50 protein-coding genes (2 of these 50 only partly in view) are annotated in these 57671 nt (G+C 44.8%); 35 read left to right on the forward strand and 15 right to left on the reverse strand.

Annotation, left to right across the window (positions count from 1 at the left end):
* A protein-coding gene (locus V6W81_RS04375; RefSeq protein ID WP_338541734.1) for an S-layer homology domain-containing protein crosses the window boundary here: on the forward strand, window positions 1-2005 show its end. The gene continues 2081 nt to the left of window position 1, outside the view; the window shows 2005 of its 4086 coding nt (coding positions 2082-4086); the start codon falls outside the window, past its left edge; the stop codon is at window positions 2003-2005.
* Between the two features lie 116 nt (window positions 2006-2121).
* On the opposite strand, the gene V6W81_RS04380 is transcribed toward V6W81_RS04375, so the two are convergent.
* From V6W81_RS04380 to V6W81_RS04390, 3 genes are all read right to left on the reverse strand, one after another.
* A complete protein-coding gene (locus tag V6W81_RS04380) occupies window positions 2122-2511 on the reverse strand; it encodes a hypothetical protein (protein WP_338541735.1) in 390 nt (129 codons plus the stop codon).
* Between the two features lie 22 nt (window positions 2512-2533).
* Complete coding sequence (locus tag V6W81_RS04385) at window positions 2534-2764, reverse strand: hypothetical protein (protein ID WP_338541737.1); 231 nt, start codon at window positions 2762-2764, stop codon at window positions 2534-2536.
* 67 nt (window positions 2765-2831) lie between these two features.
* Entirely contained in the window at window positions 2832-3821 is a 990-nt protein-coding gene (locus V6W81_RS04390; protein ID WP_338541739.1) for a quinone oxidoreductase family protein, read from the reverse strand.
* A gap of 138 nt (window positions 3822-3959) precedes the next feature.
* Between V6W81_RS04390 and V6W81_RS04395 the strand changes: the two genes are divergently transcribed.
* From V6W81_RS04395 to V6W81_RS04405, 3 genes are all read left to right on the forward strand, one after another.
* The gene (locus V6W81_RS04395) at window positions 3960-4835 is read left to right on the forward strand and encodes a LysR family transcriptional regulator (protein ID WP_338541741.1); all 876 of its coding nucleotides are present in this window, start codon (window positions 3960-3962) and stop codon (window positions 4833-4835) included.
* 23 nt (window positions 4836-4858) lie between these two features.
* Complete coding sequence (locus V6W81_RS04400; RefSeq protein WP_338541742.1) at window positions 4859-5956, forward strand: threonine aldolase family protein; 1098 nt, start codon at window positions 4859-4861, stop codon at window positions 5954-5956.
* A gap of 79 nt (window positions 5957-6035) precedes the next feature.
* The gene (locus V6W81_RS04405) at window positions 6036-6542 is read left to right on the forward strand and encodes an SMI1/KNR4 family protein (RefSeq protein WP_338541743.1); all 507 of its coding nucleotides are present in this window, start codon (window positions 6036-6038) and stop codon (window positions 6540-6542) included.
* 72 nt (window positions 6543-6614) lie between these two features.
* Here the strand turns inward: V6W81_RS04405 and V6W81_RS04410 are convergent, their stop codons facing one another.
* Window positions 6615-7646, reverse strand: coding sequence for a PocR ligand-binding domain-containing protein (locus tag V6W81_RS04410; protein WP_338541744.1), 1032 nt, complete (start codon window positions 7644-7646; stop codon window positions 6615-6617).
* A gap of 591 nt (window positions 7647-8237) precedes the next feature.
* Here V6W81_RS04410 and V6W81_RS04415 point away from each other — a divergent pair.
* The 8 genes from V6W81_RS04415 to V6W81_RS04450 all read left to right on the forward strand — a co-directional run bounded on the left by V6W81_RS04415 (window position 8238) and on the right by V6W81_RS04450 (window position 18145).
* Window positions 8238-9377 carry a glycerol dehydrogenase gene (locus V6W81_RS04415; protein WP_056695150.1) on the forward strand — a complete coding sequence of 380 codons (1140 nt, stop codon included), beginning with the start codon at window positions 8238-8240 and terminating at the stop codon, window positions 9375-9377.
* Window positions 9377-11146: a dihydroxyacetone kinase subunit DhaK gene (gene dhaK, locus V6W81_RS04420; protein ID WP_338541745.1), complete on the forward strand. Its 1770-nt coding sequence runs from the start codon at window positions 9377-9379 to the stop codon at window positions 11144-11146. Before V6W81_RS04415 ends, dhaK begins: the two co-directional genes overlap by 1 nt.
* Window positions 11147-11551: 405 nt before the next feature.
* The gene (locus V6W81_RS04425; protein ID WP_338541746.1) at window positions 11552-12601 is read left to right on the forward strand and encodes a siderophore ABC transporter substrate-binding protein; all 1050 of its coding nucleotides are present in this window, start codon (window positions 11552-11554) and stop codon (window positions 12599-12601) included.
* An 18-nt stretch (window positions 12602-12619) separates the two neighbouring features.
* On the forward strand, window positions 12620-13645 hold the full coding sequence (locus V6W81_RS04430; protein ID WP_430701049.1) for an ABC transporter permease: 1026 nt from the start codon (window positions 12620-12622) through the stop codon (window positions 13643-13645).
* Window positions 13642-14706, forward strand: a complete 1065-nt coding sequence (locus V6W81_RS04435; protein ID WP_338541747.1) for an iron chelate uptake ABC transporter family permease subunit — start codon at window positions 13642-13644, stop codon at window positions 14704-14706. Before V6W81_RS04430 ends, V6W81_RS04435 begins: the two co-directional genes overlap by 4 nt.
* Complete coding sequence (locus V6W81_RS04440) at window positions 14703-15455, forward strand: iron ABC transporter ATP-binding protein (RefSeq protein ID WP_338541749.1); 753 nt, start codon at window positions 14703-14705, stop codon at window positions 15453-15455. Before V6W81_RS04435 ends, V6W81_RS04440 begins: the two co-directional genes overlap by 4 nt.
* 179 nt (window positions 15456-15634) lie before the next feature.
* A complete protein-coding gene (locus tag V6W81_RS04445) occupies window positions 15635-16813 on the forward strand; it encodes an alanyl-tRNA editing protein (RefSeq protein WP_338541750.1) in 1179 nt (392 codons plus the stop codon).
* Between the two features lie 27 nt (window positions 16814-16840).
* On the forward strand, window positions 16841-18145 hold the full coding sequence (locus tag V6W81_RS04450) for a DUF1963 domain-containing protein (RefSeq protein ID WP_338541751.1): 1305 nt from the start codon (window positions 16841-16843) through the stop codon (window positions 18143-18145).
* Between the two features lie 210 nt (window positions 18146-18355).
* Here V6W81_RS04450 and V6W81_RS04455 read toward each other — a convergent pair whose 3' ends face one another.
* Window positions 18356-18919 carry a GNAT family N-acetyltransferase gene (locus V6W81_RS04455; protein ID WP_338541752.1) on the reverse strand — a complete coding sequence of 188 codons (564 nt, stop codon included), beginning with the start codon at window positions 18917-18919 and terminating at the stop codon, window positions 18356-18358.
* Between the two features lie 255 nt (window positions 18920-19174).
* On the opposite strand from V6W81_RS04455, the gene V6W81_RS04460 reads away from it, so the two are divergent.
* The 8 genes from V6W81_RS04460 to V6W81_RS04495 all read left to right on the forward strand — a co-directional run bounded on the left by V6W81_RS04460 (window position 19175) and on the right by V6W81_RS04495 (window position 26097).
* Entirely contained in the window at window positions 19175-19630 is a 456-nt protein-coding gene (locus V6W81_RS04460) for a GNAT family N-acetyltransferase (protein WP_338541753.1), read from the forward strand.
* A 459-nt stretch (window positions 19631-20089) separates the two neighbouring features.
* Window positions 20090-21388 (forward strand): amino acid permease, encoded by a 1299-nt coding sequence (locus V6W81_RS04465; protein WP_338543938.1) that lies wholly within the window; start codon window positions 20090-20092, stop codon window positions 21386-21388.
* A gap of 187 nt (window positions 21389-21575) precedes the next feature.
* Window positions 21576-21971, forward strand: coding sequence for a hypothetical protein (locus tag V6W81_RS04470; protein WP_338541754.1), 396 nt, complete (start codon window positions 21576-21578; stop codon window positions 21969-21971).
* A 16-nt stretch (window positions 21972-21987) separates the two neighbouring features.
* Entirely contained in the window at window positions 21988-22470 is a 483-nt protein-coding gene (locus V6W81_RS04475; RefSeq protein ID WP_338541756.1) for a hypothetical protein, read from the forward strand.
* 92 nt (window positions 22471-22562) lie between these two features.
* On the forward strand, window positions 22563-22940 hold the full coding sequence (locus tag V6W81_RS04480) for a hypothetical protein (protein WP_338541758.1): 378 nt from the start codon (window positions 22563-22565) through the stop codon (window positions 22938-22940).
* Window positions 22941-23051: 111 nt separating this feature from the next.
* Window positions 23052-23426, forward strand: a complete 375-nt coding sequence (cdiI, locus tag V6W81_RS04485) for a ribonuclease toxin immunity protein CdiI (protein WP_338541759.1) — start codon at window positions 23052-23054, stop codon at window positions 23424-23426.
* 304 nt (window positions 23427-23730) lie between these two features.
* Window positions 23731-24099: a VOC family protein gene (locus tag V6W81_RS04490; protein WP_338541760.1), complete on the forward strand. Its 369-nt coding sequence runs from the start codon at window positions 23731-23733 to the stop codon at window positions 24097-24099.
* Window positions 24100-24342: 243 nt separating this feature from the next.
* Complete coding sequence (locus tag V6W81_RS04495; RefSeq protein WP_338541762.1) at window positions 24343-26097, forward strand: methyl-accepting chemotaxis protein; 1755 nt, start codon at window positions 24343-24345, stop codon at window positions 26095-26097.
* A gap of 103 nt (window positions 26098-26200) precedes the next feature.
* Here V6W81_RS04495 and V6W81_RS04500 read toward each other — a convergent pair whose 3' ends face one another.
* The gene (locus tag V6W81_RS04500) at window positions 26201-27106 is read right to left on the reverse strand and encodes a LysR family transcriptional regulator (RefSeq protein ID WP_338541763.1); all 906 of its coding nucleotides are present in this window, start codon (window positions 27104-27106) and stop codon (window positions 26201-26203) included.
* Window positions 27107-27242: 136 nt separating this feature from the next.
* Between V6W81_RS04500 and V6W81_RS04505 the strand changes: the two genes are divergently transcribed.
* The gene (locus V6W81_RS04505) at window positions 27243-28286 is read left to right on the forward strand and encodes a 2,3-butanediol dehydrogenase (protein WP_338541764.1); all 1044 of its coding nucleotides are present in this window, start codon (window positions 27243-27245) and stop codon (window positions 28284-28286) included.
* Window positions 28287-28551: 265 nt separating this feature from the next.
* On the opposite strand, the gene V6W81_RS04510 is transcribed toward V6W81_RS04505, so the two are convergent.
* Complete coding sequence (locus V6W81_RS04510; RefSeq protein WP_338541765.1) at window positions 28552-29256, reverse strand: AraC family transcriptional regulator; 705 nt, start codon at window positions 29254-29256, stop codon at window positions 28552-28554.
* Between the two features lie 491 nt (window positions 29257-29747).
* Between V6W81_RS04510 and V6W81_RS04515 the strand changes: the two genes are divergently transcribed.
* Window positions 29748-32072, forward strand: a complete 2325-nt coding sequence (locus tag V6W81_RS04515) for a beta-L-arabinofuranosidase domain-containing protein (protein ID WP_338541767.1) — start codon at window positions 29748-29750, stop codon at window positions 32070-32072.
* Window positions 32073-32556: 484 nt separating this feature from the next.
* On the opposite strand, the gene V6W81_RS04520 is transcribed toward V6W81_RS04515, so the two are convergent.
* A complete protein-coding gene (locus V6W81_RS04520) occupies window positions 32557-32808 on the reverse strand; it encodes a hypothetical protein (RefSeq protein ID WP_338541769.1) in 252 nt (83 codons plus the stop codon).
* 154 nt (window positions 32809-32962) lie between these two features.
* On the opposite strand from V6W81_RS04520, the gene V6W81_RS04525 reads away from it, so the two are divergent.
* The 5 genes from V6W81_RS04525 (at window position 32963) to V6W81_RS04545 (ending at window position 39063) form a co-directional block, all read left to right on the forward strand.
* On the forward strand, window positions 32963-34312 hold the full coding sequence (locus tag V6W81_RS04525) for a lipase family protein (RefSeq protein WP_338541771.1): 1350 nt from the start codon (window positions 32963-32965) through the stop codon (window positions 34310-34312).
* A 13-nt stretch (window positions 34313-34325) separates the two neighbouring features.
* Window positions 34326-34631 carry a hypothetical protein gene (locus tag V6W81_RS04530; protein WP_338541772.1) on the forward strand — a complete coding sequence of 102 codons (306 nt, stop codon included), beginning with the start codon at window positions 34326-34328 and terminating at the stop codon, window positions 34629-34631.
* 839 nt (window positions 34632-35470) lie between these two features.
* Window positions 35471-36202, forward strand: a complete 732-nt coding sequence (locus V6W81_RS04535) for a hypothetical protein (RefSeq protein ID WP_338543939.1) — start codon at window positions 35471-35473, stop codon at window positions 36200-36202.
* 12 nt (window positions 36203-36214) lie between these two features.
* The gene (locus V6W81_RS04540; protein WP_338541773.1) at window positions 36215-37903 is read left to right on the forward strand and encodes a vWA domain-containing protein; all 1689 of its coding nucleotides are present in this window, start codon (window positions 36215-36217) and stop codon (window positions 37901-37903) included.
* Window positions 37904-37923: 20 nt separating this feature from the next.
* Entirely contained in the window at window positions 37924-39063 is a 1140-nt protein-coding gene (locus V6W81_RS04545; RefSeq protein WP_145049256.1) for a toxic anion resistance protein, read from the forward strand.
* Between the two features lie 72 nt (window positions 39064-39135).
* Here V6W81_RS04545 and V6W81_RS04550 read toward each other — a convergent pair whose 3' ends face one another.
* From V6W81_RS04550 to V6W81_RS04560, 3 genes are all read right to left on the reverse strand, one after another.
* Window positions 39136-39867 carry a YoaK family protein gene (locus tag V6W81_RS04550; protein WP_338541774.1) on the reverse strand — a complete coding sequence of 244 codons (732 nt, stop codon included), beginning with the start codon at window positions 39865-39867 and terminating at the stop codon, window positions 39136-39138.
* Between the two features lie 91 nt (window positions 39868-39958).
* Window positions 39959-41008, reverse strand: a complete 1050-nt coding sequence (locus tag V6W81_RS04555; RefSeq protein WP_338541776.1) for a cupin domain-containing protein — start codon at window positions 41006-41008, stop codon at window positions 39959-39961.
* 125 nt (window positions 41009-41133) lie between these two features.
* Window positions 41134-41781 carry a TetR/AcrR family transcriptional regulator gene (locus tag V6W81_RS04560; RefSeq protein WP_338541777.1) on the reverse strand — a complete coding sequence of 216 codons (648 nt, stop codon included), beginning with the start codon at window positions 41779-41781 and terminating at the stop codon, window positions 41134-41136.
* 283 nt (window positions 41782-42064) lie between these two features.
* On the opposite strand from V6W81_RS04560, the gene V6W81_RS04565 reads away from it, so the two are divergent.
* Window positions 42065-42823, forward strand: a complete 759-nt coding sequence (locus V6W81_RS04565; protein WP_145049262.1) for an SDR family oxidoreductase — start codon at window positions 42065-42067, stop codon at window positions 42821-42823.
* 260 nt (window positions 42824-43083) lie between these two features.
* On the opposite strand, the gene V6W81_RS04570 is transcribed toward V6W81_RS04565, so the two are convergent.
* Complete coding sequence (locus V6W81_RS04570) at window positions 43084-44118, reverse strand: LacI family DNA-binding transcriptional regulator (RefSeq protein ID WP_338541778.1); 1035 nt, start codon at window positions 44116-44118, stop codon at window positions 43084-43086.
* A gap of 445 nt (window positions 44119-44563) precedes the next feature.
* Between V6W81_RS04570 and V6W81_RS04575 the strand changes: the two genes are divergently transcribed.
* The 3 genes from V6W81_RS04575 to V6W81_RS04585 all read left to right on the forward strand — a co-directional run bounded on the left by V6W81_RS04575 (window position 44564) and on the right by V6W81_RS04585 (window position 48212).
* Entirely contained in the window at window positions 44564-45850 is a 1287-nt protein-coding gene (locus V6W81_RS04575; RefSeq protein ID WP_338541779.1) for a sugar ABC transporter substrate-binding protein, read from the forward strand.
* Window positions 45851-46023: 173 nt separating this feature from the next.
* Window positions 46024-47379 carry a sugar ABC transporter permease gene (locus tag V6W81_RS04580; protein WP_056695094.1) on the forward strand — a complete coding sequence of 452 codons (1356 nt, stop codon included), beginning with the start codon at window positions 46024-46026 and terminating at the stop codon, window positions 47377-47379.
* Window positions 47376-48212 carry a sugar ABC transporter permease gene (locus V6W81_RS04585; protein ID WP_145049270.1) on the forward strand — a complete coding sequence of 279 codons (837 nt, stop codon included), beginning with the start codon at window positions 47376-47378 and terminating at the stop codon, window positions 48210-48212. The genes V6W81_RS04580 and V6W81_RS04585 overlap by 4 nt, the downstream gene beginning before the upstream one ends.
* 294 nt (window positions 48213-48506) lie before the next feature.
* Here the strand turns inward: V6W81_RS04585 and V6W81_RS04590 are convergent, their stop codons facing one another.
* The 3 genes from V6W81_RS04590 to V6W81_RS04600 form a co-directional block, all read right to left on the reverse strand.
* Entirely contained in the window at window positions 48507-50663 is a 2157-nt protein-coding gene (locus tag V6W81_RS04590) for an alpha-amylase family glycosyl hydrolase (protein WP_338541781.1), read from the reverse strand.
* A 268-nt stretch (window positions 50664-50931) separates the two neighbouring features.
* Window positions 50932-52692 carry a glycoside hydrolase family 13 protein gene (locus tag V6W81_RS04595; RefSeq protein ID WP_338541783.1) on the reverse strand — a complete coding sequence of 587 codons (1761 nt, stop codon included), beginning with the start codon at window positions 52690-52692 and terminating at the stop codon, window positions 50932-50934.
* A 203-nt stretch (window positions 52693-52895) separates the two neighbouring features.
* Window positions 52896-53474 carry a hypothetical protein gene (locus tag V6W81_RS04600; RefSeq protein ID WP_338541785.1) on the reverse strand — a complete coding sequence of 193 codons (579 nt, stop codon included), beginning with the start codon at window positions 53472-53474 and terminating at the stop codon, window positions 52896-52898.
* A 509-nt stretch (window positions 53475-53983) separates the two neighbouring features.
* Between V6W81_RS04600 and V6W81_RS04605 the strand changes: the two genes are divergently transcribed.
* The 4 genes from V6W81_RS04605 to V6W81_RS04620 all read left to right on the forward strand — a co-directional run.
* Complete coding sequence (locus tag V6W81_RS04605) at window positions 53984-54997, forward strand: ABC transporter substrate-binding protein (RefSeq protein ID WP_338541787.1); 1014 nt, start codon at window positions 53984-53986, stop codon at window positions 54995-54997.
* A gap of 90 nt (window positions 54998-55087) precedes the next feature.
* On the forward strand, window positions 55088-56101 hold the full coding sequence (locus V6W81_RS04610; protein WP_338541788.1) for a FecCD family ABC transporter permease: 1014 nt from the start codon (window positions 55088-55090) through the stop codon (window positions 56099-56101).
* Window positions 56098-57141 (forward strand): FecCD family ABC transporter permease, encoded by a 1044-nt coding sequence (locus tag V6W81_RS04615; protein ID WP_056695069.1) that lies wholly within the window; start codon window positions 56098-56100, stop codon window positions 57139-57141. The genes V6W81_RS04610 and V6W81_RS04615 overlap by 4 nt, the downstream gene beginning before the upstream one ends.
* Before the next feature lie 13 nt (window positions 57142-57154).
* Window positions 57155-57671, forward strand: partial view of an ABC transporter ATP-binding protein gene (locus V6W81_RS04620; RefSeq protein WP_338541790.1) — the 5' portion only. Its footprint extends 305 nt past the window's final position; 517 of the gene's 822 nt are visible here — the first part of the coding sequence; its start codon is at window positions 57155-57157; its stop codon lies beyond the right edge, outside the window.

Genomic DNA, 57671 nt, shown 5'->3' on the forward strand with positions numbered 1-57671 from the left:
AGGGGAAACTGTACTTAAAGTTAAAGTGGATGATCAGCAGGTTGCCGATGACGGCAGTACAGGTGTTACAGAAGTGGATCTGAGAATTGTTGTTCTGCCACATATTAACCGTGAACCTGTAGGCGCAATTCCTGCAAAAGTTAATGTATACCTAGGGGATGTAATCCCTGGAACAAACTTAAATGAGCATTATACAGACCCAGACGGTGATTCTTTGACGTATACGGCATCTTCTTCCAACCCAGATGGCCTTGCTGTTGAAGAGAATGCGGGTGTATTGAACTTATCTGCACTCCAAATCGGAACCTACACCGTTTCCTACACCGTGAGTGATGGTAATGGAGGAATCGTGAATGGAGCATTCGAGGTAGAGGTGTTGTCCATACCGAATCAGCCTCCAGTTCTGACAGATAGCCCACCCAAGCAGTTTCTTGTTCTTGGAAAAAACGATCAGATCATTGAATTGTCTAACTATTTCATAGATCCAGAGGGCGAAGCATTGAACTACGTTGCATCCTTGGACAATCCCGATGATGTATCTATGCTGGAACCAAGCGTAACGAACAATATGTTGACTCTACGTGCAATTCAGGCTGGTACAACAAAGATTAAAATTGTTGCAAGTGATCCTCAAGGACAAGAGGCTGTATCGTATATTGACGTAGAGGTGGTCGAAGCGGGAAATATTGCCACCATTCCAGATCAAACAATAACATGGCCTTGGACTACTCTGGATATGGATCTTGCTCCATACCTATCGGGCTTTGATACAAGTACCTTGTCAGTCAATGCTATAACACTAAATGAAAATATTGCTACCGTTTCTACTGGTGGTTTACAGGTTGAGATTGCCCCTGTTGCGGAAGGGAATACGAAGGTATTGTTCATGCTGCATGATCAAAGCGGGCGAAGTGAACAAGCACTCGTAGAACTGGTCGTACAAGGGGAACACGCTAGCTCTAACACGGTACCTGAGGTTGTAAGTACCATTTACGACCAAGTCTTAACGCCGAATGTAACGAATGAGCGCACATTTGATTTAGGGCAGTTGTTCAGTGATCCAGACGGGGATTCATTACAATTCAAGATTAGCAACAGTTCGAATGAAGCGGTGGATGCTAATATTAATGGTAGTATGCTGACGCTGAAACCAGGAACAGGGAATACGGTTGCTCCATTGACAGTGACTGCGGATGATGGAAAAGGTGGGAAGGTAGATTACACCTTTAATGTTCGTACCGCTACTCTGGTAAACAGTGGTGTCATACAGGTTAGCACCAAGTCTGGTATAAGAGATCCGCTGACCTTTGCAGCATCCAATTGGTTTCCCGGTCAATCGAGTTTCCAACTATACAGCGGTACGGCATACTCGACCTTTACAGGACCAGATATTATTACTTCTTCTCAAATTCCTTTAACCGTATCTCCGCTATTATTCTGGATTATCGGTAATGATGGCCGAGCAGTAGTGGTTCAGGTGAACTCGACAACTCAAGGAACGCCAGAGCTATTTTTCTCGCAATATGTGGATGCAGGAGCTGAGAAGGTTGTTGTGCAAGTGCACTACACTGGAGGTGGCGACCCGTCCCTCAAAGCGTCAGGGTATCAGTTAGAGGTGCATCAATGGATGAACCAAACCTCCACGAAGAGTATAGTTACAAAGAATTTGTTTGATATTAATGCTAATGTACCTGGGGTATATGTTAATGAGACATATTACGATTTTATGGATGAAACTCACTTTGGATATGTTAATGATTTCCTTTATTTATATAATCCTATTAATCCGAATGAGTACAATGTCGTTGCACTGGTTCTCAAAAAGGATGGACGAGTTGTGGATGTATTAGGTGACCCCGATTCACATGATAGATTTATGCCTGCTGGAGGAACTATTGTTCGCAAAGGTGGTATCTATACAGGTTCACAGCAGTTCTCGTTAACGGGTGAATGGAATGAGTTTCCGAAAGGAACTATACAGTATATCGGTTACCACAATCCGTAGGATTGCGATCAATTACAAGGGATAGTGGCAAGTCGTTCGAACGAATCGAATCAAGCGTCTCCTTAACCTAAACATGAAGAAATCTCTATACTCAACCTAAGAGTATAGAGATTTTTTTATTTAACCGGATATGGAAACATACATGCTCGCAGAATTTCATCCTTCTGTACTGTGGATCGTTCCCGCGGCGCTAATTCTTCTGCGTAGGAGCGTTCTAACTTGTCACGCATGAATGTCTCCGCATATTCATTAGGGCGAGAGTGGAAGTCTTTCGCGAAATCTCCGAATTGACTTGCATCACGCGCCTTTTCCAATACGCTGTTCAGTAAGGGGCTACCTGCGTAAAGGAGGGAATCGGTCTCGTTGCATTCAAACTTAAGATACATAATCGCTTTCTCCAGCGCGTTGATCTCCCCTTGGGTAAGATGAATTGGGCGGGTTGAATGCTCACCAAGTTCATTATGGTCGTCTCGTTCATGGTTACTGTTATCGAGTCCATCCGTCATTGTAGGCGTAGCCTCCTTATCCTTAAGATTGGGACGGGGGCGGAAGCTGGATAGGACGGGCAGCGAGTGCTTCTTCTACGATCTGCTCAGGAGACAGGTCTCGATCATCCCAGTAAATGAGATTGCTGATCTCTGCATAAGGTACCTGTTGCTGTAGCTCGCTTAACATATCATCTAATTCTGCCTCTGTTCCTTCCACGTTCATCAGCTTACGAACCCATTCGATCAGCTCTATACGAGTAACTTCAGTCATATGCACACCCCCATAAGGTTTATTCTTGTCATGGTTATCCATTAATGGAGCTCCACCAACTCAGATGTCACTCCACATGTATGGCGAGATTGCCAAACTGCTCTCCATTAGCCATACGTTCGAACGCTTCAACAGTATCCTGTAACGAATAGATCCGATCGATCACCGGATGAATGTCATGTTTCTCCAGCCATTGCAGCATCTGTACAAACTCTTCACGGCTACCCATAGAGGTTCCGATCAGGCTAACTTGTGGGAAGAAAATCGATCGAATCGGCAACGTCAGATCATCTCCTGAGCTTGCTCCATACATGACAATGCGTCCACCTGGTTTAATTATATCAAAATATTTCGGGAACATCGCTTGTCCGATGCTATCCAAAATTATGTCAACCGGTTCAAGATCGCCATAGAGTTGCCAATCTGCATGACTGTCTAATGCCTGAGAGGCACCCAAATGTAGAGCCTGATTTCTCTTCGCCTCGCTTCTTGAAGTAACGGTTACTTTGGCACCTGCGGCAACAGCCATGAGTAGGGCATAGGTTGCTACACCTCCGCCGATCCCCGGAATTAGAATATGTTCGCCCGGCTGAAGCGCACCACGAGTAAATAAGGCGCGGTACGCGGTCAAGGCTGAAAGGGATAACACACCTGCTTCCTCCCATGATAGATGAGAGGGTTTGGGCAAGACATTTCTCGCAGGTAGCGTAATATATTGTGCGAGAGTTCCAGGGGTAGGGTCACCTACAATATCAGGGACAGTAGGCACATCAACAGCATGCTCCCAATGAAGGGTTGGATGGATTACGACCTCGTCACCTACAGATAAACCATGCACACCTGTTCCGATCTCGACAACGATTCCTGCCCCATCCGATCCAAGAATGAGCGGCTCGTCCTGAGCGGTACGCGCTGCCATAATAAACAGATCACGATGGTTAATGCCAGCCGATTTCAATTGAATCTGTACCTCGCCATCCCCTGGTGCTCGGGCTGTTGTTGATGTGAATTGAAGACCTTGACGTCCGGTATGCTGAGCATGCATCATAGCTTTCATCTCTCTTTTTCCTCCTTGTGTATGGTATAACGTTGCGTATAGAGCCTCATTGTACAGATGGGAGAGATTCACGTAAAATGAACAAAAATGAAGGTGAATATCAAAAACGATGATAGATAATAAGCAGGTGATTAGGGCATGGATGCAGGAGATTTGAAAATATTTCAGGCGGTTGCCCGCGAAGGCAGTATCAGCAAAGCTGCAATAGCACTGAATTATGTGCAGTCCAATGTGACAACACGGATCAGACAGCTCGAAGAACAGCTGCAAACACCTCTATTTCGACGGTCTAATCGGGGAATGTCGCTCACGCCGGCGGGTGAGAATCTGCTCTTGTACGCAGACAAAATTGTCAGTCTGATCTATGAAGCGGAGCAAGCGGTGTTAATAGGGGATAAACCTGTAGGTTCACTTCGTCTGGGGTCGATTGAGACAGCCGTATCGAAGTTGCTAACTCCACTATTGGCGGAGTATCTTTCACGCTATCCGGATGTGCAACCCGCCCTGGCGACGGGTGGAACCCATGAGCTGATGCAAAAGGTCATTCGGCATGAGGTGCACGGCGCCTTCATCTATGGACCACAGAATATTCCCGATCTGAACTATATGAAGGTACTCGAAGAAGAATTGGTACTGATCGCAGAGCCTAGAACACAGGAATCATATGAACTCCAAGAATGGTTAAGCAAACCGATGTTATTCTTTGAAGTAGGCTGCACACATCGAGAGCAGGCAGAGGCATTACTCAGGGATCAAGGGGTACCAGCCATACAGGTTACCGAGTATGGAACGTTAGACAATATCATACATGGCGTCTCTGCTGGGCTGGGTGTATCTCTTCTGCCACGTTCCACGGTGGTTCAAGCGCAATCTAGAGGCGAAGTGCATATCTACTCATTGCCTGAGCCTTACTGCAGACTGGAAGTGGGGTTCATCTATTCCCACAGTGAGCATTTGTCAGGAGCCATGCGTGCCTGGTTATCATTGTTGAAGACAGACGAGAAGGGCAGTTAGTAAATAGAAGGAGTGAATAAAGAATGGAATCATCTCTAACGTTAGCTACAGCTTTTCAGGATGCGGAATATATTATCGGCGGTCATGGCAGCAGAAAGATTAAAGTTCTCCAAGAAGCATTCATGCATGTGGATGGAGAGCTGGCAAGTGACCACTATGGCAACGGTGCAGTCATCGATAGTTTTCAACAGCAGATGGCTGATGTGCTCGGTAAGGAAGCAGCTGTATTTTTCCCAAGTGGAACGATGGCACAGCAGATTGCATTGCGGATCTGGTGTGATCGCCAAGGGCTGAAACGAGTTGCGTATCACCCGCTGGCCCATCTGGAGATTCATGAAGAAGATGGGCTGAAGGAGCTGCATCAGATAGAAACCATTTTACTGGCAGATAAGGATCGGCTCATTCGTTTAGAAGATGTACAAGGATTGAATCAGGAGATTGCTTGCCTCTTACTTGAGCTGCCGCAGCGGGAGATTGGTGGGCAATTGCCAAGTTACGAAGAACTGGAGTCTATCTCAGCGTATTGTCGTGAACGTGGAATTAAGCTTCATCTAGATGGAGCGCGTCTGTTTGAGATTACACCTTATTATCAGAAGACACCTGCTGAGATATGCAGTCTGTTTGATAGTGTATACATATCCTTTTATAAGGGGATTGGTGGCATCGCGGGGGCGATCCTTGCTGGGGATACGGATGTGATGGAGGAGTCCAAAGTATGGAAACGACGTCACGGTGGCGATCTAATTGGCCTATATCCGTATATTCTAAGCTCGCAATACTACTATAACGAGCGAATTGGCAAAATGCAGCTGTATTACGAGCAGGCTCAGGAGCTGGCTGCCTTGTTGAACGCATGTCACGGCATACGTACATTACCTGAAGTTCCCGTATCGAATATGTTCCATATTCACATTGCACTCGCAGCTTCGGAGGTAGAACCTCTGCTTGTGCAGATGACGCAGCATTACGGGATAGGCATTACGTCATATTTGAACAAAACAAGCGGAAACAGCTGTGCCTTCGAACTCTCTATGGGTGATCGTTATGAGCACATACCACAGGCTAAGCTGCGAGCAGCGCTGACATGGTTGAACGAAGAGATGCAGAAGCAGTCGATGTAAACTAAGGATGAGATCATAAAGAGTAAAGAGTGGAATTGTTTCTTATCTTATTATCTTTTTCATTCGAGGAGGAGTCCGTATGACGTCAACTGAATTGGATTCCATTCGGGAGCTGTTGGTACAAGCTTATCAGACCACGATGGGTAAGGGATGCAAACCTGATACAGAACAGGACATGCAGGCTTTTGAGCAAAAGCATAACGTGAACATTCCCGCAGCTTATCGCGCGCTTTTACTTGAATTCGGTGCTTGCAACTTCGGTGATCCTGCCTTGTATTCGGTAAAGGAATTAGACTGGGCATATCCCGAGTTTCTGGAGGCATACCGCGAGTACAAGCTTGAATACGATCTTCCAGCGGAACTTGAGCCGTTTCCAATTGGCGGATTTGGTGAGGGGAGTATCGCTATACTGGATCAGACCTCTGGCAAAGTGTTAATGCTGGTTCATGATGCATATGAGCTTCCTCTAGAGGATGTTGCTGTTGATTTTGATGATTTAATGACGATGCTGGCAGAAGCAGCAATATGGGTTCAGGGACAGATGAAATCCATAGATGAGCAGGAGAGAGGCAATGGGTTCCGGTGAAATATGGACTGGTGTAAGTAGAGGTGATGGAGCATCACCTCTTTCCAGTTTCGATTCATTCGAGCCTAGGGTTCATTGCTTTTGGATGTATTTACGATAAAGGGCAGGGGTAATTTCCTCGAATTTCTTGAAGATTTTGATAAAATAACCTGATTCATTGAATCCCAGTTCATCACTAATCTGAGAGACAGGCATGTCGGTTATCTCAAGTAATTGCTTGGCCCATTTTATCTTGAGTTTAGCTAGATAAGTCGTGAAGTTCTCACCCGTTTCTTTGGCGAATAATCGACTAAAATAACTTGGACTCAGGTGACAGAGCTCAGCCATATGTTTCAACGAAACCTGCTCACTTTTGTGACCATGAATGTATTCAAAGGCGGGCTGTAACACCGGATTAGCAGTCTCGGCTTCATTAGGGCTGGTTTTCAGATAAGCATCTGCAATCGCATTAGTCATTTCTTTTTTGATGGATTCAATATTACGAATGGAATACCCCGGCAGGATGGTCGCGAGGTTCAGTGATTGCTGATTGCCGGAGGCCTTCTCGAACATTTCCACCAGCAGATTTTTGTTTAGTGCTTCCTCTACTATATAGTTGCAGAGCAGAGACAGCATATTCGAAATTTTCACAACCTCTTCATAGGTCATGACGGGTAACTGGTCATACTCTTCCTGTAACTCTTTCAGCTTCTCAGCATGCATCGGTACATTCTTGGAGGTCACGATCTGTTCCAGATCGGTGCCTTTCTCCGGGTCAGCCAGCTTAACTTGTCCAGCCATGACAGCCCCAATATATTTTCCATCAATCGTGATGGGAATCGCAATATCTACAATGTTGAAATGACATAGATATACATAAGGTTCATTCAATCGAACAGCTTCCAGACCGCCGCGTGAGTCACATTTTTGGCAATAGGGAAGTAGCTCGGGATCTTTGCGTACACTCTGGCAGAACGCCTGACAACTGCTGTGACTGGTCACGGGAATCCCTTTGTAATCCACGGTTAAGATAGCTAGTTTCGTCACGGTGGCAAGTGAGTCCTGTAGCCGCTTCCATTTGGTTAGGTCAAGAATTTTATTAATATGCAAGTATTCCTTAATCATGGTGAAACCTCCATAGCAGGCTGGATCAATACGGTATGTCGTCCTACGTTATGTTCTTGTTTGAATCAGTTATATAAGTTAACTAAACTTTTTACACGAGAACGGAGAGGACAGAAATAACGTGAAGAAGCGAAGCGTGCGCCTAAAAGCTTTCTGAAAGAAAGCTACCTCGAAAGCATAGACTATCACCGTTTTTCCCTTTGAAGAAGGGAATGCAAAAAAAATCTGGGGATAACAGCGATCGGAAGGTTATTCTGTCATCGGAGTGGCAGGTGTAAACATTCTTTAGTTGAACTTATATTCATACGGTGAATCAAAAATGGACTTATTGAACAACCTCTAAAAGTTAGGAATTTGTACATATTAAAATGTAATGCCTGTGGGTAATGTATAAAAAGCCCATGACAATAAGATACCATGATTGTAGTAAAAAGCAAAAAAATACGATTGCAAATTATAATAATTTGTTATCAAAATCCACTGTAAACCTCACATACCTGATATATATTTATATTATTGTGAGTCATTTAAAATTTTATATGTTGAATTGAATGGTTAATCCATTAAATATTTTATAGGAGGTTTTCTACTATGAGAAAAGCATTTATCAGCCCAACGAAATATGTACAAGGTGAAGACGAACTACTTAACTTGGGGTATTTTGTAAAATCATTCGGGGACTCCGCGCTCTTGATCGCTCACCCAGATGATGTACAACGTGTCAAAGCGAAGCTGGATGCAACAGCTGAGAAATTCAATATTACGTTTGTTGAAAGCGGTTTTAAAGGCGAATGTTCCCGCGAGGAAGTTGCTCGTCTGCAAGAGATCGCAAAGGAAAAAGGTTGCGACTCTACGATCGGTCTTGGTGGTGGTAAAGCGATCGATGCGGCCAAATGTGTAGCAGAAGGCGAAGCCTTGATCATCTGCCCAACGATTGCGGCAACGGACGCACCAACAAGTCACTCTGCTGTATTGTACACACCAGAAGGCGCATTCGATGATTATGCATACTTCAAACAAAGCCCAAGTGTTGTGCTTGTAGATACAACGGTTATTGCCAATGCACCAACACGTTTCCTTGTTTCCGGTATGGGAGATGCACTTTCTACGTATTTTGAAGCAAGAGCAACAGCTAAATCCTATTCTCGTGTGAACGCGAGCCTACCGATGGGATCACGTGAAGGATATACACCTTCTGCTGTAGGTACCAATGCAGCACTTGCACTAGCGAAGCTATGTTATGAGATGCTTCTTACTGACGGTGCAAAAGCTAAAGTAGCTAGTGATAGTAATGTGGTAACCCAAGCACTGGAGAACATCGTAGAGACGAATATTCTGTTGTCTGGTCTTGGATTCGAGAGCGGTGGTCTGGCTGCAGCACATGCGATCCACAACGGTCTGACTGTTCTTGAAGGTACACACCACTACTTCCATGGAGAAAAAGTATCCTTCGGTACCATTGCCCAGCTTGTGCTTGAGAATGCACCAACCGAAGAGCTGCACGAAGTGATGGACTTCTGCCTTGCTGTAGGACTACCTGTAAGCCTGGCGGATATCGGTGTAGAAACAATTACGCAAGAAGAACTGATCCAAGTAGCAGAGATTGCTTGTATTCCGGAAGAATCCATTCACGCAATGCCATTCCCAATCACAGTTCCTGAAGTGGCCGCTGCCATCGCAGCAGCTGACCGAATCGGACGGGAGTACAAAGCTCGCCAGGAGGCAAAATAATGAAAAAAATTATAAACCAGGCTGAGAATGTTGTAATGGAAATGTGCAACGGGATTGCGCTTGCGCACCCAGAGCTTGAGTTTCTGAAGAAATACAAAGTCATCAAGCGCAGAGAGATTAATGCGGATAAAGTTAGCCTGATTAGTGGCGGCGGTAGCGGACATGAGCCGGCTCACGCAGGTTATGTAGGTAAAGGCATGCTGGATGCGGCTGTCTGTGGAGATGTATTCGCATCCCCTTCACAGATTCAGGTATACCAGGCGATCAAAGCTACCGCTAGCAACAAAGGTACGCTGTTGATTATCAAAAACTACAGTGGCGACATGATGAACTTCAAGAATGCGGCTCATCTGGCAGAGGAAGACGGCATTAACGTACAATATGTGCGCGTTGAGGATGATATCGCAGTACAGGATAGCTTGTACACAGTAGGACGCCGTGGTGTTGCTGGTACTGTACTGGTTCACAAGATTGCCGGAGCAGCGGCAGAAGAAGGCCGCAGTCTGGATGAAGTGAAACAGGTTGCTGAGAAGGCAGCGCAGAACGTACGCAGTATCGGGTTTGGCTTCACTTCATGTACTGTACCAGCGAAAGGTACTCCGACATTTGAAATTGCGGAAGATGAGATGGAGTTCGGCGTGGGAATCCACGGTGAGCCAGGGATTCGTCGGGAGAAAATTGTGTCTGCGGATGAACTCGCAGGACGTATGGTGGAAGCATTGCTGGCAGATATGAAGCTGGACAATGACGCTTCTGCGGAGATTGCTGTGCTTGTGAACGGATTTGGCGCTACACCGCTACAAGAATTGTACTTGCTGAACAACTCCGTTCAACGTGAACTTGCAGGACATACAGGTCTGAAGGTTGCTACAACGTTTGTAGGCAACTATATGACCAGTATCGATATGGCAGGTGCTTCGGTAACCATCCTGAAACTGGATGATGAACTGAAAACGTTGTTGTTCCAAGAAAGCGATACGCCTGCGTTCAAGGTCTCCGGTGCGCCGGTTGCCCAAGTAGCGTATTCTGAAGCACTTGAAGCAGTTGTGAGTGAGGATGCTCCAGTATCCTTCGAGGTTGAGACACCTGCAACGTCTGCGGTAATCAACAACAATCAGTTCTCCCTCGATAACGTCGTGTACCTGATCGACAAAATGGGTGAGATCATCATCAAGAATGAAGTACCGTTCTGTGAGCTGGATTCTCATGCGGGCGATGGTGACTTCGGGATGAGTGTGGCCAAAGGCTTCCGCCAGTTGAAACGTGAATGGAATCATATCATTAACGAAGAGAAAAAGGACATCGGTTCATTCCTTGATGCATGTTCATTGGTTATCATGGAATATTGCGGCGGAGCATCCGGCCCGATCTGGGGTTCGGCATTCCGTGCGGCTGGCAAAGCTGTAGGCGATAAGCAGCAATTGAGTGTGGCTGAATTCGCTGAGATGATTCAAGCTGCAGTTCAAGGCATTCAGTCCACTGGCGAACGCTCCTTCGGACGTGGTGCGGTTGTCGGTGACAAAACCTTGATTGATGCGCTTGTACCTTGTGCTGATTCTTGGACACAAAGCGCTGATTCGGGAGACGACTTCAAAACGGCATTTGCCAAAGGTGCAGCAGCAGCGGTCGAAGGTGCGAAGAAAACGGAAGACATCGTAGCTCGCATGGGTCGTGCAGGTACGGTTGGTGACCGTAGTCTAGGATACCCTGATGCTGGTGCGTATGCATTGGGTGTTATTTTCACTGAATTGTCTGAGTCGATGAAATAAAATGTTGTGAAATGTCAGATAATCTCAACGATAAATATAAATTTTTGAATAGGTTTACCACAAGGGAGTATCACATCGTGATACTCCTTTTTGGTAGTGAAATGCCGTTCTTTAAGGAAGTGAATGGGTACATATCATGTGAAAAGAAGAGACGATTATAAGTCTGTATTCATAATTTCGCCATATATTACAGGTCATGGGCTGTTGAAAATGCTCGCTAAGTTGGTATAATGAGACCTATTGATATTGATAATCACTATCATTTGTTTAAATTGTAACTCAGGAATACAGAACAAAGGGGTTCGGGATTCATCGTGAATTGATCTCTGAGGATTTAACATGATAATGATTTCATCCAAATGACGCTACTTATGGGTCATACATATTTAACCTAGGGGGATACAAATGAGAAAATCTATTTCTAGAAAATTCATGTTTATGATGGTGGCAGCTTTGGCGTTGGTGCTCGCGGCATGTTCCAGTAATGAAGCTACGAATTCGAATGCAACGAGTACAAATGCAACAGACACTAGTACCTCAACAAGTGCGGCGACTCCTGCTACTCCTTCCACAGTTGAAATTACAGATGCACATGGAACGGTAACTGTTCCTGTAAACCCAACAAATGTCGTTGCTCTAGATAACAGAACGTTTGAGACATTGGCGAACTGGGATGTTAAATTAGCGGCTGTCCCGAAGGATGTTATGCCTGGGAATTCACCATATGTAGCTGATGAAGCTGTACAGAATATCGGTAATCATCGCGAACCAAATCTGGAGTTGCTGGCATCAATCCAGCCTGACCTTGTTATTGTTGGTCAAAGATTCTCAGGATTCTATGAAGATATCAAAAAATTAGTGCCTAATGCAGCAGTAATTGATCTTACTTTTGATGTTTCTGCTGAAGCCGGAACACCTGGAGAAAACCTGGTTAACGGATTCAAAGATACAACGACGAGCTTAGGTAAAATTTTCGATAAAGAAGAAGAGGCTAGCCAACTGAACGCTGAATTCGATAAATCTATTGAAGCAGCAAAAGCGGCTTATAATGGCAAAGATACAGTGATGAGTGTAATTGTTTCTGCAGGGGATATCGGTTTTTCAGCTCCTCACTCTGGTCGTGTATGGGGGCCATTGTATGAAATCTTCAATTGGGTACCAGCTCTAGAAGTTGACAAGTCTTCTGCTGATCACCAAGGTGATGATATTTCCGTTGAAGCTATTGCTCAGAGCAATCCGGATTGGATTTTCGTACTGGATCGTGATGCGGCTATTTCTTCCGATGAAGCTTCTGTTCCTGCTCAAGACGTTATTGATAATGCACCTGCTCTCAAAAACACAACGGCGATTACTAAAGGACAGATTATGTATGCTCCGAACGACACGTACACGAATGAATCCATCGAGACATTCATTAAAATCTTCAACAACCTATCAGAAACTTTAGCGAAGTAGTAAAAGGAGTATGACGCAGTGCTGAAAAACTGGATACCAAAACTAGCTGGGGTTGAGAATTCTCAACCCCAGCGTCATAACCGTAAGAAGCTCTGGACGATCCCTTTTATCATCGCCATCACGGTGACAGCTATTCTAGCGATCCTATCGCTGTTTACTGGCGTTTATGATATCAGAGGACAAGCGGATGGCATGGAGATGTTCTTCATCACTCGTGTACCTAGAACCATTGCCTTGATGCTCACTGGAGCCGCAATGGCCATGGCAGGACTGGTCATGCAGTTGATTACACAGAACCGTTTAGTAGAACCTACCACCACAGGAACGATGGAATGGTCAGGTCTCGGACTTTTATTTGTTTATCTATTATTTCCTGCTCCAACGCTAGTGCTCAGAATGACAGGCGCAATCATTTTTTCTTTTGTAGGAACAATGATTTTTTTTGTTTTTCTAAGAAAAGTTAAGCTTCGATCATCTTTAGTTGTGCCTATTATTGGGATGATGCTGGGAGCAGTCATTTCGGCATTTTCAACGTTTATCGGACTTGTTTTCCAAGTGACGCAAAATATCGAGAGCTGGTTTGTAGGCTCTTTTTCGCCTGTTCAGATTGGTCGGTATGAGTATCTATGGATTATTATTTTGCTCACTATACTTATCTTTATATTTGCTGACCGGTTGACTCTGGCTGGACTTGGGGAAGATGTCGCTACCAGTCTCGGCGTAAACTATAACAGAATTATTCTTATTGGCACGGGTCTCATTTCTCTAGCTGTTGGTGTTGTTGCGGCTGTTATTGGAAACTTACCATTCCTAGGGCTAATTGTCCCCAATATTGTTTCCATGTTTAGAGGGGATGACCTTAGGAGTAATTTGCCATGGGTGTGCGTGTTAGGGATGGCTACCATCATTGTATGTGATATCCTGTCTCGCATCATTATTATGCCGTTTGAAATACCTGTTTCTATGATCCTTGGAACGGTGGGAGCCGTTGTATTTATTGCTATTTTGCTAAGACAAAGGAGGTCAAAAAGGAGGCTAAGATGAGCGAATTAACTAGTAGTAATCCACTAAATGTCGACATCGACTCTAGCCGACCTCCCCGAAAAAGATCAGCTAGAGCCTTTCGTACCAAGAAGGAAGAAAAGCGTTATTGGATTTTGCTGATAACATTGATTGTTGTGGGTCTTTTATCATCGTTTGGACTACTGGTGTATAACAATCCGGTTCCAGTAACCTCCCCATCATTCATACCTGTTGTTACAAGAAGGGTGGTAGCCCTTGTTGCCATGCTTATGGCTGTAATTTGTCAAAGCTTAGCAACGGTTGCTTTTCAGTCGATTACGAATAACCGAATTATCACTCCGTCACTCTTAGGTTTTGAAGCTATTTACTCCACCATTCATACAAGCACGATCTTTTTCCTTGGTGCTGCGGCGTTTGTGAATTTTAGTGGTGTAGATGCCTTTTTATATCAGATTGCTGCTATGGTCTTGATGTGTCTAATCCTCTACGGATGGTTGCTCTCTGGGAAGTACGGCAATTTACAACTCCTGCTTTTGGTCGGTATTATTATTGGAACGGGGTTAAGGTCTGTATCTTCTTTTATGAGAAGACTTCTGTCACCATCTGAATTTGATATTTTGCAAGCAAGAATGTTTGCTTCCGTCAATAATGCAGATGCTGCCTATTTCCCGATTGCCATACCAATTGTTATCGTTGTAGCGATCCTTCTGCTTGCGAATGCCAAGCGACTTAATGTATTGTCGCTTGGTAAGGATGTCTCAACGGTTCTGGGCTCTAAACATCAAGTAAGTGTCATGTATACCCTTGTTCTTATTTCCATTTTGATGGCTGTATCAACCGCTTTGGTTGGCCCACTTACTTTCTATGGATTTTTAGTTGCTACGTTGAGTTATCAAGCAGCACAGACCTATGATCACAGATACGTGTTCCCGATGGCTCTTGCTATAGGCTTTGTAATCTTAACGAGTGCGTACTTTATTATGAATCATATTTTCCATGCGCAAGGTGTTGTCTCCATTCTTATTGAATTGATTGGTGGACTAACATTCTTAATTGTTATTTTAAGGAAGGGTTCTTTATGATACAGATCGATAATGTCAAAAAATCCTATGCAGCCGAGGTAGAAATAGGCCCTTTGGATATAAGCATCCCCAAAGCCGGTCTTACTTCATTAATCGGACCCAACGGAGCGGGAAAATCAACAACGCTTCTGATGATCGGTAGGCTTCTGAATTTGGACGAAGGCCAGATTAAGATTGCCAATATGGATGTTTCCAAATCGAAGTCCAAAGACTTGGCCAAAATTGTAACGGTGCTGCGGCAAGAAAATCATTTTGTCACAAGACTAACGGTAAGACAGCTTGCCGGATTTGGGCGTTTTCCTCATTCGAAGGGAAGACTAACAGATGAAGATGAAGCGATTATTTCCAAATATATTGATTTTCTAGACTTAACTGATCTGGAAAATAGATATTTAGACGAGCTTTCCGGTGGCCAACGACAGAGAGCATATGTAGCTATGGTTTTGTGTCAGGAGACAGAATACGTACTTTTGGACGAGCCTTTGAACAATTTGGATGTGGCTCGCTCTGTACGGATGATGGAGCATCTGAGGTATGCAGCTAATGAATTTGGACGAACCATTCTGACGGTTATGCATGATATTAATTTTGCCGCCAAATATTCGGATCGAATCTGTGCGATGAAGCATGGGCAGATTGCTGCGTTTGGAACAGTGGATGAGGTTATGGATCCCGAAATTTTAACAGATATTTTTGAGACCAAAATTGAAATTATCGAGGGCCCATATGGACCAATAGCAATTTATTAAGTGCAGGATGTATTTGATGTATTTAAGGTAGTTAAATTAAAAGAGTTCTCAGAAAGTAGAGTGATTATTCCACTCTACTTTTTTGTATAAAGAGGGCGAAATTTGGCTTGCTTATGCCAAATAGTGTAATCTGGAGAACAGATAACCCACTTTGAACGAGAAGGGAACGGAACTATACAATGACAGATAAACTTTATTACAACTCAGCATATACACATGAATGGCATACACAGATTACAAATAGAGCAGACAAGGAGGACGGCACCTACGTCACATTAGCAGAGACTGCTTTTTATCCGCATGGCGGCGGACAACCGTGTGATCTAGGACAGATCGGCGGCATTGCTGTTCTTGATGTCAATCTTGAAGATGGAGAGGTATGGCATAAGCTAGAGCGCTCACCTGAACAAGTGGACGTGGACTGTGCGTTGGATTGGCAGCGTCGATTCGATCATATGCAGCATCATACTGGACAACATTTACTGTCAGCGATCACCCTGAAGCTTGCGGATGCGATGACGCTCAGCTTCCATCTGGGAACGGATTATGCCACGATTGATGTGGCGGCAGAATCACTCAGCGTGGAGCAACTTGCAGCCATCGAATATGAGGTGAATCAGCAAATTTATCGTAACGCACCAATCCATACATCCTGGGTAACTGCAGAAGAGGCAGCACGTCTACCCTTGGTGAAGCAGCCGAGCGTTACTGAAGATATTCGGATCGTTGAGATTGAGGGTGTGGAATATAACGCGTGTGGTGGCACACATGTGTCGGCAACGGGGGAGATTGGATTAATCAAGCTGCTGAAAACCGAGAAGGTGAAAGGTGGTATCCGGATTTATTTTAAATGTGGATCGAGAGCATTGAACGAATTCACCGCAACACAGCAAGTACTGAACGGCTTAACGACGAAATTGAAGACGAGCAGGGACGAGCTGCTGGAGCGCATTGAGAAAATGGAACAGGAGCAGAAGCTGCTGCAGAGCGAGCTAAATGCGGTAAAAGCAACGAATGATGATTATTATGCGCAGGAACTGCTCGCAGCGCGAGAAGGGCTGGTCATCGCTCAGGTATTTGAGGACAAACCGCTTAAGGATATGCAGAGTCTTGCGACCAAGCTTACAGCAGAACATGAGGGCTTGGTGCTCTTCGCCAGTATTTCAGAAGCTAAGGTGGTTCTAGCGCAGAATGGACAACCGCCGGAATGGGCATGTGGCCCATTCTTCAAAGGCAATCTTGGTGCGTATCAAGGCAAAGGTGGCGGTAGTGATAAAATGGCTCAGGCGGGCTTTGCGAACAGCGAAGATGCGATTGCTTTTTACGAATTCACGAAGGAGCAACTGGGTCATCACTAAGCGAAGCTTGGATTGGGGAGAGGTCTAATGACAGAACGTATTCCTTGTCGTCGAGAGGGGTGCAGTAACACCATTTTGCCCGCAACAGCAGCCAAAACAGATGGCATCTGCATGCCATGTAAACAAGAAATTGCGCGGGAGGAGCACCGCCAATATATCGAGGCGAATCGGCGGGATGTGAACTTGTATGAAGGTATGACTGATCCTGTTGAGATCCTGAAAATCATGCATACACATCATGTCCGCAACGAATTAATCCGTTATATTCCGTACGGGCAGTCCAAAGAGCAAGTGTTTCTGTCTTTGTCAGCAGAGCAGCAGCTTATGATGGTAGATTACGCAATGGATCTCATTCGTACAGAAGATGCGGATACAGGCAAAGATATTCTGGTAGCACTTGTCTGTTATCATGGGACTTCGTTATCCGAACAGATTTCAGAGCTGTTGGCTCATGAGATCTATTACCCTGCAATTCTGTATAAGAGTGCGAGCCCGGAAGTGCGAGATCAATTGCTACAGCAGGTGAATACAGATGATGAGAATCGTAATCTCCTGTTGCTGATGCTTGCGTATATTGGGGATGATGTCGTTGTACAACAATTTCAGCAATGGAAGGAATCTCCCCCGCCTTGGGCGAATCAACTGTATGTAGCTCCTGAGCAGTATGCGACAGAGGCTGGTTGGGAACTGACCACAGAAGGTAAGCGTAGAATGTTGTTCACAACACCGAGTTATTCTTTATTTGTCGTGGATGAAAAGGAGTCTGCTACCACTACTTCAGGCGGAGAGCCGATCTCCATGTTAGTTAACAGCTCGGATTGTTGTCCTTGGTGCAGTCGAGAATTAACCGTTCTGGTTAGTTTAGATGCTCATCATCCAGCACTGCGTGAGGTGTCATGGAAAGCCGAGAAACTTCAAGTCCAGACTTGTATGAGTTGCAGCTGTTATGGGGTAGTTTACATGGAGATGAGCGCTGAAGGTAAACCCGTCTGGAGCACGCATAACGTGATGCCTATGGGCGTGGATGAGATTGATGCAGAAGATCACGATGCGTTTACACTAGATACAGCTCCTCATTATCATATCGCAACCCAACCGCGTAACCCTTACCACGGCAGTGAGTGGGCAAACGAACCGTCACTGTCGCAAATAGGCGGACATCCGGGATGGGTTCAGGATGCGGAATACACAACTTGTCCGTCCTGTTCTACCCGTATGAAGGCGGTCGGGCAGGTGAATGGTGAGGAACTGGCGGAGTATGGAGAAGGCATGTATTATATGCTGCTATGTGAGCCGTGCCAGATGACGGGGGTAACGTATCAGCAGAGCTAAAGTCTCCGTTTGCACCGGTATGAAACTACATCATCGTTATGGTCTGGGTTAATGGTGAATAGGATATAGGATACGGAGTCGCGTACGGAACGCATGGATGAAAGTTTTATGGATAAGGTTTTATGAGTAGCAGAGTAAAATCGTAAAAAACGTTCAGGCAATGAGCCTGGACGTTTTTGGTATGTTTTGTGTATTGATATGGATCAGTAATTAAGGTGAGAGCTCTGCTGCGAGGGCTTCCCACTCGGATCTCAGAATGCCCATCATTAGACGATCATATCGCTTGCCATCCCGATAAACTGCTGAGCGGATGCGACCCTCCAGTTGAAAGCCTACCTTTTCGTAAGCACGAATGCCCCGGGCATTATAGGAGATCACATCAAGGCCAACCCGATCTAGATTTAATTCATGGAATGCATATCGAAGAATCAGCTTCAACGCTTCTGTACCATATCCTTTGTTGCGATGTTCAGCAAGTCCAATACCTATCGCAAGCTGCCCGCAGCGGTTATTCCATTCAATGCTATGAATAACGACAAAGCCGATCAGTTGTTCATCCTCTTGGGTACGTAGCCGAAAATATACTTCCTTATCTTTCGTTTCGCCTTCTTCCTCAAGCTGTTTCTCCGAATAGGGAATCGCAATATCCGTATCTACGTTACGCAGATATTCAGGATCTTCGTTCCACAATAGCATTGTCTGTACGTCTTCTGTGCGGGGAGGGGTCATTTTTAGACGCTGGCTGTAAAATAGATTTTCAGTTGATAGTGTCATGTTAATCTCCTTCAGATCTCAATTTAAGTTCGCTTCACCTCAGAACAACCGTTAGCTATATGTATTGTACGCAATATGCCTCGCCCCTTTAGAGATCAGATAGGCTCATCATAATGAAAATTACAGGGTGATACAACACTCGATCTAGAGAACCTTCATAATAGCCTTGTCAGGAAACCTGCCATGAGAGTAATATGAAATACAGAAGATTAACGATTATAGATCATACTTAACATTAACGTAGGAGTGGTTATAGTGGAGATTCGTGTAGATGATTTGAGTGGGGCACAAGTGATTGGACTAATTGCAGAACATTTACAAGGAATGGCGGAGGACTCTCCACCAGAAAGCATTCATGCCCTTAATCTAGACGGCTTGAAGAAGCCGGAGATTACTTTTTGGTGCGCATGGGAAGATCAGGAGCTTCTCGGCTGTGGGGCAATCAAGGAACTGGACAAAGAGCACGCAGAACTCAAATCGATGCGAACTGCTAAAAATCATTTACGTAAAGGTGTGGCAAGAAATATTCTTGCTCATATTATTGAAGCTGCCATAAGTCGTGGATATAAACGGATCAGTCTAGAGACTGGCTCCATGGATTCATTCATCCCAGCTCGCAAGCTGTATGAAGATTTCGGCTTCACGTATTGTGAGCCTTTTGCAGATTATATTCTGGATCCGAATAGTACATTTATGACGAAGGAACTGTAGTACAAGTTGGAGAGTATTTAAACGTTCATAGCATTAAAAGTATTCAGAGTATTCAGTACATTCTATTGATAAATATAAAGAAACACTTGAAGAACAGCATTCTGTAGTTGCAGAGGATGCTGTTCTTTGGCTTGTATACGGCACCGTCTCTACAGGGAAAGGAAGCGAAAGAGCTGCAATGCAAGTTATGGTGAGAATGTATCAAAAGACACATAGTTGCATTGCAAACTAGATTAAGATGACAGTATACACAAGTAACTAATGTTCGCCATAAAGAATTGAATGAAATTCCCATGCAGATGTTCTGTTCTGAGGTATGGACTATAGGGTATACTGAAAATTATATTTAGGTAGACTTGAACCAAATAATCACAGACGTGTTTTACATCAGGAGGACTGGAATTGGCTCAGACAGAAGGAACATTACAGAAGAAACTCAAACCAAGACACATTAGCCTGATGGCGATGGGTGGTGTCATTGGAACTGGAATTTTCAAAGGCAGCACCGAAACGATTGGACTAGCAGGGCCTGGGGTCATCGTGACCTACATTTTCGCCGGATTGTTACTGCTCGTTGTCATGGCAGCTATGGCGGAGATGGCCACTGTCTATAAGAATCGGAATATGAAAGACTTTGTACAAGAAGCGTTTGGCAGCAGAGTATCATTTGTCATGGGATGGATGTATTGCTTCCTATGGTTATCTGTATGTGTAATTGAAGTGATCGCAGCGGGTAGTTTTCTGCAATATTGGTTCCCAGACGTGCCATTATGGCTCATGAGTCTGGCATGCGCTGCGTTTATTATATCCGTCAATTTTCTGAGTGTAGGCGTGTTCGGAGAATTCGAATTCTGGTTAGCAGGGATCAAAATTGCGATGATTATTGCTTTTATTTTCCTAGGTACTGCGCTAATCTTCGGCATTATTCCGAGTGATAACACACCTTATTTGCAAAATTATACGCAATCGGGTGGCTTCTTCCCTAATGGTTGGGGCTCAATCTTCTCTGCTCTGCTTGTTGTTATGTTCTCCTATGGAGGTTCAGAGCTGATTGGACTAACATTGACGGAAACGGAAAATGCAGATTGTGTACTGCCCAAGGTGGTGGGCAATTTCATGTTAAGAATTATTCTGTTCTTCACCTTGCCTATTCTCATCATCTGTGGCTTAATTCCGTGGAATGAGCTTGGACCAGAAAGTAGCCCGTTTGTACAGGTGCTCGCTTCGACTGGGCTACCAGGTGCCGCTCATATTATGAACTTCATTCTGGTTACGGCTGTCTTATCAGCTGCGAACTCTGGGATCTATGGTGCATCCCGGATGATGTATTCGATGGCGGTCGGCGGTGAGGCTCCCAAAGCTTTAGCGAAGACCAATGCGAACGGTAGCCCGATTAACACCTTGCTCGTGTGCAGTGTCATTTTGTTAGCTGGATCATTGCTGGGGCTGTTTGCACAAGATCAGCTATTCAGTGTGCTACTAGCAGTTCCTGGATTTGTGGTAATTCTGGTGTGGATCTGCATTTCTTCATCGCAATTGAAGTTGCGTAAGCAGTATCCCGTGCAACCTTCCTTCAAGGTGTGGGGATTTCCTTATATCACAGGTGCGACAACCCTATGTCTGGCCGTAATTGCAGTGATGTTTATTTTCGATGCAGGCAATCGTTTCAGTATTAGTGTCTGTCTCTCCGTGCTGGCGTTTCTTATCATCTGGTCTTTGGTTCGATTCCGTAAGGCAGATGGGAAACAGGCGAAATAACGGACTGCATCTATAGGTCGCATGTAGATCGGATAGAGAAAAAGGTTTGAGAATTAGCAGAATTAAATATTGCTTAATTAAGAAGAAGAAGACATCTCAGTGGTTATGCTGGGGTGTTTTTTTGTACATGGAGGTATACTTGCATATATAGATTTAGATGAGAAGAAAGAAGGGAGGATTGCACACAATGAAGAATTGGGCTGTCGTTAGAAGGTTATATCCCCACATAGAAGAAGAGGTAACTCTTGAAATGAACGGAGTTGAATTTACAGGGTTTGCTACTATCTGTCCATATCCTATTGAAGTGGGACGTGCTTACCCCGTATCCATTGGGATTACAATATTAGATGATGTCATTATTCAGGAGCTGCACGAGCCTAAGAAAGAGTTAGAACGGATTGATTCAGGATTCGCTTATAACATTCGAGGTGTGATACAAGCAGACTCTTTGGATGCGGGGATCGTCCTAACCGATGAAGAGTTGTTCAGAGACTATGCTTATTTAATAGGTACATACGTTGAGTTGAAAGTAGATCGAATTAGCGTTGAATTTCTGGCGAGTAAATCATTTATTAAATTTTGAGGTGAAGGTAATGTACTTGAGAGAAGCGGTATCTCGAAGCAGTAATATTGATTGGAGTTTAGTAGGGACGGTAGTATCACCGGAGGATGAGAGATTGGCATATGAGTTTTTTAGGAGAATGGCTTCATTTTTTCAAAAAGAAAATCTAGTGCCTGTTTCACCTAAATTTGCTGATATTGCTCGTTTATTAGGTGGTGAAAAAGAGCTAGTAGATATTACAACGATTTATAGCCAAGAAACCATAGAATACATGAATAAGTTTTCTGGTATAGAATTGTTTTGTAATTTTTATCTGAAATTAGCTAGCTATATAGATGATCATCTGGAATACTCTGAGTATATTCATGTATATGAACCGTTGTTAAGAATACTAGAAAGGAAAGGAGCATTTGTATTTAGAGTGAATGAACTAGAGATAATTGGGGGTGGTCATTTCCCTCTCGGAGGATGGTATGAGAGATTTTTAAATAAGCCATCGTACGATATAGAAAACTTATAAATCTAAAAATAGTTTTCGCTGATTGGTATGTTACTTACATAAACTCGAGCGTATTTACTTGATTAAAAAGTATGGTTCGTGGAGTGATTTATATGAATAGCGAAAATGAACTCGATGATAAAGTTCGTCATATTAAGCTAAATGAATTATCCATACGAGAATTAATTGAATTTCTGGATTCAAAACAAATATATATCATCAGTAATACGATGATTAGAGTCGTAGAACTAAAAATCAATAATACTTTAGTGATCGAAAAGCTTCAAAATTTAACTCAATATATGGGTGAACGATATACTTTTGCAGAAGGAATCAGAATCGGACATTTTGCTATGGCAACACTATCAATCTTGAATACCTCTGATTCTTTAAATGCGTATCATGAAACCTTAGAGAATCTAAAAGAAGTGGATAAAGGAAGGATAGAGAAGGTAATTGAAATATTTAATGACTTAACTAATACGAATTGAATTTTTTAGTTTGCAAACATCTAACGTATTGATGCAGATAATGAATATCCGAATGAGGCGTGAGTTAGGAGAGAATATAATATTATTGAAAAAGCTTAATGGGGGAGAGAAGTGTACAGAATACTTATAGAACAAAATGAAATTGACAAACTGGTTGAATCTTATTTTTATATTATAGACCTCCCAAGAGCATTAAAATATTTTGGGAATTCTGAAAGACATGGGTATGGATCAGGTCCACTAGAGGTACAATTTTCAACTTATCATGAGCCAAATGAGGAGTACTATATTGGAGATAGGAAAGTGTGCTTTATAGGAGAGCCCCCAGCTTATGACGAAGATGTAATGGCAGTAATGGAGTACGATCAATTTTATAACTGTTTAGTTATTTATAGTGGGAAACATCTTGACGAACATCCAGAAGATATAAATAAGATTAATAATTTACTAGAAATAATAAAAAGTAGATTAGATATAAAAGTCTAATTAAAGTTTGTATAACAAATATAACTGATATAATACACAATTTTGGTAGTTTTATTGGTGAATGTTTCATTTAATTAAATTAAGATATGCTTAATAAATTGAACAGGTCGATTATGGTCAGATGAAACCGTAATTAACCTGTTTTTTTATTATCTTTATTTTCTTGTGTGCTTCAGATCTCAATTGATCGATGAGAGAGAAAAGAAAAGAACGAAAAACGCTACTGACATACTGTTGGCAATAGGGGGCTTATATAATCATGCATATAACACAACCACCCATATACTAAGGAGGACATAACATTATGTCAGTAATCGGACCAGACTTCATTTCACTTCAAGTGAGCAATCTCGAAAGCTCCGCGGAATTCTATCAATACTATCTTGGATTGGTTCGCTCGCAGGCAGGGCCACCTCATGCTGTGGTCTTTGATACGAAGCCTATTGCATTTGCTCTTCGCGACTTACTCCCGGGAGTAGAGCTCAGCTCGGTTAGTCAGCCTGGACTTGGTGTTGCTCTGTGGCTTCAAGCCCCTGATGCGCAAGAAATCCACGACAAACTTGTTGCTGCAGGCGTAAAGATCACATCTGCACCAATTGATGGACCATTTGGGCGAACCTTTACATTTGCTGATCCAGACGGTTACTTAGTTACCCTTCACAGCAAAGCCTAAACTATAATTAGATTAGTGTTAACTTTACTCGCAAAGGCTTATTCCCACTGTAAAGCAGAGGAATAAGTCTTTTTTCTGTGTACTTAATGAAGAAAATTCCCTTATTTATGTCAACCCAATATTTTCTTGCGAAAATCGACATATTCGTATACTATTTTCACATTACATAGTGCTTCAAGCATGGTGAAATTGGGTATGGGCTAGTCGAAAAGGCTTACGCGGATGTGGGAGGAAGAGGAGCGAATGATCGGAGTGTTCAGAAAACGTTTAGTTGTCCGTATAGTTGCCATCGTTACATTTGTCATGCTGGTACTATCTGCAGGAAGTATGTTGCTTCAGTTGGCTAATACAAAATTGGCTGCACAGAAGGCAATCTCAAGTTACAACATTCAGATAGCTCAAAGTTATGTAAGTCAGTTAGATAAGGAGCCCTATGTAGAATTTGTGCAAGATCCACAAGAAAACAGTACATTTCTGAAGATTAGAGATGAACTTGATGATTTTCGTGTAAGGATCGGCGCAATGTACGTGTACTATGCAAAAATAGATGACAAGGATACACCACTCATGATGGTGGATGGGATCAAGGACCCAGACAAAGCATCCGCAATTAATGAAGTAACGGACATTCCTCCAGATGCTGTGGCCGAATTGCGGCAGGGGAACACAGCGAGTTCATCGATTATTAACAACGAAGAATATGGCGAATACATATCCTCCTATGCTCCGATCATGGATAACAACGGTAGTCTAGTAGGTGTAATCGGCATCGATACGGCTGTATCTGTTATCGGAACGATCGAGTCGGATATCCTGACTTCTAGTCTTCCGTTCTACGGTGTACTGCTGTTCATTACACTCGCAGGAATTGCCATTGTACTATGGTTTATCGTAAGAGGTCTGAGACCGTTGCAACCACTAAAAGCAAGTGTAGAACGAATGGCGCAAGGTGAACTGGCAGAAGCGAATCGAATTCTGACAGCATACCCACTTCGTAGCCAAGATGAGATTGGTAGTACGTTTACAGCAATGACCCAGATGTCTGGGAATTTGAATAAAATTGTGAGTGACATGGTCGCAGGTGTGTCTGTGACTACAGATATTCTTGCCGAATCCACTGAGGAATTCAATCGGAATGCAGAAGAGATGCTGGTGATGAATAAAACAGTGGATCATGCAGTGCAACAGATTAGACAGGGCGCGCACACGCAGAAGCAGGGCGCAAGTGATAGTGCTCATGCAATGGAAGAGATTGCAAAAGGCATCACGGACATATCCGAGTCCTCTACAGCGGTGTCGGACGCTGCGACTACGACGCTCGCTACAGCGCAATTGGGCAAGCAGAGCATGACAGACATGAAGAAACAGATGGAGAATATATCCGCGGTTGCGGGAGAAGTGGTAGCGCTTGTTCAAGTGCTGAGCAACTATTCCCAGGAGATTGGGGGCGCTTTGCACACGCTGCGGGATTTTGCCTCCCAGACGAAGCTGCTTGCACTCAATGCTTCGATTGAAGCTGCTCATGCTGGAGAGCATGGGAGAGGCTTTTCAATCGTAGCGGATGAGGTGAGAAAGCTGGCAGAAGCTTCGAGTTCATCCGTGCAGACCATATCAGATTTGCTAACAGGCATTCAGCAAGAGTCCGAACAGATTGGGACACAGATGAATGTAACGGCACAGGAGATAGGTCAGGGTGTAACTTTGACTGCGGATGCGGAGGTTGCCTTTACACAGGTGGTCGATGCATTGCGACTCGTAACCCAGCGAATCCAGGAAGTCTCTGCTGCAGCAGAAGAAATATCCGCAGGATCCGAGGAAGCAGCTGCATCCGTGAACACGATCTCCGAGATCTCGTCCGGCGTTTCCGATCATTCGGACGATATCTATCGTTTAACCCGTGAACAATCTGCGATGTTCCAGAAGGTATTGGAGGCATCCAATGTACTGCAGCAACAGACGCATGACATGAGTCAAGCAGTGAAGAAAGTCAAAGTATAGAATAAAATAAACGCAATATGTGTAACGTTATTAAAACACCCTACTCCGTAGTCGAGCTGTGTTCATGCAGGCATCGACTGAAAAGTAGGGTGTTTTTTAGTTATTATAAATGTCCTAGCTCAATAGCCTGTCTGAACTTTAACGTAAATCGCTCTGCTGCCAGGGCAATTTCCTTCGACTCTGCTTGCACGAATCCAATCTGCATCTTGGGTTGGTCAATGCCTGTAATCTCAATGAGTTTGAGTACGCCCTCTTTCCACAATGGATGTTGGTAGAAGGAGAAGTCATGTCCAATAGTAGCGGCCATATTGCTCCCAAGAACCGTTGTAATAGCTTCCGAATTATTCGTGCGGAACAAGATAGAGAGTGGGCCGTGATCATAGGTGAAGTCTTGGATAAAATCATCGATGAATCCATCGCGGTATAATGCCAGCTTATGAAGCTTGAGTTGCTCTGGGGTAACCCGGTTCAGCTTCGCCAGATCAGAGTGGTGATGGGTGCAGACGACAAGCTTGCCTGAGTACATGGGGATGAAGTGTAGGCCGTCGAACTCCCGTAGCTGTTTCGTATAGATCGCGATGAATCCCAGATGAGTCTTGTTGCTGCGAATATCCTTGATAATCTCCATGGAACCTTTCTCTTCAATCGAGATATCCAATCGGGGGTGTTCAATTTTCATATCGGCAGTAGCCTGTACCAAGTAGGGCATGACACTGGGAAAAGTAGCTACATGAAGCTCGCCTGTTAAAGCGGAAGCCTCAATATTCATTGTTTTCAGATCATCCACACGCTGAAGAATATCCATCGCTTTGGCTATAAAACGTTTGCCTTCTACCGTAGGGAATGTGCCGCTGCGTGAGCGTTCAAAAAGCGTAAGATCCAGTTCTTTTTCAAGTCGATGGATCGATTGGCTAATTGCGGATTGGGTGATGTGCAGATTCGCGGAAGCAGCAGAGAAGGATTTCGTTTTGGCAATTTCAACAACGTATTCAAGCTGTTCAAGGTTCATGTATTCATCTCCGTATTTGTATTACTATAACTAATATTAACATTAGTATCTATAAATATGAATAATGTTTGAACAGGGCTATACTAAGAGTAGAAGTTGTGTTCATCTTATAAACGATAAAAAGGGGATGCATCCAATGAAAGCAGCAGTATGGTATGGAAAAAAAGATGTCCGCGTAGAAGAGCGTGAGGTAAAGGCAGCGCAAGCGGGACAAGTAAAAATTAAAGTACAGTATGCAGGAATCTGTGGCAGTGACTTGCACGCGTATCACCATGGTGTTGGTATACAAGAAGGGGACAAACATCCGCTATCCGGACAGAATGCACCGCTCACACTGGGTCACGAGTTTGCCGGAGTGGTTAGTGAACTGGGTGATCATGTAAGCGGAATCAATGTAGGAGACCGTGTCGTTGTAGAGCCGTTGTATCATTGCGGAAAATGCGAGTACTGTATCCAAGGGCGTTACAATCAATGTACAGAATTTGGCTTCGTTGGCTTGAATGGGGACGGCGGCTTTGCAGAATATGTTGTGGTCGAATCCTATATGGTACATGCTCTGCCAGATAACGTATCCTTTGAAGAAGGAGCGCTTGTTGAGCCTACAGCCGTTGCTCTTCATGCCGTTCGCCACAGCAAGCTAAAAGTGGGACAGAAGGTTGCCGTATACGGTGCAGGGCCAATTGGACTGTTGACAATCTTGTCAGCAAAAGCGGCTGGAGCATCCGAAATCTATGCGGTCGATGTATTTGATGAGCGTCTGAACCTTGCAGCGAAGCTGGGCGCTATTCCGGTAAATAGTGCTCAAGTGAATGCAACGGAAACCATTCTACAGCAATCCGGTGGGATTGACGTTGCTTATGAAGCTGCAGGTGTGCAGCCAACAATGGACAGCGCCATTGCCGTGATCAAGAAAGGCGGAGAGGTTGTCGTCATTGCGGCTATTCCAACACCACTTCAAGTGAACTTCTTCGAGCTGTTGGTGAAGGAAGCGAACCTGACTTCTACACTGGCGTATCGTCACATTTTCCCAGAAGTGGTTTCTTTGATCGCAGAAGGAGCACTGGATGTGAAGCAGGTTATTACGAAGAAAATCAAACTCGACAATATCGTGGAAGAAGGGCTTGAGCTGCTCATGTCTGATAAGAGCCACGCCAAAATCCTCATCGAAATTAACGGGTAATGAGTAGGTAAAGTAAGTAACAGATAAACCTAGTTACCATGCGAACCCATTTCGCATAAGCTTACCTCTCATGATCCAAACGGATTAGATTTACTGATTTGTATGGGCGGCCTAGGCACTAGCCCTTAGTCACTCCATGTCACCGCAGAAACCACCACCTATGCACGGTTCTCCCAAATGTTAGACTGCATTCTAGCCAGGGGGACAGCGAAATAGGAGGTGGTTTTTTGTCATGCGTACGAAGACCATATTCTCCATAATTGTCCTACTTACGATTCAATTGCGTGTGGTAGAGATGGTTGCGATATTCAGAAGGGGTGAGCCCTTCATATTGCTTAAACATTCGTAGAAATAGTTTGTAATCAGAGAATCCGCATGCACCAGCGATTTCCTTCACACTTGCATTGGTATTCAGCAACATCTGTTTGGCTCGATTGATGCGCTGAGTCAGAATATACGTTTTGAGACCTACGCCTTTCTCGCGCTTTACCATTTTGGAGATATAGTCCTTGTTGAAATTAAACGTCTCTGCCACCTTCGCTACGGTAATATCCGTATGGATATGAAGGTCAATCCATTTGCAGATGTGATCCACAATGGCATTATGTGCACGATAATCGGTCTGGGTATTACGCTCTAGCTCCTTCAATAATAGCAATAACGCCGCATCCGATTCCTCTGTTGAGAACGAAGAGACATGCAGAAGCTGCTTGAATAACTGATTCGCCGTTGACGGTACCTGGATTGTGGAATAAGTAGGATACGACAGAAACTCCAGCTGCTGCGTGTCATAATGAACCCAGTAGAAGCTTACCGGTGCGTCACTGGTCTGATATCCATAATGCTGACGCCCGGATTGAAGGAATAACATGTCATTTGGGCGCACGATATACTTCTGATCTTCCTCGGCAATGTACATCTCTCCCTCTAACATCAAAATGATCTCTTGAAAGGGCATGCTGCGCTTCATATGTGTCCAGTTCCCCTCCGATATAAATTTCCCGCAGAGGTAATGTTCTAATAGCTTTGGCATAGGACGGATTTATCCACCTTTTCTTGGATTCTGAGTCTGATTCATTTGTATTTTATTTGATAACATGAGGAAGTACAAGGTTTATCAGAGATGTGTGGTTAGTCGACGTGAGAGATAGAACAACGGATTTTACCCTTTTTATCCAGATGGAAAATATATGATCACAATTCGCTATATAAATTGAACTAAACATTTACACGAGAACGGAGAGGACAGAAATAACATGGAGAAGCGGAGCGTTCGCCTGAAAGCTTTCTACAAGAAAGCTACATCGGAAGCATAAGCTATCCCCGGATTTTACCTTTGACAATAGGAAATCAAAAAAATCTGGGGATAACAGCGATCGGAAGGTTATTCTGTCATCGAAGTGGCAAGTGTAACTATTCTTTATTTCAATTTATATGGATAGTTCATGAGGAGGGAATCAATTGATTACACAAACAAACAGAGGATTTTTGAGTCCTGCACAGATTGATCTATCGGATGGTGTGTTCAATACGTCACAGCAGGTGGGAGAACAGTATCTCTTATCACTGGAAATCGATCGATTCCTTGCCCCATGTTATGAGGCGCATGGATTAACTGCGCGCAAGGAACGTTACGCCGGCTGGGAGGCGCGGTCTATTAGTGGGCATTCCTTAGGACATTACATGTCAGCGCTTGCTGTGACCTATCAGGCGACGGGCAACGAGGAGTTGAAGCGTAGATTAGATTATGCAGTCAGTGAATTGGCTGGTATTCAGCAGGCGACAGGTAGTGGTTATATTGGCGGCCTGCCTGAGGAAGCATTTATCATCGGATTTCAAGCTGAACACATTGGTGGTTTTAACATCGGGGAGTATTGGGTTCCTTGGTACAGTGTGCATAAAATCTATCGTGGGCTTATTGATGCGTATAGGCTAACAGCGAATGAAGAGGCTCTTCAGGTTGTTACTCGTTTTGCAGATTGGGCAGTGGCTGGACTACAGGATATGACGGATGAGAAGGTACAGAAAATGCTTCAGTGCGAGCATGGGGGCATGAATGAAGTATTTGCACAGTTATACGGCATGACGGGCAAAGCGGTCTATCTGGAGACAGCAAAACGCTTTACTCATGAGACTATTTTGGCACCTCTAGAGCAGGAGAAAGATGAGCTTCAGGGATTGCATGCCAATACTCAGATTCCGAAAGTGATCGGAGCAGCAGAGATTTATAATCAAGATCACTCCCACGAGAGCTACCGCACAGCGGCTGAATTTTTCTGGGATACGACCATACATCACCGTTCTTATGTCTTTGGTGCAACGAGCATTTCGGAGCATTACGAGGCAAAGGGCATGGAGAGCCTAGGGATCAAAACAGGAGAGAGCTGCTGTACCCACAACATGATGCAGTTAACGAAACAACTCTTCACCTGGAACCCAGATCATGCATACATGGATTATTATGAGAACGCTGTCTACAATCACATTTTAGGCACCCAAGATCCGGATACTGGGAACAAAACGTACTTTGCTTCCACGCTCCAAGGACATTACAAAATCTACGGAACTCACGATACCGCATGGTGGTGCTGCACAGGATCAGGCATGGAGAATCCTGGCAAGTATGCCGAAGCGATCTATTTTGAGGAAGACGATAACTTGTATGTGAACCTGTACATTGCCTCTACGCTAGACTGGACTTCACAAGGATTGTCATTGAAGCTGAACACCGATTTCCCTTATTCGGAAAAAGGAACCCTGACGATTACCGGAGGCAATGCCTCGGCGAATCTGAAGCTGCGCGTACCATCCTGGCTCCAAGAGCCGATGACGGTCATGGTGAATGGGGACACGCAGCAGATCGTGTCCCAGAGCGAGCCGGGATACATCACACTTTCGCGTCACTGGAGCGAGGGCGATGTGGTTACCTTCACCCTGCCAATGGCGCTCAGTCGGTATACATCCCGAGATGATGAACACAAGGTAGCATTCCTGTACGGGCCAATTGTACTTGCCGGTGCACTTGGTAGCGAAGGACTTCCTGTGGATACGATCGTAGACGAGACTGCATTGAATCCTAAGACTGCACCTGTACCTGTCATCTGGACAGAGGAAGAGGATGTAAGGGAATGGATTCGAGTTCTCGATCAGGAAAAATTAACATTTGAGCTGAGCGGAGAGGTCACTTCCACAGGAGAGCCTGTGAAACTCATTCCGTTCTATGATGTGCATCATCAGTTCTATACGGTGTATTGGCCGCTCAACGATGAAGGCGATGCACTGGAGAAGGTATTGAATGATATCACCATCGACAGAGTTCAGCCGGACGGTCAGCAAGATGAGATCGGACACCAGCTGGACGGCAACTGCCGTGAGGCCCAGTATAACGGCTCGTCTACGGACAGCCGCAACAAGCTGCACATGTGGCGAGAAGCATACGGTAATGATGATGCTCACTTCAGCTATCGACTGGCCGTGCAGCCAGCAGCACCTAATCATCTGTGTGTAGCCTATTGGGGCGGAGATCATTCTCCTTTTGAACGTGAGGGCATTCGGTATGATCGGCACTTCAATATTATCGTCGATGGAGTCGTTATTGGAGAGCAGCGGATTCATATGAACAAGATTGGCGAGACGTTCTATGTTGCCTATGATATTCCGCAGGAAACCACGTCGGGTAAAGACAGCGTTAAGGTGACGTTCCAGGCGCTGGGTGACAATGGTTGTGCCGGTAAAGTCACAGAGGTTCGCACCACACGAAGTAAACCGGAATTTCTAATTATTTGAGCAGGGTGCAATTCAATCGGTGTTATATCCTGAACTGGAAAATTCACTCCAGCAGCTATTCAAGTTAAGTCTTAACCGAAGCAAGTTCACGAGGCTTGTTAAATTAAAGATCTGACCATTCCGATACTCCGGCACCTCGCCGGAGTATTTTTCATTTTTAGACAAGTCTTATTAAGGTTGTTCCAAACGAGTACATTTATGAAAGATACTTTATCTCTTCTGGTAACAACAGACTACATTGGTTCAATGGGTCACTATTCGTTAATGATAAAGAGGTGACTATATTCCTGTTTTTGGATATGTCACTACCTTGGAAACAACAGAGGGGGTATAATGAACTTTACTTCTTTGGTAAAAGGAAGCCATATAGAAGGTAAGAACTAATAAATAAAATAGTAATCATTATTAGATAGTTAACAGTTAGTGATCAATTTTGTTCCTAAATACAGGAATGGATCACAAAAAGTGATCCATTTCTTCGATATTATTTTTTTATTAGTCCCTCGGGGACAGCAGCGGTGACAATTTCAAGTGTTTCATAGTTTATAAGAAGAAACACTTCGGTATTCGTATTTTCTGTCAAATGTCCATATAGTCCAACATCTGCTCCGAGACTGGGAGGATTAAACTTGTGGCGGGTAAATTCTACGTTAAGATCATATTTTTCTTTAAAGTATGCTTTTCCTGCCTCCATGGCCTTGTTAACGATTTGAGTATCTTCGCTAGAATCTGACATGAAGCTACAACCTCCCAGAATTAGGACAAGAATTACAAAAATAATTATACTCTGAGACTTATTTTTTTGTATATCGTCCCCTCCTCAAATCTATCATCATATGGGTATATTACTATAAATTAAGTTTCAGAGTAAATATAGGAGGTATACTATTTTGAAAACGTACATTTCAGATGAGATGTATTTGAATTTTTCTAAGCTTGCATATCAAGACATTTCGAATGGGTATATCCTCCCGGAATTAGAGGATTGGAAAGTCGTCGAACCTGGCAATGCAGAGTTAAAAAACAAAGTTACAGGTTTTGATGCTCTGGTGATTAAAAACCAACAAACTGACCAAGTCGTCATCAGTTACCGAGGAACTGAACCCGATGGACACTGGTATGGAAGATTAACTGATTACGAGACAGATGTGCGCGACGTTATTTTCGGTCGAACACGTCAACTAGAGGATGCAGTCACAGATCCCAACCATCACAACATATTTAGAAAAAGTTTCATGCTATCCATAATGGACGACATCTTATGGGAGAATAACCAGTTTAACCAAGCAGAAAAACTGTATGAGTCTGTAAACCAAACATTTCCAGATGCAGATATTTCATTAACAGGTCATTCCCTTGGTGGCGGTTTGGCTCAATACGTAGCTGCGCGTAAGGATGTTTCAGCCATGACATACAGTGCACCAAGCGTAACAAACTTGCTGGATGACATCAGTTTATCCAGAGTGAATGAAGGCTACTACGACGGTAAAGTGGTTAATGTTGTAGACCCCAACGACTCTGTCGGTGCTGGTGGTATAGTCGAGTATGACAGGCATGTTGGTAGTACCTTTTACAGAGGACAAGATTTCGATTCTGCTAATGCAATGTACCAGAATTGGAAGCTTCAGTATCACTTGCCGATACCAATTCGCTCTTTGGGAGCCGGCGCACCGCTTGAAGTTTATAATTTCCCCGTTAATATTGATTTGGACAAGTTTCAAGTGGGCAATATCTATCGATTACTCGATTCCTTCTCCAAAAAAGAAGGAAAAGGATACCATTCAATGGATCAATATGAGTTTGATACAAACGGAAATCTTGTCGGACCACTAATTAATCGAGCAACAGGTGAAGAGATTAGCATATCACCGCGCTGGACGGCTCACGAAAAATCACTATCAGCCATTATTAGCGGCGCCGTAGCTCCCCTGGTCGCAGTTGCTGCGAGCGCACAAGCAGCTGCGGGTAAAATTCAGTTAACACCAGAAGAGTTAGCGCAAGCGGCAAAGGAAATGCGTGTCAGCCTAAGTGGATTCTCAAATGAAGTTCAGGCTTCTATTCAGATGTTCCAGACACATATCTCCACGAGCGAGAGTCAATCGTTCACTCCGATTGCTTATAATGCCACGGCTACGCTTGAACGAATAAACCGCTGGTACCAGGAATCTATTAGTGAGATCGCTGAATACATCGAACGTAAACATGAAGATTTCGTTTTAGCAGACGAATTTAAATCTTAGAGGGGGAGGAAATATGGGTAGAATATCTGTATCCTTGTCTGATTTACAACGAGCAGTTGCACAGTGTGAGCAACTTCAGGAGCGCTTGAGGCAACAAGAGCAGAAAATGAGTTCGATCTATAATCGCTTGCAGCAAGATTGGTTCGGTTATAGTGCTACCATGTTAGGGTTCAAAATACAATCGTTTCTTAATGGGGCATCAGCCCGTCTGGTAGAGTTGGAGACACACAAAGAGGAATTGAAACGATACATCCGTAAAATGGAGGAGGCTGATCGTGAAGATCGTAGTGAACGTAGGAGCCACAGGATGATGCAATAGGGAATGAGGTTTACCTTTGGTATAGCCGAATCGCAGCACCAAGTCCATGCGTTCCAAACCGCCTGACAATCCCTTATATATTAAATTCAATACATATATAACTATCTTAGAAACGGCGTTGAAAGACACCAACTACGTGTCTTTCAACGCGTCGTTTTTTCTTTTTCTCAGAAAGAAGGAGTAATTAATGCCATGAAGGCCATTGCGAATTATCTTACTATTGTAACTGAGGATTTTGCATTGACTTAAACCATTGATACGTAAGGAATTCGATTAAAAAAGGACTTTCCTTCAATATGTAGGAGTTTCTCGGTGAGCAAAACTAAAACCTCAAGAATGAAAGTCATTCTCTATATCCTCCAAGAAAATCTATTTTCCTTAGAAGAGCTGTTAAGAATGTATTGAACAGATCAAATGCATATCATTTTTGGTACGTTGGATCTGCTGCGGCCTTATATTCAAACCGCTTAGAAGTCTTTCACCCCGAAGGGCTCACGAGTGAACACGCATTTATATAAAAAATGACACGCACAGCAATTTTTCGCGTATTACCGAATAACATTTGAACATCCACAATCTGCTATTTTCAAAAATACACTTCGACAGTTTGACCACAAGTTACCCCATTTGTTTTAACGTTGTCCCTGTAAAGATGAAATGGGATAAGCCCAAGCCACGTATAGTTATAGAGGTTATTCAAAAAGTCCGCTTTTGATTATGAATATCCAATCATATCCACCTGAGAGCGTTAACATCATGTACAATGAGAATGAGATAAACAGGAAAAAAACGACATGAAGGCCTAATATCTAACATGAAAGGAGGTCGAATGATTGAACATGACCAAATACATAAAGTTTCTCGGACTGATCCTCGGCATCGTGGCGGTGAATGTTCTCGCATTCTCACCGGGCTTTATCGGACTGGAATTTGGGGAGAGTGCATTCACGACAGCACTTTCGGTGACGCTGCTGTTTGGTAGCGCACTCGCTCTGTTCTATGGCAGCTATACCTTGTTGTTCAAGCAACCGGTTGTTCTGCCTGTGAGGCATATCGAAACACATGAGGATTATGTGGAGGCTTTATCTTTTTATAGACGCATCAAAGTGCTCGAAGAAGATATTACGCTGGGCTTATCCCAACTTAGCCGGATGAAAAAAAAGAAAGAGACGCTTCTGAACGTATTGCATCAACGATTTGATCCCGGAGAACTGAGCTACAAGAAATTTGCTTCCGTCACGCTGGAAGTAGAGAAGCTGTTGTACCTGAACATTCGCAGCGTCTTAAATCGATTGAATGTATTTGATGAAGCGGATTATGCCAATATGATGAAATCCAAATCCGCGAGCTTGCCACAAAAGCTTTTTCAGGAAAAAACGAAAGTGTACAACGACTATCTAACCTACGTAAAAGATTCACTCCACACCAATGAGGAAATTCTGCTCAAGCTGGATCAGTTGCTGCTAGAGATTTCACGCCTAGACAGCTATGAGGCTGGAGATATTGAACAGATGCCTTGTATGCAGGAGATTGATCAATTAATTAAGCACACCAAATTATATAGACAGTGAGGGGTTGCTCGTATGGCGAAGAAAGGGAAGTTTTTTTTCATATCCATTGTAATGTTGGTGCTTGTGTTTGGCCTAGTCTATGCAGGAATTACACTGACGTCAAACTTCGGTAAATCATCTTCACAGGTCAGCACGGAGAACGCAGGTAAGGAGCTAGGGAAGTTGTATGCGGACATCGCGCCGGCAACAGCTGAACCGGTTAAGGGCCAGATTGATCTGGATCCGGTTGATGTCGCAGAATCGCTGCCGGACATATCCAAGTTCCCGATTGCGGTAGAGAATACAACGAATGATTATGTTGAAATTTTCTCTTCCACGGAGAAGTCGGGCAGCGGGGTAGATGGCTGGTTAACCGAAGTAGCACAAGAATTCAACCAAGCAAATATCAGCGTTGACGGTAAACAAGTGTCGGTGAAGATTCGTAACATTGCCTCTGGAACAGCTACCGACTATATCAAGTCAGGCAAGTATGTGCCCGATGCCTTCACACCTTCCAATGAACTGTGGGGCGAGATGGTAGAGGCAAGCGGAGTGAAGACAGAGATGGTATCCGAACGACTTGTTGGTAACGTACCAGGGATCGTCATCTCCAAAGCGAAATATGATGCACTGGTTGATACGTATGGCTCTGTCAATGTGAAGACAGTCACTGAAGCGATTGCGAAAAACGAACTTGCGATGGGGTATACCGATCCATTTGCTAGCTCCACAGGACTGAACTTCCTCGTGACAGCACTGAACACGTATGACAGTTCGAATCCGCTTGGCGAGAAGGCGATCCAAGGCTTTGAGAAATTCCAGGCGAACGTACCGTTTACCGCGTCCACGACAATTCAGATGCGGGAAGCTGCCAAGTCAGGCCGTTTGGATGCTTTTGTACTTGAATACCAGACATTTGTGAATACCGCCGATCTGAAGAGTGGATATGTGTTCACACCATTTGGAGTAAGGCATGACAGCCCGCTATATGCTCTCGGTCAATTGCCGCAGAACAAGCAGGAGATTATCCACAAGTTTGCGGAATTCGTCACGCAAGATAAATACCAGAAATCAGCCGAGGAGTTCGGTTTTAACGGCCTCCCGGATTATAAATCAGAGGTAGCAGCGGTAGATGGCGGTACGCTGTTGTCCGCGCAGAAAGTATGGAAAGAGAAGAAAAATGGCAGCAAACCTATTGCCGCAGTGTTCGTTACCGATGTATCTGGAAGCATGGATGGAGAACCGCTTAACCGGCTTAAGGAGTCCTTGCACAAAGGGCAGAAGTATCTGGGTACGGACAACAGCATCGGCTTAGTATCCTACTCCAGTGGAGTTACCGTCAACTTACCTATTGCCAAGTATGATACGAACCAGCAATCGATGTTTGTAGGCACGGTGGATAGCTTGCAAGCAGGTGGAGGGACAGCGACCTTTGACGGGATCGTTGTGGCGATGAAGATGCTGGAGGATTACAAGGCCGCTAATCCCAATGTGAAGCCGTTGATTTTTGTCTTAAGTGATGGTGAGACCAATGAGGGGCATACGTTGCAGGATATTCGTGAGTTGGTCGAGACGTATCAGGTGCCGATTTACACCATTGGCTATAACGCAGACATCAAAGCATTGGAGAGCATCTCCAGCATTAACGAAGCGGCAAGCATTAATGCCGATACCGACGATGTCGTGTACAAGATTGGGAACCTGTTCAACGTACAAATGTAATATTTTAAGGGGGAACGTCAATGTCATTTTCCATGGAGATACCTAGTCAGAAGGAAATTCAGAAGGTGATTGAGGAAGAAGTGAAACCAGTGCCAGCGGAGGTTGCTGAGCTGCAACAAGTCGCGAATGCCAACGTAGAGATGATCATGACACTTGACCTTGAATCGTTGGAGAAACGCAAGGAGATTCTGCAATCCATTGAGGGCTTTGGCATGAACACGATGAGATCCTCTTCGGAGAAAAACGCGTTGCTTCAAGTCTCCGTTGGACATCTGTCCAAGACGGGAGACGAGGGCGGTCAGGTAGCCAAAGGCTTAACTGAGCTGCATATGCAACTGAAGGATCTCGACCCGAGCGTGGTCGACTTCGCCAAGACTGGCTTTCTGGGCAAGCTGTTCAATCCGCTGCGCGCGTATTTCTTGAAGTACCAGAAAGCAGATGCGGTCATTGCAGACATCGTGACCTCGCTGGACAAAGGTCGAGCAACTTTACGGAATGACAATACCACCTTAGAGATCGAGCAGCAGAATTTGCGCGAATTAACCAAGCGATTACAGAAAGAAATCCAGTTAGGTGTGCTGATGGACGAATCCATTGATGGACAGATCGAGGCGGCAAAAGTACGCAATGAAGATCCGGAGAAGGTTCGTTTTATTACAGAAGAAGTGTTGTTCCCGCTTCGGCAACGTGTGATGGATCTGCAGCAGATGCTGGTGGTTAACCAACAAGGGATCATGGCGATTGAAGTGGTCATCCGTAACAACAAGGAACTGATTCGCGGGGTCGATCGGGCGAAGAATGTAACCATATCGGCACTGAAAATTGCCGTAACCGTAGCAAGTGCGCTCTATAATCAGAAGATTGTATTGCAAAAAATCGAACTGCTGAACCAGACGACGAACGACCTCATCGCGGGCACATCCAAAATGCTCAAGGATCAGGGCATCGCCATTCAAAAGCAGGCGTATGACGCGAGCATTTCGGTCGATACGATGAAGCAAGCCTTTACGGATGTCTTGTCTGCACTCGATTCAATCAGTGTGTATAAGCAGGAAGCATTACCGCGAATGCGGGAGACTATTACGCAGTTCCGTGAACTTGCAGATACGGGAGAGCAGCAGATTCAGCGGCTGGAGAAAGGGCAGAAGCTGGGATTGTAATCTATATAACCCCGTGTTTCTTAGCTGCATAGAATGGCATAAACAATGATTGTAAGAACGGTTGACCCCGAATTATCCAGGGTCAACCGTTCTTTGTCGTTGCATGTAGAGTGCATATGGAATCAGCAGCACAAGGGCTGATAGGGCCGCGATTAAGGAGATGAATAGACTGGCTTGAGTGAACAGGAGTGCTCCCAGAGCCGCACCGATGACAAACGTAATCCAGGATAGTGCCAGAACAGCCCATTCGGATGCAGGCGCTTTGCCACGTACAGCCTTAGCGATGGCTTGTCCAATCCCGAACAAGGTTCCTGACACGAAGCCTTTCCCCACGTCGGCGTGGGCGACCATCTGGTGCATCGTATTCTGCATACCCATCGCCACTGCGAGTGGAAACAGAATGCTGTCGGTGTGGAACAATATGACCCAGGTGATCGCAATAACGAATAAGATAGATTCCGCACTTAAAATTAACGTCAAATGATATTGTCTGGATAATTCCGTTATCAATGTACCGATAAATGCACCCACAATGAATAACAGCACGACGATCCCTGTCGTTGCCCATACGGAGTAGTCACCTTTAAAGAGTGCAATGCCTAGCTTGGTACTATTACCGCTCATAAAAGATAAATAAACCTTGCCTAATCCTAGATATCCTATGGCATCAATGAAACCGGCAATGAGCACTAGAGCTAATGACAATAAAAGCCGGGATAATCCCGGCTCTAAGCGTTCTACCGTATGTCCAATACGTTTGGTTGTGCCTTGATGGTTATTGGTGGAATCAGGTGTTAAGGTCATAGACGTAACCTCTCTTCTGGGGCGTGAAAGCAGTTATGGCAGATCAGTCTATCCGATCCGATAGGAGTGTAAGTACAAATGTTTACATGATTCAGGATTGATTCTGATCCTTATGCGGGTCTGGTGCAATAAAGAGTGTATCATTCGGAAGCTGGGCCGCTTCTTCTTTGGACATACCCAAATTCGTTGACAATAGGTCGTCTGGGTTACCTGCAATCCATTCACTCAGATCAATGGCTTCGTAGTGCCCACTGTTGAAGCCGATTAACACACGGCAGACGTCGTCTCCGGTATTTTTGATATAATGCCCAGCTCCCATAGGTGCATAGCCAACATCGCCTGCTTCGAAATGCTCTGTTACCGCATGACCCTCTGCAAGGAATACTGTCATTTCAGCCTGACCGCTAATATAGTACTGCCACTCGTCTGCATTAGGATGCCAATGCATCTCCCGTAGCGCACCTGGCTGCAATTCAATGAGTGACCCAGCCATTGTGGTGGAGATGGGGAAGTCTTCAACGGTCACTGTGCGTTGCGTACCACCTCCTGGTGCTCGCCTAGGCTGTTTGGCGAGAAGTGGATAACGGTGAGGTGTTGTCAGTTCTGAATTACGGCGATATGTACCGGAAGAGGAACTGTCATTGGGAACAGGCCCTTTGGCAAAGTAGGCTTCGCCCTGATTCAGCTTAGCTGCTTGTTCTTCGGTGATGCCAAGATTCTGAGCTACAATGTTGTTCGGGGTCTGTGTAAGGAAATCCGTAATGCTGAATGTGTGATCCTCCGAGAAATCGCCGTTATCAAAAATCAAAATGAAATGACATTCGTCCGGGCCGAGTCCCTGGATGGAATGTCCATATCCACGCGGAAAATACCAGACATCACCGGGCTCGAACGTATCTGTGTAGGCATGTCCATCCGGATGAATGACTGTTGTACGACAGGAACCGCTGATGACATATGCCCATTCTGCTGCATTCGCATGCCAATGTAATTCGCGCATCCCGCCTGGTTCTAAGCGCATGGATACGCCAGCAATGCCAATGGAAGCAGGGAAATCTTTAACCGATGCACCGCGGGTGATTCCGCCAGAGCCTGTCCGAGGTTCCTTTTGTTCAAGCCGATATTTAAAAGATGTCATCATGATTCCTCCTCATATCAAATTAGGTTTACATGTAAAAAGTTGAATATACCGTCTATGTTCTTTTAACCATATCCTACGAATCTATTCAGCTATACCTTAGTTAATATGAGGCAAATGGGAATCATTCATTCGAGGGTCATTCCATTTTTTTGTACATATTGTGTTGCAGGTTCGCGGTGAGTCGAATGATAGACCACATTAGCGGGTTTATAATTAATAATTTTGAACAATTCCTCGGCCATATAACCGGGGCTGTGTCTGAACTCCTGATGAATCCACTCGATAATCATGCCGAAGATAGCATGAGATTGATAACTTGCGAGCAACTCGCGGTTGATATGCGTTGGGAATATTTCGTTTAGATCCTGTAAGGCGAGGTCGCGAAGAACATTACAGATCATCTGTTGGAAGCTGGAGGATGCCTCGGATTTGACGGCAAGAGTATAGAATGGGGCGTGCTGATAGACGTGCTCAAAGATGCGGATGGCTGATGATGGCATATGACTGACTTCAAAAACTTCTTTGCCTTGGTAAGGCTCTCGGTAAGAGGTGACCAGGTCTTGAATGACATCGTCTATGATCTCGTCAAACAGGTCTTCTTTGTACTGATAGTGCTTATAGAAGGTTCCCCGATTCAGATCCGCCAACTTCACAATATCGGTAATGGATATTTCTCTAAAAGGTTGCTTTTGCATAAGCTTAATGAGTGCATGTTTCAGCGCAGCTTTGGATTTCTTAATTCTTCGATCCGTGGATTCGGTAGGGTCTGACATCAAATTTCCTCCCTTAGTATAGGTTGTTCAAAAAGTGAGTCTATCTTCATCCCATCTTCTCGGTACTGAAAAGCGAACTTTTTGAACTCGTATTTTAGCAGTTGTTCAAAAAGTACGGTTTAATAAACGTACAATAGGCGTTTGAAGTGTTGGTTAACGTACAATAGGGCAAGCTTTTACTGATTGATCCCAAAAGCTATGACTTATTATACTAAGGATACAAGTTAATGAACATTTGTTTGTTAACTTATTGTAAACGAATACAAAAAGGAGGAATTAAGATATGAAACTTCAAGATAAAGTTGCTGTTGTGACAGGTGCAGGTTCAGGCATGGGGCGAGCGATTGCCACACTATATGCTAGAGAAGGTGCCAAAGTCGTTGTGTCAGATATTAACGAACAGTCCGCTCAGACGGTTGCTAGTGAGATCAAGGAATCAGGCGGAGAAGCCATCGTGGTTTTGGCTAATGTAGCCAAAGAAGAAGATGTGCAAAATCTGATTGATGTGACGGTAAGTACCTATGGGACTGTGGATATTCTGGTGAATAATGCAGGCATCATGGATGGCATGGAGCCAGCAGCAGATATCACCGATGAGAAGTGGGAGAGATTGTTCGCCGTAAATACAACCAGCGTAATGCGGACTACGCGTAAAGTATTGCCGATCTTCCAAGAGAAACAAAAAGGAGTCATCGTGAACATTGCTTCAGCAGGTGGATTGCACGGCGGACGTGCGGGAGCCGCTTATACAGCTTCCAAACACGCAGTAATTGGTTTCACCAAAAATACGGGATACATGTATGCCGAGCAAGGCATTCGTTGTAATGCCATCGCTCCAGGGGCTGTGGCAACTAACATTAGCTCCTCAATGACAGGAATCAGCCCATTTGGTGCTGGACGCCAACAACTAGGTATGGCGATCAACCCACGTGTAGGTACGAGTGAAGAGATTGCCAAAGTGGCTTTGTTCCTCGGCTCGGATGAATCTAGCTTCGTTAACGGAACCGTCATTACGGCTGATGCAGGCTGGAGTTCATACTAATTCGAGTGCATAGTGGTAGAATCGCTAATGAAAGAATGATCGGACGGAGCATGTAAAAATCAATGCAATTACAGCACTTCAAGTGCTCAAAGAGAACATACACGACCGTGCGTATAATGCTGTGAAATGAACTAAGAGCCGCATCTCATGATGCGGCTTCTTTATGGTGACTCTACAAACGAGTCAACCTCATGTATCGTGTTTAATTCCATCGGAAATTGGGACAAACGTTTGCACTGCCACACTTAGACCTGACTATGTCAGCTCAGTGACGACTTAGTTTTGGAGTACAGTGAGGATTCTCGCACAATTAATCGATGTGGAATAATGACGGGATTATGCGTTTGCGGCTCCCCGCCTATAATTTTGAGTAACACTTGAACTGCCGTATAGCCAAGCTGATAGGTTCCGATATCGATGGAGCTGAGTGGCGGTGAAGCCAGTTCGGATAAGGCTATATTGTTAAAACTGACCACGCTAATATCCTCAGGTACCTGATATCCCAGCTCGGCAAGAGCTCTTAATACTCCAAAAGCCACATTATCATCAATAACAACAATAGCTGTCGGTCTATCAGGCAAAGACATGAATAGAGACATCGCTCGGAATCCGCTCTCCTGTAGGAATTCACCCTCCACAATCCAGTCCCGATTGGCATGTAACTCTGCTTCGGCAAGAGCCTTCTGATATCCTCGCATACGATCATGGGATAACGTAATTTCCGGCGGGCCACTCACGAATCCAATCCGCGTATGTCCTTGTGCAATCAGATGCTGCGTTGCATCATAAGCAGTCTGCACATTGTCATTATCCACCATGGGTGCATTCGGGTGAGCTTCGCTGCGACCGATCAATACAAAAGGAAACTCTTCCTCTTCCAGAAATGAAATGATCGGATCATCTCGCTTCGAACCTAGCAGCAGAATGCCATCTACTCTTCGGCCATGAACAAGCCGGGATATGGCGTGCAATTCATCGTCGGATGATGTTTCGGTTGTTAGTAGCAATTCATAATTGTTGCGTGTGGCGAGTGTAATAATACCTCGTAGCAATTCCCCAAAGAAGTAGTTCTGGAACAACTCCTCTGCAGGGCGCGGAAGCATAATCCCAAGGGTTTGCGTCGTTTTGGACACAAGGCTCTTCGCCATAATATTGGGATGATAGTTGAGTTCTTTCATAATTTTCTTTACTTTAAGAGACGTCTCGGTGCTAATTCTGGGATGGTTGGAAATCACCCGTGATACTGTAGAAGGGGAGACACCCGCCAATTTGGCTATATCCTTGATCGTAATCATGTAAAAAGTCCCCTCTGAACAATCATTTCAACTTTCCCCTATGGTAATGCAAAGGATACGAGAAATCAATTATTACCTACCTAATACAGAATGCGAAGGAAGTAAAATAAAGGAAGAATGAGTTAGAAGAAGGGAATAGAGAATTACTTCGGCAAAATGAAAGAAAATGGTTAAAATTGAAGCAATATGGCTTGTGCAAACGTTTGTACAAAGAAAGAATCTTATTGTATGATGTGAGTGTTATTGTAGCGCTTACATCATTGGTTTTACACACTTCTTAGTATATTTCCCCCTACATATTGAACAAAAATGTGATTCTGTCTTTTATTTGAGCAAACGTTTGTACAAAAAAGAACAAGGATCATAACACCTGACATTCTACGCAGATCAAAGGGTGAGAGAGCGCAATTTCGTTGAACCAAACAGAGGGAAGGGGACATTTTACATGAGAAAATGGCAAGGGGCAACATGGTCTATCGTCATGGCTTTTACACTGGTTGCATGCTCGGCAGGAGGGGGAACTACATCTCCAACGACAGCAGGCGAGAATCCGGAAGAAGCTGTACAACTGACAGCCGAGAATCTTCAACCAGAGGAAGGAGCAACCTTGGTCATCTGGGAGGACAAAAATCAAAGCAGCTTCATTGAGCAAAGAGTGCAAAAGTTCGAAGAGAAGTACGGTGTAACCGTCAAAATGGAGGAATTGCCTCCGACGGATCAGGTGACGAAATTAACGACAGATGGACCGGCAGGGCTGGCAGCAGACGTGGTCGTGTTTCCACATGACAAAATTGGTAGCGCTTCAGAAGCAGGACTGATCTTGCCAAATGACATTTTTGAAGCAGAAACCGTAGCGAATACAAGTGAGAATGCCCTCAAGGCGGTGACTTTCAAGGATATCTTGTACGGATATCCGTACAGCGTTGAGACATATGCCCTCTTTTATAACAAAGCATTATACCCGGAAGCTCCACAAAACTTCGATGAGATTATCAGCTTCGCCCAAACCTTCAATGATACCAAGTCCAATCAATACGCATTGATGTGGGAATTGCAGCAGTTCTATTACAATTATGCGTTTCTGGCATCGCAGGGCGGATATATCTTCGGTGATAACGGGATGGATAGCGGAGATCTTGGTTTGAATAATGAAGGCGCTCAGAAGGGTGGGCAATTCCTGCAGACGCTGAAGTCTGAAGTGTTGCCGCTCAAGATGGGTGATGTGAACTACGATATCAAAAAAGGATTGTTCTCCAGCGGCAAGCTGGCGATGGATATTAACGGGCCGTGGACCATTGCGGATTACCGCAATGCGGGAATCGACTTCGGTGTTGCTCCACTTCCAGCGATTGATGGCAAACCGATGACATCCTTCTCCGGGGTTAAAGCTTATTACGTAAATGCATTCACGCAATATCCGAATGCCTCCAAGTTACTGGCTGCTTTCCTATCCAATGAAGAGGCTCAGATGGAGAACTTTGAACTAAATGGCACACTTCCGGCGAACAAGAACGTCGCAGCCAATCCGAAGGTTCAGGAAGATCCGATCAACAATGCGTTCCTGGAGCAATTCAACAACTCCACCCCAATGCCTTCGCTTCCTGCCATGGACAGTGTCTGGGGACCGATCACATCTGCCATTACGGATATCTGGGATAGTGGCAAGGATGTCAAAGCATCGCTGGACAATGCCGTGAAGCAGATCCAGGAGAGCCTTGCAACCGTGCAGTAAGAACGAACGATGACACGAAGATATGCATAAGAACAAGCTGAAGGAGTGAAGCTAAAAGCTTTCTGAAAGAAAGCTTGCTTCGGAAGCACCTGCATGACTTTATCCCCGGATGTCCCCCATTTAGAAAGGTATTGAAAAAATCTGGGATAACAGGGTCGGAGAGGAGAGAGCGAATGCAACAGCAGCATGTCCCGGTGCCTGTCGGCCCCGGAAGGGAAAGGCAGCACCGGATGACAGCGGCCATATGTTCCATCATATTGCAAGGTCTGGGGCAGTTATATAATCGGCAATGGATCAAAGGAATTGTACTACTGTTGCTGGAGGGAGTAGGGCTTGCATACCTGCTTCCTCGCCTGTCTCAAGCAGTATGGGGAGTATGGACACTGGGCGAGAATACACAGCGTTTTGTCAAAGTGAATGGTTCCACCGTGCTTCAAAAAGGAGACCATTCCATCTTTTTATTGCTGGATGGGATTATCGTATTGCTGGTATTTTTTGTGTTTATTCTGATCTACATTTTGAATATCCGGGATGCGTACATGACCGGGCTTGCTAGAGAAGAAGGCAAGCAGATACGAAGTGCAGGAGCCACGATCCGCAACATGATGGATCGAAACTTCCCATATCTGTTTCTGTCCATTCCGGCACTTGGGATACTCTTTTTCACCATTATGCCAATCTTGTTCACGGTCACCATCGCGTTTACGAATTATTCGGCGCCGGATCATATCCCGCCAGCTAAACTGGTAGACTGGGTCGGCTTCAAGACATTCAGTGATCTGATCCAGCTCAAGTCATGGAGTCAGACGTTCTACGGTGTTCTCACCTGGACGGTGATCTGGGCCATTTTAGCTACAGTTACTACTTATTTCGGTGGTGTACTCGTGGCGTTATTGATTGAACAGCGGGGTATACGCTTCAAGAAGGTGTGGCGTACGATTTTCATCCTGCCTTATGCCATCCCGCAGATTATTTCCCTGTTGTTGATGCGCAATCTGTTCAACGGCCAGTTTGGGCCGATCAATACGTATATGAGAGCTTTTGGGCTGGAGGGATTACCTTGGCTGACCGATCCGTTCTGGGCAAAGGTTACGGTCATTGTCGTCAACATGTGGATCGGTATCCCGGTCAGCATGGTGTTGATTCTGGGTGTGTTGACAGCCATTCCACGTGATCTGTATGAGGCTGCTGAAGTGGACGGGGCTTCCGCATTCCAGAAATTCCGAATCATTACGATGCCGTTCATTTTGTTTGCGACTACACCAGTGCTCATTATGCAGTTTGCGGGTAACTTCAACAATTTCAATGTGATCTTCCTGCTGACCAACGGCAATCCGCTACGTGGGGATTATCAGTATGCTGGGGCAACGGATCTGCTCGTAACCTGGCTCTACAAGCTTACGCTGGACAACAATAAATTCAACATGGCTTCAGCGGTAGGTATTATTATCTTCCTGATTATCGCTTCATTCTCCATCTGGAATTTCCGCCGCTCCAAATCATTTAAGGAGGAGGACATGATTCAATGAAGACACGCAATAATCCGGTGCGCCTGGCTGTGAGTTACCTATTACTACTGATCATTGCCGTCGTCTCCATCTATCCGGTGCTCTGGATTTTTCTCTCTTCCTTAAGACCGGGTGCGGCATTGTTTAGTGAGCGTTTATGGCCAGAAGCCTACACGCTGTCCCATTATGGTGAACTGTTCAACAATCCATCTTTTATGTATGGCCGATGGTATATGAATACGCTGAAAATTGCCTTTTTCACCATGATCTTCTCTACACTTATGGTGACACTGGGAATGTATGCCTTGTCGCGTTTCCGTTTCCGTGGTCGCAAAACGATTCTTTCTACCATGCTGATTCTTGGCATGTTCCCGAGTTTCATGAGCATGATTGCTATTTATATCATTTTGCTGCAAATTAAATTGCTCGACACCCATGCTGCACTTATTCTGGTCTATTCTTCAGGAGCAGTACTTGGGGGATTCATCGTCAAAGGATTCTTCGACACCATTCCGCGCAGTCTGGATGAAGCGGCTCGTATCGATGGTGCAAGTCACTTGCGGGTATTCACCAGCATCATTTTGCCATTATCCAAACCGATGTTGACCTATGTGGCTTTAACTAGCTTCACAGGGGCGTGGATGGACTTTATTTTTGCCCGTCTGGTACTGCGTACGAAGGAGAATTGGACACTTGCGGTAGGGATGTGGGATCTGGTCAACCGTTATCAGGACAGTAACTTTACGATGTTCGCCGCAGGAGCGGTACTGATCGCCATTCCGATTACGCTGTTGTTTGTTTTCCTACAGCGCTTCCTAGTTCAAGGTCTCACATCAGGGGCTTCCAAAGGGTAACTGTGCTCTGTGCATTATTTCGTCCGCGATCTAGTCGTAGATTAAATATATGAAGTGATAAAACACGTGGCAGATCAAGTAAAACATCAAATAATATACGTCAAGCTGGCACTTCCCGTGATGTGATGTCTAAAGTTGACAGACATCATTACGGAAGTGCCTTCTGCTTCAATATGAGTTTACGAGACCTTAACCTCAATCCAATCAACCCGTACCTATGTATAAACCCGGAGTATACGCTATCTCAGCGTACTCCGGGTTTCGTGATGGGTTTATCTTCAATCCATTATTATGTTATTGCCAGTTCACTGTAACCGTAGCTGTTCCGCTCGTCGGGGTGGTAAAGGTATGGTTGGAACCACTTTCCCACGTAACCGTGGAGCCATTCTTTTTGAAGAACTTGAACTCTAGCGGCGTACCGGCTGGAACACTGACGTCATAGTACCACGTTGGGTATGCATGAACGACCTGATTGAACGCTGGGCCAATTGCGGTGGAGCCTGTGGACCAACTTCCTAACTCAGCCACGTTTCCGGTTAGATAAATGTTCTCGCCGAGGGAAGTGGTGGCATTATTGATGACAAAGCGGACAGAAACCTGATCTCCGCTAAGAATCGTAAAATCGTTATACGCATTGCTACTGACTCCGCCTGCTGTTACTTTCACTGCGTAAGTTCCCGCTGCAACGGCTGGAATCTTGACTTTGATCTGTGTATCTTCCCAAGAGGTGATGGCTGCACCTGTTACTGCTGTAGTTCCGAAGTTTACTGTGCCTTTGGAAGCGCCGAATCCTCGACCATCAATGGTGACTTCATTTCCCGCTTTGCCCATGGTTGGGCCTAAATTACCAATAGTTGGGGTGGTCTCATTCGCTGTATATTGCCAAACGGCTGTTGCACCTGCTGCAAGATTGAAGGACGTGATGTTTCCTCCATTAGAGGAAATCTGACTGCCATTAAGTGCGCCACCAAGCACATCCGTATATGTACCCGTAGGAAGCGAGGTGGTTAGACCTGAGATGGATGCAGACGCAGAGGTACTGCGATTGATTGCAATGACAGCAACGCTATTACCGAATTTGCGTTCATAGATGTAGACGTCGTTATTGATCCAGCGTTGCTGCGTTGAACCATAGGCAATAGCCGGATTGGACTTCCGTAATGGAGCAAGTTTGCTGATTACATTGAACGCCGTGGATGTTTTGGAGAAGGAAGGCATCTTACCACGGTTATCTGGATCACCGTCCCCGGTCATATATTGTTCTGTTCCATAGTAGATGGCAGGTACACCGCGCGAAGTTAAGGTGAATGCCAAAGCTTGCTCCAGACGCCGGTTCTGAACTGCATTCGTTTTGAAACGATCCATATCGTGATTATCAATAAAAGTAACCTGATCATGGATATGGTCGTAATCCGCTCCGGTGCTGCTGATCATGGAATCTAGCGCGTACATCGTGGCGGTATTGTCGCGGAAGACATTCCGAACTTCTTGATTGAAGCGGAAGTCCAGCAGACTCATACCTGATTTATTGGCAAAATCATTATTATCTGCATCTGAAGCAGATGATCCCAGGAACCACTCGCCAAAGGTAAACACAGGCTGATGTGTATAGATGGAAGACATCCAATTCTTTTGCCAGCCCATAGGCATATGCTTCACTGCATCTACACGAATTCCGTCAATGCCCATATCCAGCCATTGCTTGATTGCATCTTTGAAATACGTGTCGATGGTGCCGTTATTGTGGTTCAGGTCAGCCAGGTCGTAGAGGTTTTTGTAGATGCCGTTCTCAAGTGTGGAGAAGTCAGAGCCGCCATTATGATGGAAATACTGGTTGGTATCATTGGTGTACCCGCCTACAAGGTTACCATTGTCGTATAATCTGCCATTCTCAGCAAATGAAGTATCGGTTTCCATGGCGGGGGAGGTATGGTTAGGAGCGAAGTCGATGATGATTTTGATGTCTTTGGCATGAGCCGTGTCGACCAGGTTTTTGAAATCAGTCATCGTGCCGAAGGCTGGGTTCGTTTTCTTGAAGTCGCGTGCCCAATAGCCATGGTAGGCTGTGTTGTTGACACCTGAGTAGTTGATTAAAGAGTAGATATTTTCAACAGGTTGAGAGATCCAGAGCGCAGTTATACCTAGATCGGTAAAGTAGTTATCATTAATTTTGTCTATCAATCCTTGCCAGTCGCCACCGCAGTACAGTTTAAGATTGCTGCAACTTGCGTCATAGGCTCCTCCTGCCGGATTGTTGGCGGGATTGCCATCAGAGAAGCGGTCTGTGAACACCTGATAGATGACATCTGTACTGAAATTCTGTTTATTGGTTACCGCAGTATCAGGATCTGCGAATACAGACGCTGTGGTTAGAAAAGGGAAGGCGCTTCCTGCCATCAAGCCTAATGTCAGCGTGGCGCTGAGAAGGACTCGCTTGGTTAATTTGAACATGGTAATCCACCCTTCATCAATTGGTTTGGATATGTTCTGAATGATTGTAATAGCGCTTACAAAAAAATAAATCTCTCAATTCTGTTGAACATATCGCCTCCCTTATGGCATGCCAACAACCCCGGCATCTCCTGCTGGAGTTACCGGGGTTGTTCTAAACCATATCGGTTCAAAAGCATAGCCCTCGAGTTATCTTCACAACGTTATAATAATTAAATATTGGTTTAGTTGTCAATATATATTTTAAAAGCATTTATTTTCTAGTTATCTATTGTTTCGTATTCTTCAACTGGAGTAAGCGGAATCCGAATGCTTCAATCTGGAGCTTATTCTTCTGATCCGCCTGAAATAAATCTTTGTTGAATACATCATGCCAGGTTCCCGCTACAGAAAGCGTGAGATCGAGCGAGCGGGATTGATCATCAGCGTTGAGTATAAGCACGAAATATTCCCCTGTGTGTGGATCATGTCGTTCGATAACAAGGCAAGGATCACCAGCTCTGGCATGGAGCATGTTGAGATTAGCGCTACGAAGTGCAGGATGTTGTTTGCGTAAATGAATGATTGTCGTGAAGAAACTGAGAAGATCCTTGTTTTGTTTGTCTTCGTCCCATTCCATGCATTTGCGGCAGCCAGGATCGTAGCCACCTTCCAGCCCAATCTCGTCTCCATAATAGATGCAGGGTACACCTGGATAGGTGAAGAGCAGGAGGAGGGCGAGCTTCATTTTGCGCACATCCCCCTTACATTCGGTCAGAAGTCGCGGTGTATCATGGCTATCTAACAGGTTAAATGAAACCTCAGTAACCGATTGAGGATAAGCGATGAGCAGCTTACCGATCTCGTCAGCAAATCCTAAGCCATCCAGTTTACCGTGTACAGCAAAGTCAAGCACAGAGTTGGTAAACGGGTAGTTCATCACTGCATCAAACTGGTCACCCTGAAGCCACATGATGGAATCATGCCAGATTTCGCCCAATAGGTAGGCATCGGGGTTAATGCTTTTGACGGTTTGTCGGAATTCACGCCAAAATTGATGATCCACCTCATTAGCGACATCAAGTCGCCAGCCATCTATACCAATGTCCTGAACCCAGTAACGTGCCACTTCCAGCAGGTAGGATTTCACTTCAGGATGCTCTGTATTTAACTTAGGCATTAGGGGTTCGAAGGCAAAGGTATCATATGTCGGTATGCCATCCTCGATCCGTGCCGGCCAATCCCGAACGTGGAACCAATCAGCATAGGGGGATAATGCACCATTTTCAAGGACATCGGCAAAAGGGAAAAACTCTCGGCCTGAGTGGTTAAATACCGCATCTAGAATCACTCGTATCCCACGTTCATGACAGGCATCCACCAGCTCTTTCAGTTTCTCATTCGTGCCGAAATGAGGATCTACCTTGAGATAGTTGCCAGTGTTGTACTTGTGGTTCGTCGTTGCCTGGAACAATGGACAGAAATAGATCGCGTTAATACCGAGATTAACCAGATGGTCGAGGTGGTTGATAATGCCCTGCAAGTCACCTCCGAAGAAATTAACTGGCGTAGGCTCGCCGCCCCAAGGCTCCGCATTGGCCGGACTGATAGAAGGATCGCCATTAGCATAACGTTCAGGGAATATTTGATAAAAGACCGCTTCTTTTACCCAAGCAGGAGCTTCAAAAATATCTGCCGGATTCATAAATGGGAAATCGAAGAACTCCAATGAATTTTCCGGCATTGCTGTCTCGAATCTGCGTTCAGTCATCCACACACATTGATCATCCTTCTCTAACCGGAAACCGTAACGTAACCGGCGGTAAGGTGGCTGTACTTCAACCTCCCAATAATCGAAGAGGGCATCGCTGGTGAATAGATGCATGGGGAGGGTTTCCATCGTTCGATCCCAGGCATACTTATCCCCGATAATGGCATAGGCGGCGTCTACATCTCCGCGCTTGGATCTCAGGCGAAGATGCATTGTAGAGCGGTCATAAGCGTACGACCAATTTAATTTGGGGCGATGGTAAATAGCTTCGAGTAGCATTCAAGTCACTCCTTATGGATAAAAGTTATAGAATCCGGCTATAAACGCAAAAAAGGCACAACCCCCAATGTTCACGAGGTTGTACCTTTCGGCAGCATAGCCTTTTGATTATAGCGTTATTATACGAACTAAATTCGCAAAAGAAAACACTTTTTTTTACTTTTATCTCACTTTTTTGATCTCGCCATAATGAGCACTACAGCTTACAGATCATAACCAAGCTTAGCTGCATATTTAACTAGCTCATTATTGGATTGCTCGATCAGTTTAGCGCCTTGAGCAAGTTTAGCATTGCCTTGTTTCAGCAAAGTGCTGTTCACTTTAGTTTTGGATACCGACTTCTTGAACAACTGGTAAGCTTCAAGCTGTGTGTAGCTTCCTTTGACCAGTTTGGCATGAATTTTTTGCAATTCAGCATTTTGTGGTTTTACTAGTTTCAGCTTAGATACATATTTGGTGTAGTTAGGGATTGCGGTATTAGTCAATTTCAGGAACACAGATTTGCGATTCGCAGAAGTGATAATAGTACCGCCACTTACAGCGTTGAACGCTTTTTCTTCATACACTGCCGCTTCTGTCAATTTATCAATGTAGTCCAGAAAATCAATCTCTTCGTCCGTCGGTAACGGTTCGTCTTGAGATGTATCGTAACCATATTCACTGTCTTCTGAGTAGGTAGATGTTGTATCCTCAGCTGCAGCCGCATAAGAACCAGCAGGTAGGAATACGCCTCCTAGCAAAGCAAAACTCATAATCAATGATAATATCCAAGATTTCTTCATGTTTCATAGCCCCCATCTGGGTCATGTCTTAAATCTCACTGATCGGAATTCTAAGACAATCCCTAATTTATGTATATTATTCCAATGGATAATCTAACATAGTGCGACAGTAAATTACAGGAATAGATTTACATAAAATCGTTCTCAGCGATAATTACGAAATAGTACCTATTCAACGTTCCGGAGGGGGTCTGAGAGATAGGTATAAAGAGGTATTAGCATGTTCATATGTGAAAACGAGAGCGTGTTTCTCATAAACTTCATATCTTTATAGCATAATAGGAGGTGAATAATTACATAAATGTGTGTTTGATAAAAGTGGGATTATATAAGGTATAAAGTTGGATCTCTCACAATTCCTATATTAATAAGTAATAGGAGTCTGAATGACATCCGCACATCTCGGGAAATATTGCCAAATAAATGCTTGTACAAAGCACATAACTGAATTACAATACAAATGATAATGAGATTCAATATCATTTAGAGGATAGGGGAGTCGGGTTAGCATGTTCAGATTTAAGAAAAAGCTATTTATGTACGCTACACTTCTATTGATGATTTCACTGCTGGCAGGGTGTGCATCGGGGGGGAGTGCAGAGACAACAAATACGGCAAGCCAAGCTACGAGCGGGAACACGAGCAGTAGTGAAAGCGATACAACGAGCAATACGACAGATGATCAGACTAGAGTGATCAAGCATGCTATGGGTGAAACCACAATTACAGGTACACCGCAGAAGATTGTAACACTGTTCCAAGGTGCGAATGATGTTGTCGTTGCTCTGGGTGTTAAGCCCACAGGCGTTGTTGAATCGTGGGTTCAGCAACCTGTATACGAATATCTGAGAGCAGATCTGGACGGCGTACCGCAAGTGGGTCAAGAACCTCAGCCCAATATGGAAGAGATCAACAAATTGAAGCCTGATCTCATTATTGCAACGAAGATCAGACATGAGGACATCTATGAACAGCTGTCACAGATCGCTCCAACGGTTGTCACAGAGACGTTGTTTGATTGGAAAGAAACCGTGAAACTGGCTGGCGAAGCAATGAATAAGGTGGAGGAATCGGACAAGCTGCTTGCGGATTGGAATACGCGTGTAGCTGACTTCAAAGAAAAAATGGGTGATCGCCTCCCGATCGAAGCAACCATTACTAACTTCAGAGCCGATCAAGTTCGTATTTTCTACATGGGTTATGCAGGCAAAATTCTGAAAGAGCTTGGTTTCACAAGACCAGCAGGTCATGATGAAGATACTTGGGGTGTTGAATTGACGTCCAAAGAGAGCATTCCAGATATGAATGCAGACTTGATCTTCAACTTTAATTCAGGTACTGAGACGGAAGCGATTCAGAAGAACTATGAGGACTGGACGAGCAGTCCATTGTGGAAGAATCTCGATGCTGTGAAGAATAACCAGCTGGTTCAAGTCGACGAAGTGGCTTGGAACATGGCAGGGGGATACACATCTGCTAATATGATGCTGGATGATCTGTATGAATATTTCAAATTGAATTAACGGGAGCGAGACCTGCCATGCACCAACATTTGAAGCAAAGTGTATGGGCTGGCAGGTCTTTTTGCATTTCATGGATGAAAGAGTGAGAATATGTTTCCCCTTTTTACGAAGACAAGCGGAAAGATTTATGGAATCGTGGGATTATTTGTTTTGCTGATGTTAGCCTGTGTGTCCAGTATGATCTTTGGACGTACAGCGATTACGTTGCAGGATGCGGTGGATGCACTCCAGCACTATGATGAAGAATCCATCGCGCATATCGTGCTGTTAACAGAACGTCTGCCACGCACGGTCATTGCTGCGGTTGTAGGGGCAAGTTTGGCTGTAGCAGGAGCGCTTATGCAAGCGTTGACTCGTAACCCACTCGCTTCTCCGAGTGTGTTCGGAATCAACGCTGGAGCCATTTTCTTCATTGTGATTGCCATCGTTGTTCTGTCCGTTTCATCCTTAAATACAATGATGTGGTTTGGTTTTGCAGGTGCAGCAATTGCTGCTGCTATCGTATATGGGCTGGGGTCGCTTGGGCGAGACGGTCTAACACCAATCAAAATTGTACTGGCAGGCACTGCCATTACAGCACTGTTTTCTTCCTTCACTCAAGCGGTGCTTATATTGGATGGAACGGGTCTTCAGGATGTGTTGTTCTGGCTGGCCGGTTCAGTAAGTGGACGAACGCTGGACATGTTATATCCTGTTCTTCCTTATATGACGGTTGCAGCAATTGTAGCGCTCTTCATGGGAAGGGCGGTCAATCTACTGTTGACGGGTGATGATATTGCTAAAGGCATGGGACAGAATGTGCTGTTAGTTAAGCTGCTCATGGGTGTGGTTACCGTATTGCTTGCTGGTGGTTCTGTTGCCGTTGCTGGCTCGGTCGGTCTGGTTGGTCTCGTTGTTCCACATATCATGCGTGCCCTGGTGGGCAATGATTATCGCTGGCTGGTACCCTATTCCATACTTGGGGGAGCCATCTTATTGCTATCCGCTGATGTTGTCGCAAGACTGGTCATCATGCCGCAGGAAATTCCGCTAGGTGTCATGACAGCAATCATCGGCGGCCCCTTCTTCGTATACATAGCCCGTAAGGGGGGGACGAAAATATGAGAAAGATGTTAACCTTTCGCACGAAAAAAGATGCCATTTCACTGCAAATGGAACGGAAATCATTAATAGTCATTATTGTATTGTTTATGCTATCTCTAGTTGCAGCGATCGTTGGCACAAGTATAGGCAGTGATTATATTTCTCCACTCCATGTGCTGCAAACGATCTTTAAGTTAGGTACGGGTGACTATGATTTTGTGGTGCTCACCTTAAGGTTACCCCGTGTGTTATTGTCTCTTCTCGTCGGTGCAGCACTGGGAATGTCTGGTGCAATCCTACAGGGGATCATTCGTAATCCGCTCGCTTCACCGGATGTCATTGGGATCACAGGTGGCGCAGCTGTTGCCGCTGTTGGTTTCGTATCCATTCTGGGTGGAACGATCAGTATTAAGTTACTTCCGCTGTTTGCCATTATAGGAGCGCTAATTACAGCGTTAGTGATCTATGTGCTGGCATGGAAAAAAGGAGTAACTCCTATCCGTCTCGTACTGATCGGGATTGGAATCTCGGCAATTATGGGCGCAGGGACGACCTTTATGCTGATTCTGAGCCCATTCTATACGGCTGGACAGGCCTATATCTGGCTGACAGGCAGCATCTATGGAGCATCATGGCTTGATATCCAAACGATTCTACCGGTGATTTTCATTGTTGTACCTCTCGCGATTTGGTTTGCCAGAAGTCTAAATGCACAGGAGTTCGGTGATGATGTGGCAACTGGGCTCGGTGTAACCGTGCAATGGCATCGCTCATTACTGCTTCTATGTAGTGTGCTACTCGCAGGCATCGCCGTCGCTGTTGCTGGAACCATCGGATTCGTGGGTCTAATTGCACCACATATTGCACGCAAGTTAGTAGGCAGGATGTTTGGAAGCTTGCTTCTAGTATCGGGTCTTGTTGGCGCATTGCTCGTACTAAGTGCCGATCTGATTGCACGTACGGCTTTCCTTCCCCTTGATGTGCCAGCAGGTGTATTTACGGCGGGGATCGGTGCACCATTTTTCCTATATTTATTGTTTAAGAATCGAAACCAGTTTTGAGGAGGAGAGAAGCGTGAGCATTCTGGAAGCAAAGAACCTTACAATCTCTTATGGAGCAGATCCGATCATAGATAATCTGAATCTAACGATTCCAAAAGGACAGATTACGGTTCTCATTGGTAGTAATGGCTGTGGCAAATCAACATTGCTCCGCACGATGGCCCGATTGTTAAAATCCAGCTCAGGCTCCGTGCTGCTAGATGGTGATGAGATTGCCAAGCTCCCTACCAAAGAGATTTCAAGACGCATGTCAATCCTGCCACAAGGCTCCTCCGCACCGGAAGGTCTTACAGTCAATCAATTAGTCAGACAGGGGAGATATCCGCATCAGAGCTGGCTGAAGCAATGGTCTCGCGAAGATGAACGCATGGTTAAGCTAGCACTTGAATCAACACATCTAACGGAGCTAGCGGATCGACCGGTCGATGCATTGTCTGGTGGTCAGCGCCAGCGTGCCTGGATTGCGATGACACTGGCTCAAGGCACGGAGACGTTGCTGCTGGATGAGCCGACGACGTATCTGGATATGA

It is taken from the genome of Paenibacillus tundrae (assembly GCF_036884255.1).
Classification (GTDB): Bacteria; Bacillota; Bacilli; order Paenibacillales; family Paenibacillaceae; genus Paenibacillus.

Excerpts from the sequence above, each read along its gene's own strand:
- V6W81_RS04540 (WP_338541773.1), top strand. The coding sequence starts at position 36,215 with ATGGCGAAGAAAGGGAAGTTTTTTTTCATATCCATTGTAATGTTGGTG.
- V6W81_RS04605 (WP_338541787.1), top strand. The coding sequence starts at position 53,984 with ATGTTCAGATTTAAGAAAAAGCTATTTATGTACGCTACACTTCTATTG.
- V6W81_RS04560 (WP_338541777.1), bottom strand. The coding sequence starts at position 41,781 with ATGTCAGACCCTACCGAATCCACGGATCGAAGAATTAAGAAATCCAAA.
- V6W81_RS04405 (WP_338541743.1), top strand. The coding sequence starts at position 6,036 with ATGACGTCAACTGAATTGGATTCCATTCGGGAGCTGTTGGTACAAGCT.
- V6W81_RS04590 (WP_338541781.1), bottom strand. The coding sequence starts at position 50,663 with ATGTTCAAATTAACCAAGCGAGTCCTTCTCAGCGCCACGCTGACATTA.
- V6W81_RS04510 (WP_338541765.1), bottom strand. The coding sequence starts at position 29,256 with ATGAAGCGCAGCATGCCCTTTCAAGAGATCATTTTGATGTTAGAGGGA.
- V6W81_RS04480 (WP_338541758.1), top strand. The coding sequence starts at position 22,563 with ATGAATAGCGAAAATGAACTCGATGATAAAGTTCGTCATATTAAGCTA.
- V6W81_RS04610 (WP_338541788.1), top strand. The coding sequence starts at position 55,088 with ATGTTTCCCCTTTTTACGAAGACAAGCGGAAAGATTTATGGAATCGTG.
- V6W81_RS04555 (WP_338541776.1), bottom strand. The coding sequence starts at position 41,008 with ATGATGACATCTTTTAAATATCGGCTTGAACAAAAGGAACCTCGGACA.
- V6W81_RS04440 (WP_338541749.1), top strand. The coding sequence starts at position 14,703 with ATGATACAGATCGATAATGTCAAAAAATCCTATGCAGCCGAGGTAGAA.
- V6W81_RS04615 (WP_056695069.1), top strand. The coding sequence starts at position 56,098 with ATGAGAAAGATGTTAACCTTTCGCACGAAAAAAGATGCCATTTCACTG.
- V6W81_RS04600 (WP_338541785.1), bottom strand. The coding sequence starts at position 53,474 with ATGAAGAAATCTTGGATATTATCATTGATTATGAGTTTTGCTTTGCTA.
- V6W81_RS04575 (WP_338541779.1), top strand. The coding sequence starts at position 44,564 with ATGAGAAAATGGCAAGGGGCAACATGGTCTATCGTCATGGCTTTTACA.
- V6W81_RS04385 (WP_338541737.1), bottom strand. The coding sequence starts at position 2,764 with ATGACTGAAGTTACTCGTATAGAGCTGATCGAATGGGTTCGTAAGCTG.
- V6W81_RS04425 (WP_338541746.1), top strand. The coding sequence starts at position 11,552 with ATGAGAAAATCTATTTCTAGAAAATTCATGTTTATGATGGTGGCAGCT.
- V6W81_RS04500 (WP_338541763.1), bottom strand. The coding sequence starts at position 27,106 with ATGAACCTTGAACAGCTTGAATACGTTGTTGAAATTGCCAAAACGAAA.
- V6W81_RS04550 (WP_338541774.1), bottom strand. The coding sequence starts at position 39,867 with ATGACCTTAACACCTGATTCCACCAATAACCATCAAGGCACAACCAAA.
- V6W81_RS04570 (WP_338541778.1), bottom strand. The coding sequence starts at position 44,118 with ATGATTACGATCAAGGATATAGCCAAATTGGCGGGTGTCTCCCCTTCT.
- V6W81_RS04400 (WP_338541742.1), top strand. The coding sequence starts at position 4,859 with ATGGAATCATCTCTAACGTTAGCTACAGCTTTTCAGGATGCGGAATAT.
- V6W81_RS04535 (WP_338543939.1), top strand. The coding sequence starts at position 35,471 with ATGACCAAATACATAAAGTTTCTCGGACTGATCCTCGGCATCGTGGCG.
- V6W81_RS04415 (WP_056695150.1), top strand. The coding sequence starts at position 8,238 with ATGAGAAAAGCATTTATCAGCCCAACGAAATATGTACAAGGTGAAGAC.
- V6W81_RS04470 (WP_338541754.1), top strand. The coding sequence starts at position 21,576 with ATGAAGAATTGGGCTGTCGTTAGAAGGTTATATCCCCACATAGAAGAA.
- V6W81_RS04380 (WP_338541735.1), bottom strand. The coding sequence starts at position 2,511 with ATGACGGATGGACTCGATAACAGTAACCATGAACGAGACGACCATAAT.
- V6W81_RS04565 (WP_145049262.1), top strand. The coding sequence starts at position 42,065 with ATGAAACTTCAAGATAAAGTTGCTGTTGTGACAGGTGCAGGTTCAGGC.
- dhaK (WP_338541745.1), top strand. The coding sequence starts at position 9,377 with ATGAAAAAAATTATAAACCAGGCTGAGAATGTTGTAATGGAAATGTGC.
- V6W81_RS04490 (WP_338541760.1), top strand. The coding sequence starts at position 23,731 with ATGTCAGTAATCGGACCAGACTTCATTTCACTTCAAGTGAGCAATCTC.
- V6W81_RS04410 (WP_338541744.1), bottom strand. The coding sequence starts at position 7,646 with ATGATTAAGGAATACTTGCATATTAATAAAATTCTTGACCTAACCAAA.
- V6W81_RS04580 (WP_056695094.1), top strand. The coding sequence starts at position 46,024 with ATGCAACAGCAGCATGTCCCGGTGCCTGTCGGCCCCGGAAGGGAAAGG.
- V6W81_RS04450 (WP_338541751.1), top strand. The coding sequence starts at position 16,841 with ATGACAGAACGTATTCCTTGTCGTCGAGAGGGGTGCAGTAACACCATT.
- V6W81_RS04465 (WP_338543938.1), top strand. The coding sequence starts at position 20,090 with ATGGCGATGGGTGGTGTCATTGGAACTGGAATTTTCAAAGGCAGCACC.
- V6W81_RS04455 (WP_338541752.1), bottom strand. The coding sequence starts at position 18,919 with ATGACACTATCAACTGAAAATCTATTTTACAGCCAGCGTCTAAAAATG.
- V6W81_RS04530 (WP_338541772.1), top strand. The coding sequence starts at position 34,326 with ATGGGTAGAATATCTGTATCCTTGTCTGATTTACAACGAGCAGTTGCA.
- V6W81_RS04505 (WP_338541764.1), top strand. The coding sequence starts at position 27,243 with ATGAAAGCAGCAGTATGGTATGGAAAAAAAGATGTCCGCGTAGAAGAG.
- V6W81_RS04445 (WP_338541750.1), top strand. The coding sequence starts at position 15,635 with ATGACAGATAAACTTTATTACAACTCAGCATATACACATGAATGGCAT.
- V6W81_RS04390 (WP_338541739.1), bottom strand. The coding sequence starts at position 3,821 with ATGAAAGCTATGATGCATGCTCAGCATACCGGACGTCAAGGTCTTCAA.
- V6W81_RS04435 (WP_338541747.1), top strand. The coding sequence starts at position 13,642 with ATGAGCGAATTAACTAGTAGTAATCCACTAAATGTCGACATCGACTCT.
- V6W81_RS04495 (WP_338541762.1), top strand. The coding sequence starts at position 24,343 with ATGATCGGAGTGTTCAGAAAACGTTTAGTTGTCCGTATAGTTGCCATC.
- V6W81_RS04595 (WP_338541783.1), bottom strand. The coding sequence starts at position 52,692 with ATGCTACTCGAAGCTATTTACCATCGCCCCAAATTAAATTGGTCGTAC.
- V6W81_RS04545 (WP_145049256.1), top strand. The coding sequence starts at position 37,924 with ATGTCATTTTCCATGGAGATACCTAGTCAGAAGGAAATTCAGAAGGTG.
- V6W81_RS04585 (WP_145049270.1), top strand. The coding sequence starts at position 47,376 with ATGAAGACACGCAATAATCCGGTGCGCCTGGCTGTGAGTTACCTATTA.
- V6W81_RS04520 (WP_338541769.1), bottom strand. The coding sequence starts at position 32,808 with ATGTCAGATTCTAGCGAAGATACTCAAATCGTTAACAAGGCCATGGAG.
- V6W81_RS04395 (WP_338541741.1), top strand. The coding sequence starts at position 3,960 with ATGGATGCAGGAGATTTGAAAATATTTCAGGCGGTTGCCCGCGAAGGC.